Below are 44,157 nucleotides of genomic sequence, written 5' to 3'. Positions count from 1 at the left end.
AAGCTGATTGTAATGGCTCATTAGGAAACCTCCGTATAATGGTGTTCTCAACAAACAACATTCTACGCTGTCTCCTAGTGGGTCAGTCTTATTTCTTAATGTTCCACTTCAATTGTAAATTCAAGTACAAAAAATCAACCAAAATCCTGTGCAACGTTCATAAAATATTTTTATTTTTCTGATACAAAACGTGCATAACCTGCCCAAACATTCGCCGCAGAGAATTGACTGCGCTGACGATAAGCACCAGCAGACAAGTTTTGTTGGCGGGTCGGATCAGCCAATAAGTCGAGCACCTGTTGCGCCAACCCATTGACATCCCCGTGTGGCACTAATTCACCATTGACGCCAGGTGTGATCATGTCACGTGGTCCGTAATCAACGTCGTAAGAGACTGCAGGAACGCCGTGGCTGAGCGCCTCTTCCAAGGCGATGTTGAACCCTTCTGTCGCAGAAGTCATCAACATCATGCCGGCGCGATCATAAACGGCGTCAAGATTTTTACGAAACCCCATGAATGCCACATCGTTATCCATTCCCGCTTGTAGCAATTCGGCGTGCAGCTGGGCCAATAGTCCTCGGCCAATATCGCCAGATGGTGCGCCATAAACTTCCAAATGCGCTTTGGGATTGTGACGATGGATCTTGATGAATGCATCGATCAGATCCAGCAACCCTTTTTCTGGGGAAATGCGGGTCACCGCGATCAACAAGCTCGCATCGCGACTGGCCCAGCTCACCACTGCCGGCATTGGATCGGCAATACCCACTGGTGCCACTGCCATTGGGGTCTTCAAGTCTGGATAGTCAGCTTGAATCGCCGCTTTTTGCCGACTGGTCGACACGATAATGCCGCTGAGGTCACCAGGATCAGCGAATTCACTCAGGTAGGCCGCTGGGTGCGTTTCCGGTTTGTATGGGGCATGCACCCGGTCATAGAAAGCTTGTTCTGATGCTGTGGCGGCGCTGGTATAAGCGCGGTGATCGTTATGCACCATTAAATACTTCTCTGCCGGCAATTGTGGGCTAGTTAACATCTCATGTTGATAGCCGCGATCATAGAAAAAGCGTGCCGGTTCTTGCGCAGCTAAAGTGTGCAAGAAAACGCCTTGTAATTCTGCCGCATGGGCATACACCGTACCATCAGCGCTCACCAGCTGCCGAATACCAAAATGGGAATCACCTTTATAGTCGACGTGCAAAACCGATTCACCATCTGGCGTGAAATAATCGTCAGCGTAATGTTTGCCAGTTGTTGAAAACAAACTACGCCGGCTAAGAAAGCCGCGGGAATCGTAACTGTCGGTGTGTGTGACCTTGCCATTGCCATCAACTACCAGCACTTGTTGAACTTGCTGAGTCGCTGTGGTGTATCGGACTTGCTTGACTACACGGCGATTGACAATCATATTGACCGCAGACACGTCACCTTCTACGCCAGCTGCACGCAATTCGGCAGTCGGTTCCACCACATCGCGCAACAACACCGGCTGACTGGAGAAGGTTTCGGCATGTTGTAGCCAATCAAACATGTTGCACAGCTGTGAATCGTTTAACCCAAAGCGCGCTGCGTCTTGATGGGCGTTGCGCGAATAGGTGAAGCGCAAGATCTTGGCCCGTTGGCCATATTTTTCAAACAGATGCAGTCGGTTCAACTGAGCTTGTTCAATACCAGTCAAACGCAAGTCGATCCCTCTGCCGACAAAATAATTCATTTTCCCCATAGGTTTTCTCACACATTCTTTTCGATCAAGGCTTGTAGCGACTTCGGCACTTCTGATAACTTCGCCGTGGCAGTCAGGCGCGCTTGGATCGCCAAGCGCCCAGTGCCATCGTCGTCACAGGTCACTAACGTCAATTCCGGTTGACTGGTTTCATTTAAAATGGATACTGCCGTGGCTTTAATGTATTTGCGCGCATAAATTTGATACACGTAAACTTTAGACATGTCGGACACATACACTTGCATGCCGACTTGCGATTTCACCAACGGCCCGAACAAGACGCGTTCGTCATTAGCCATATGATGACCGGCTAAAGCGTAGTTACCTTTACCCATGGTTTGCCCAGGGTTCAATGTGCCCGCGGCAAAAGCCAGTTGCGCATTACCCACCCCTAACACGATCGGCAGATTCAAATTCAATTCCGGCACCACCAACTTGCCCACCGCAGCGACGTCGTGTTTGGACACTGCCGCTTGACTCAAGCTCGCCAGTGACAAAGGTTTGACTTGATCGAATTGGTAAGTAGGTTTTTGTTTTTTGATCGCAGCTTTAACTGTCGTCGTAGATACCGTGACGGTATTATGCCGCACCACCCAAGCGGCAATGGCGTCTTGGGCAAGATATAAGCCCAACACCACCAACACCGCCACCAAAATGGTTGAGATCAGCGCTTGTTGCCAACGTTTATTCATCTGCTTTCACCTGCTTTAAGGTCCATGGCTTAATGGTTTCACGCGGCTTTTTGCCGACGATCATCGATACTGGCCGATTGCGACTTTCCAGGCGGTATGTCGCCACCATCGTCGCGGTTTCCCCGTCGCGCAACAAAATGTCAGAATTTTCTTGATAATTTTGCATCAAAAAACTCATTTGTCCTGAGGCGACGTCGGTTTTAGCCAACACGCTGGTGGTGCCGGCGTTGGTTTGTTGGGCAAACACGACGTTGGAATCCAGCACGTATTGTGGCCAGGCAGTTTCGCCGCCTTTATTAGTCAGCTGATATTGGACGATCAGCGTTGGCCGCTTCAAGAAATCCACCCCATAACTGAAGTGAAAATTCGACAACCGCAACTTCGAATTTGATCCAGATTGCGGGGCACTCGGCGCGCCGATCACGACTTTTTGTGGGGTGACTTGGCGCTGTAAATACCAGCCAAAGCCCAGCTTGCCCACTGCCAGCACGCTGACAAGCAGCACCAGCATAGCTAATATCAAGTTGATCCGTTTCCAAATGCGCATGCTGGGTTCCCCTTTTCCGGCAAGTTTGTGGTACGTGTATTTCAGTTCAGCGTCGTGCTTGAGTCAGCAACGTCAACGCAAATAGCTACGCTCAGCGGCTCGAGCCCAAAGACCGGGCTCTTCCTAGTTACGTTCGCGTCGTGCTTCCTCAAGCAACGTCGACGCAGATAGCTACGCTCACAAGCTCAAGCCCAAAGAGCGGGCTCAAGCTTGTGAGCTAGGCTATCTGGTTGACTAAGTACGCTTGAGGAAGCACTGGTACTAAAAAATGAGCGCTGTTTACCGTCTTGGCGGCACCCAGCGCTCGTTTTTGGTTATTTAGCTAACTTTCGCTCGGTGGTCAACACTTGCCAACCCATCATCAACCCCATGGCAATGCTTATCAGGACCAACACCATCGGCATCGTCGCGGTACCGGTTTGCGGTAGGCTTTGACGTGCACTGGTGTTTGGTAAGCTTTGACGGGTGGAAGTTGAGGTATCGGTTACCTTAGTTTTTTCGGGGGTGGTATCGACGACAACAGCGTTTTGGCCTTTAGCCGGCTCCCCTGTGTTGGCAACATCCCCGCTGGTATCAGCAAGTGGTAAGCGTGGATTGGCGGGATTAAGTGTTGGGTGGGTGAAGCTAACCACGGCACTTCCTGATTCAGTCGAATCAGCAGACACCGTGTAGCTCCCGACACTGAAGATCCCTAATAAAATGGTGACCACGAGCAAGAAGCGCTTATAAAAGTCACTCCTCGACACGGCGTTTGGCCTCCTTTCGACGTTTGATGAGTAAGATGATCACAATGATCAGCAGTAAGACGATGACTGCCAAGATCGCATATACCCACCATGGAATGTTCATCTGTGTAAGGTTATACCGCGCCGCATCGACGGTCGAAATATGGAAATTACGACTGAACTTCCAGACTTTAGTGCCCGAAAATTGCGGATCCGTGCTGGTATAAGTCACATGCAACGTGTAATCACCTGGTGCCACTGACCCATCCCAAGGTGTGGAAACGGTCCACGTTGAGTTCGGCGCAGCACTGGCTTTGTTGATCTCTAAAGCTTTCAAAGTCCGGTTTTGCCCACGCTTAGTAACGCGCGTGTCGATTTTGCCACTACGCAACATTGCTGGTTTGAAGTTTTGCAGCGTCGCGTCAACATTGGTTCCAGCGTAATTGTGATTGACTTTGACTTGCTTCAAGCGCAGATCAGGCTGAGTGTCGATGCCGTTAGACAAGCGGATCGCAACGGAATAACCATAAGTGTTGTGGATCCCAGCGGTTTTTGACTTTTTGACTACTGGCGTCACCCGTAGTGCCCCTAACAAAATGCCTTTAAATTGCTCCTTTGGCATGGTCATCGGCATGTGGAACAACGCGGTCGTATAAGCCGGAATCGTTAAGTGGCTGTATGACTTTGGAATATTGAACAGTGTCGGCACTGGATACTTGCTTGAACTGTCATAAGGTTTGTTAGCCTCAGTGTAGGAGATATGCGAACTTGCATCGGTGGTTGACGCGACAGTTTGTAAGTTGACTGTGAGTGCCTTTTTCCCAGAGTTAGCAAGTTTGACTAAAATTTCGGTACTTTGGCCAGGTTTCATTTCCAAGTCGTAGAAACCTGAATTGACGTTTACCTGGTATTTGTTGGTGACTGGGATCACAGATAATGGCACAGCTTGGGTATTTGCAGCTTTGACAGATTGCGTTCCGATCAAACTTACCATGACCAAAGTGAAAACAGCCACCAACCATTTGTTTAGTTTTCGCATATTCCCTCACACTTTCTCGAACCGTGACATATCATGCTTCTCCCCAATGTCACTGTTGTCATTTAATTCGTTTCTTAAGAGCCACCGCCTGGGTTAGTAGTTGTATCTGGCGTTTTATCTTGCGTTGTTGTACCTGTATCTGGAGCGGCAGTTAAAGTCCAGTTGATATCAGCTGTGTAGTCGCCCTTAGCAGGTGCTTGTGGTGTGGTCAATGTCACATCCTTAACCTTCCATTGTTGTTGCAAAGTCCCAGTTTGCTTACTGGTAACAAATTGTGCGGAACCGGTACCGGCGGTCAGCTTCACGCCAGTTTCTAAAGCATCTGTGCCAGAAACCCATGCATCAGTATCACTAGTGGCATCATATTTATCTAACACGTTGGTCCCACCGCCAAACGTGATAAACGCGCCTGGTAAAGTTGCGCCACCGGTAGTGGCTGTAAATTCACCCATAGTTGCGGATAATGACCAGCTAGGGTTAGTAGTGGCCACGTTGGTTACTTGGGTAAAGATCACCTGATCACCATTAACAGTGTAATCACTGGTCTTTTTATCGTCGCCTTGAGAAACCGGACGACTGCTATCATTGGAAGCCAACAGATTAACTTTTTGCCCAGCGCCTGTAGATTCTTGCGTCCCAAAGTTTAACTGAGAAGGAATAGCATCCAATGTCAATTCGCCGGTTTCACCAGTCGTATCGCTTGGGTTACTTGGGGTGATATCTTTACCTGGGTTTGATGGATCGTGGATTGGGGTTTTTTCATTCTTGGTAAAGGTGACATAAGCATGGCCTACTTCAGAAACACTGCCATCTTTTGTAGGATCAGGCCCAGCTTGTGGTGTGTCAGCCGCAAATACGGTGCTACCGACGAAGCTGCCACCTAATACTAATGCTGAGAATAAAGCTGCTGCAGATAATTTAGTTTTGTTGGTCATGATAGATCCCTCCATGTTTGTTTATGACTGACATCCAACCCTTGCTCAACTTGCGAACAAGTTTTAAATATTTAATTTATGCTTTTAGTATATCTAGAATTTCGCCACAAATTACTCATGTTTACATAAAATGCTTTTGAAAATTTGGAAAGTATAGATGTTTAAATTGAAACGTCCACATACAAATGGGCGATTTATGGGTTAAATGCGGCGATTTAAGGCGTTTATGGGGTTAACAATTTCGACGTCAAGCGATTTTTTCAAATTCATATTTTTAAAGATTAATTGAAATCCGTTGTTGAATTGTACCTACAATTTGAAATTCGCTCTATTTAAAAAGGAGACTGCATACGTCTCCTTTTCATTACCCAACTTCATTTAAGTGGGTCTGCTTTTCAACTAAGGTTTGGATCAAGCTTTCACGATATGGCGACAGCTCCAACGCATTGGGATACCAGGTGAAATCTGGTTGTTCATCGCGCAAGCTGTCGCGATTGCCAATGACGATATCACAAGTGGAAGCACTCACCCCAGCGACCCAAGGCACACAATTGATAAAACCGGTCAAGTCGTGATAACCTTCGCTCATTGGATCCACGGACAAACGCACTTGCAAGCGGCGATGCGACGATACCCCATCTAAGTATGGGCTGATCAAGGGGCCGAGAGTGGCGATAAAGCGTGCTTCGAACTTGCGGAAAACCTCAAACGTCGCTGTTTTCGGTAAGCTGGCCACCACTTGGCTGAGCAATTGTTCAAGCTCGGGTGTCACTGGGATCTGCGGGCCGCCAACATAATCTTGGGCTTGTGGCACCGGCCCTGAAGCGATCAAGAACCCATTGATCACGCGCAACAAGTTTAAGTAAAGATCATCATCTAAATCGCCGCATTCTTGGCGGTACACGCCAGCGACTAAAGTATCGATGACTGTCGATGATGAATCGTCTGTCAACAGTTGCAATTCCACTGCCGCCGCTTCCGGCACCCGCGTTTTCATATCAAAGCGTGGTTGACTGATCTGGAAAAAGTTGAACGCCGCCACATCCACTGGCATAAACGGTGGTCGCACTGAGCCTTGACGCAAACGATGCATTTTGATCTTGATATCAAAAGCATTCAAGCTTTCAGTAGGTTTGATCCGCGCTTGTTTGCCGACGCGCAAGTGGCTGATGGCCAGAAAGTACAGTTGTTGCAAATGGGTCAACGGCCGATCTTCCACAATGCTGATGGCATCAAACTCACTTTCCAGCTGCGCGCGATCGACAGTGGGAAACGGCCACACGATCCCGCGATACGCCCACCAGTACATGGTGAACAAGAAATAGCGAATGTTGACTTCGGACCCTTCAAAAGTGAACTTAGCCAGCTTCAACTTCAAGCCGTATTGCTTTAACAGATCATTGAGCGGTTTGACTTTTCGCGAGATCGTTGAGCGACTAACGAATTCTTGATCACAGAACTGATTAGGGCTAGGACTTGGCGATTTGATCATATAATCGATGATGTGATACACCAGCGAATGTTGCACCAAATTAGCGCGGTAGGCATCCAAGGAGATCGGCAAGTCGACGCCAGCCAGCATGGCGGTGCGAACATTCTCCCGAGGAACGCCAGACAGATCAACTAAGTCATCCAGTAATTCTTGAAACACGTTATAGGTGGGTTGATATTTACTGTTGAGCATCACTGCCAGATCGGTGATGGTGACGTCTTTGACATAAGGTCTGGCCAATACGGCATAGAGTTGGTACTTCAACCAATCGGCACGTTCTAGAAATAATTCTGCATAGTCGATCAAAGTCCCCACTCCCCCTGGTTTAGCTGCCTAGATGAATCGCCCCAACTTTTTTGCTACCGTCGATCATGGCCCTCACCTGATCAACATCTTCGTTACCGTTTGCGTGCGGCAACCACTGCCAATACCCGCTGTAAGCTGCGAGAATCTGGTGCCGCGTCTAATTGCCGTTGGACTTCCGGCGTCAAATACCGTTCTTCGGCTTCGCGACGCGCGGCAACAGCATCGCCGTAATTAACAAACATTTGATTGAGCACATAATGCCCGCGCAACATCAAACGCGCGACCCAGTGTGCAGAAGTCTTATCAAACGATACGCCAGGCACACCTGAGCGATTATTGCGCCGTGGGATCAACGAGGCTTGTAAGTTGACGCCATCATGGATCCCAAAACCAGCCCGTGAGCCAATGTGCGCGACAAAGGCCGGATTCTTATGGGCATTGACCACACTGACTTCGCGCCGCCAGCAGCCACAAGAGCTGGTGGAGCCATGGCGCAAGCGGTATCCATCAGTCACCACTGTATTGCCGCAATCGCAAGCACATTCCCATAGTGCATTACCATTGTGACTATCGCGACCTGCATACGCTGTAACGACTAAACGGCCAAAGCGTCGGCCGACCATATCGATTCGTTTTGTCATACCCATATTCCTCCTTCGTGCCTGCCAGCCCCCACTAGCAGTTTCCGCACATTTCGTTAATAAAAATATAAGCCTGATATGTGGTGTGTGGGGTTCAGCTTTTATAAGAATCCTTATACAGATTTGGATTTGTACTCCATTTCGGGAACAAATTGGCGTATGGCCATACCGACAAATGCCAAAAGACTAGGCTTTTGAAGCGGATTCAAAACATCTGCCTGTTATTTACCCAAAATTTGTTCACCGTCGTTAAACACTTGTCCCAGTGTCGTGACCCCACATTGCACCATCATCGTATCTGAATATTCTTTTCTGCTTATGATCATTTGTTCGCGTCTCGCACCAAATCGGCAGATCCTATACCTTTTTCAACCCACGAAAAAAGCGCCAAGCCTGCGCTTGACGCTTCATTTGAGACTATTTTTCGCAGCGGACACAACCAGCAGAAAGCCACTGCAATTGCCGCGCAACTTGTTGCTTTAACGTATCCACTGACCCTTTTTCCCCAGGTTGTTGGAAATATGCACTCATGGTTTGGATAAACATCCCCAGCACTTCGTCGATCAACAGATCAACTTCATCATCGGTTTGGACCTTGAGCTGGCTGCGGTCGAGATGCTCGCGTAAATACTTGGCCGCGCCTGCTTGCGGCTGCGCTGCCAAGCGCTTAGGGTCACGTTGTTGCACATAATCAAAGACATTGGCATAAAACGGCGCATAAGGTCCGGTGGCTAACATGTCGATCAAATGGTCAAACACAATGGCGATCGCGGAAAAAAAGTCGTGGTTTTCTTCGGTCAACACGTCTTGCATCCAAGCAAGGGTGCGATTTTGTTGCAGGCGCAACAAATAATCAAAAATATCGGCTTTGTCTTGGAAGTATTGATAGAAGCTTCGATGCGCCAATTGCGCTTGGCGAATGATATTGGAAACGCTAGCTTCAGGATAAGTCGCGCGGGCAAATTCGGTATACGCCGCTTGCACGATGCGCGCGCGTTTAGGCGTCGGTAAGCGATAAAATGTGGCAGTTGGCATCACAGAACCTGCTATATAAAATGTGGAAGAATGTCTAATGACACTAGTAAAGGATTATATATTTCCTTTCTTAGTTGTACATTCTGATTTCATTTGGTCCCGTTAACACCAGTATTCTTACGTCGGTATACACCTAGCAACATTGACTGGCTCTTGAACCTTTAGGACATAGCCTGCCCCTGAGCGTATTGAATCAAGTTTTGTACAGCATTTTCGTCGCGCTCAAGTTGAGCGCCGCAACCGTAACAATGAAACTCGTGATGTTTGGTCCTGTGAAGCGCATTACCGGCCAGCGTCAGTTTATCATCGCCTGTTTTCACCAAGCTACAGCGACTACACCGCTGTGTGCTCGGATAGAAACGATCAACTATCACCAACTGACGCCCGTACAACTGTGACTTTTCCTTCATCAGTATCTTGAAGCGACCAAACAACGAGCGATGTAACTTCTTCGCTAGTCGTTTGTTCATCTTCATGTGCTTGACGTCCAAGTCTTCAATGGCGATCGTGCCATTGGTTTGAACCAACAGGGTCGTAAACTTTTGCAAAAGGTCATTTTGAATCCGCGTCACTTTCTGGTAGGTCCGCTGTAACTTGGTTCTCGTTACGCGATAATTATTTGAACGATAGTGATTTGGATTTGCATGACGCTTGCGCGCAAGTCGCCGCTGATACAAGGATACTTGGTTATACAAACTAGCAAGTTGCTCAGTCAATACGCGGATGGCCGACATTGTTTCGCCGTCACTATAGACGAATTTACCAGTATTGGCATCAATACCACAAATCCGCTGGTTTTCAGGCAATGGATCAGGCTCTGCAATCTCGATGTTAAGACAAGCATAGTAACCATCTGCTTCTTTGACAATCGAAGCCAATTTGACAGGACCTGACCACCGCGGTGCTTCAGCTAAGCGGATGTCATACCAACCATCACAGTATCCTCGAGGTTTATCCAGCCGCAACTTGCCATTCACAATGGTTGCTCTGTCTGTTTTAAAGGCTTTGCGACTACGCTTTTTCGACTTAAACCGAGGTTTTTTATGATCTGGCATTTTAGGGTTGAAGAAATTTGCCCAGGCTCGGGCTAAATCGTGAACCGCCAATTGCAAGATTCGCGCTGAGCAGCCATACTGCCAATCAGCTTTGTTGGCGACCAATTCATCTCGAACCTTACGTTCATTGGGTCGCGCTGTCTTGTCTGCCAACACCACTGAAGCATCATACATCTCGTTCCAAGTAGCAAGCGCTTGGTTGTAACAATAGCGTCGGTAATCGCAGGCTTGGACAAATGCTCGGCGCATCGTCGCGTTTGGATAGCAGCGGATCTTGTGTGTTCTCAGCATGTTTTCACCTCCATTTCGCTTATAAACAGCATAGCAAATGAAGATGAAATTTCATTGTCAAGACAAGATGAAAGCCACCACCCTGTCTCCATGCATCAGTCAGAAATTTTTCACGAGTTTATCATCTTGTCACATTGTGTCGATCTGCCTTCCACTTGATTACTGCAGGTCGACGAAATGCTGCAAATTAACACATTAGGGCACATTGTTTAGTTACTGTAGAGCACCTCCAAAAGTAAAATTGTACGCTTATTCTAGCAAATATGGGTATCGGATAAATCGGCCTAAAGTCCTTGATTTTAGGAAAATCACCACCAAAAAAAGATCCCTAAATCACCGGGATCTTTTAAACGATACGATTTGATTGAATTAAGCTTGGTAGCGAGAAACGCCGTCCAGATAAGTTTCAGACAAAGTCATGTCTTTGTTCAAGACCAAGAAGTCAGCGTCGCGGCCTGGTAAGATGCTACCACACTTGTCGTCGATCTTCGAAGACTTGGCTGGGACATAAGCCCCCATCATCACTGCTTCTTCTGGGGTGTTTTGGTTCCAGTCGACAACGTTTTTGATGGCGTCGTTGAGCTTCAAGATGGAGCCGGCTAAGTTGCCGCCGTTCTTTAAGCGCGCGGTGCCGTCTTTAACGATCACTGGAAATTCGCCTAACATGTAGTCGCCTTCTGGCATCAAGCCAGCAGACATGCAGTCAGTGATCAAGGCGATGTGTTCTGGGGTCTTTTCTCTGATCAACGCGTCAGCAACTTCTGGGCGCACATGGTGGCCGTCACAGATCAATTCGTCGTCAACGATATTCATGAACATCGCGGCGCCGACCATCCCAGGTTCGCGGTGAGTCAAGCCAGACATGCCGTTGAAGGTGTGGCAAAATACCGTGGCGCCAGCTTCAACACAGGCTTTGGCTTGTTCAAAAGTGGCAGAAGAATGCCCTAAGGCGACGGCTTTGCCATCTTGGGCCATGTGCTTGACGAATTCAACAGCGCCATCGCGTTCTGGGGCCAAGGCCATTTTTTGTAACATGCCTTTGGCCGACTTTTGCCATTCGTCATATTCTTCAATGGACGGGTCGCGGAAGTACTTCGGGTTTTGCGCGCCTTTGTGTTCTTCAGTGAAGTATGGGCCTTCGAAATAAATCCCTTGGATCTTCGCGCCAGTTTCTTCGCCAGCATGTTCGCCGATGGTTTTGCATACGGCGTTCAATTGGTCAAAAGGACCAGTCAAAGTCGTTGGCAACCAGCTGGTGACACCAGTTTTCAACAAGCCTTCAGACATTTCGTTGATGCCTGCCCAGTCGTTGTCCATCACGTCATGGCCTAAAGAACCATGGATATGGGTGTCGACCAACCCTGGGGCGATCCATTGATCCCCATAGTCTTTGATCTCGCCAGTTGGCTTTTGGCCATAAGTTGGGATGTAGTCCCCAAACTTGCCGTCGTCAGTGATTTCAAGCCAACCACCGTTTTCAGTGGTGTTCTTCAGGAAAAACTTGTCCGCATGGATGTAGTAGCTCATTAGATGATCTCCTTCATAGAAGTTTGCCGTTTCTCAACAGTTACAGTGTAGCACGGAAACTGGTAGTGGTCTAGGCCAAAAAGTCTCACCGCTTTGATTTATTGCCTTGCTAATCGACCCAGTAAAAGCCCAAGGCAACTTTGTGGTCAAGATACCATGCAAACTGGCAATTTGCAACTTCTGCGCCTACTGAAAGCACCATTGGCTTGGTTTTGGCGGGGTTGTGTTACAATAACGGTAGCGCTTACGCTGAAAGGAGTATACTTTTATGAGTTTTCCAAAGCATTTCTTATGGGGCGGCGCCACTGCTGCCAATCAACTTGAAGGCGGCTGGCAAGCAGGCGGCCGTGGCCCGTCGATCGACGACGCGTTACCTGGTGGCAAAGATCGGCTGAAGATCGTCCAAGACCCGAATTTTGATTGGACCATCGATGAGACGAAATATACCTATCCCAACCATGAAGGGATCGATTTCTTCCATCATTACAAACAAGACATCGCCATGTTTGCCGAAATGGGCTTTAAATGCTATCGCTTTTCGATCGCTTGGAGCCGGCTGTTTCCCCAAGGCACGGAAGACAACGCCAATGAAAATGGGCTGGCCTTTTATGATGATGTGATCGCGACTTGCTTGAAGCACCATATCGAGCCTGTCATCACCTTGTCGCATTACGAATTGCCACTGAATTTGGCGGTGAACTATGGCGGCTGGAAAAACAAACAGCTGATCACGTTCTTCAAGCGCTTCGCCGACACGGTGATCCAACGCTGGGGCGATCAAGTCAAATACTTCCTCACCTTTAATGAGATCAACTCCGCCGCACATTTCCCTGTGTTGTCGCAAGGCATGGTTGGCGACACGCCAAAAAAGGCGATCTTCCAAGCTTGGCATAACCAATTCGTCGCGTCAGCTTATGCAGTCCAAACTGCGCGGCGCGTGAACCCAAAGATCCAAATGGGCAACATGATCATTTATGCCACCAGCTATGCGTACAATGCCAATCCAGTCAACCAACTGGCCAACTTGCAACACAATCAAGACTTCAACTTCTTTTGTGCCGATGTACAGGTGCGCGGTGAATACCCCGCATACACCCATCGCTATTTAGCTGAATTTGGTTTGACTGAAGCCGACTTGGATCGTACGCCTGAAGAATTGGCGCTGCTTAAAGACTATCACGTCGATTTTCTAAGCTTTTCTTATTATATGTCCAGCGCGACAGAAGTGACTGGTGAAACCAAAGATACCGTTGCTGGGAATTTAATGGGTGGTGTCAAAAATCCATACCTCAAAGCCAGCGACTGGGGTTGGCAAATCGACCCAACTGGCTTACGCATTGCGTTGAATGAATTATATGACCGCTACCAAGTGCCAGTATTCGTGGTGGAGAATGGTTTAGGCGCACATGACCAAGTCGAAGCTGATGGGCGCATTTTTGATGACTATCGCATTGATTATTTACGCGATCACATCAAAGCCATTGAAGGCGCTTTGGCTGATGGCGTGCCGGTAATGGGGTACACCCCTTGGGGCTGCATCGATTTGGTGTCAGCATCCACTGGGGAAATGTCCAAGCGCTACGCCTTCATTTATGTCGACCTCGACGATGAAGGCAAAGGTTCAGGCGCGCGCAGCCGCAAAGAATCCTTTGCTTGGTATCAGCGGGTGATCGCCACTAACGGCGCGAACTTGTCTAGCGACGATCTCGATTATTAAGTGATGAACGATCAGGTACTTGCAGGTGCCTGATTTTTTGTTGCACGAATCAGCGGCGACTTCACAAATAGGGTAATATCCTCTTAACAGCTTATAGATGAATTCTATTCATCTAAATCTTGATAAATTTCACGTTCTTCACTTAAGCCCGTCACGACGCGTTTTCATTAAGGTATTCAAGCCGTGGCACGTTGCACCAGCGCTTTTTGGCCGGTACCATAGAAAGCGTGAGATTTTTTCAGAAAGTAGGAGAATGCATGGCAAGCAAGCAAAACGCAGATGGCACCAAACGTGAATTGACCAAACGACATGTGCAAATGATCGCCTTAGGTGGCACCATCGGCACTGGGTTGTTCTTAGGTGCCAGCAATTCCATCATGAAAACCGGCCCATCGATTTTGCTGGTTTACTTGATCTTAGGCGTGATCTTCTTCTTGATGATGCGCGGGATCGGGGAAATGATGTACCACGATCCTGATAAACATACGTTCATTTCCTTTATCGGTAAATATTTAGGCAACACCGTTGGCTACTTTGCTGGCTGGACTTATTGGCTGGGCATTATTTTCGTGGCGATGGCTGAACTGACGGCGGTGTCGAAATACGTCCAGTTCTGGTTCCCGAGTTGGCCGACTTGGGCGATCCAAATCGGCGTATTAGCGATTTTAGTGTCGATCAACTTGATCGCCGTTGGGTTGTTTGGTGAAGCGGAGTTTTGGTTTGCCATGATCAAGATCACCGCGATTGTCGTGATGATCCTTGTCGGGTTGGTGTTAGTCTTCACCAATTACAAAACGCCAGTCGGCCACGCCAGCTTTGGCAATATCACCCGCGGCTTTTCCATGTTTCCAAACGGCGTGATGAGCTTTATTGCCGCCTTTCCAATGGTATTTTTTGCCTTTCAAGGCATGGAATTTATCGGCATCACCACCAGCGAAACCCAAGATCCCCGCAAAGTGTTGCCAAAAGTGATCAACGAGATCATTTATCGGGTGTTGTTGTTTTACATCGGCGCCATCGCGATCATCATGGCCATCTACCCATGGCATTCTCTTGACCCGACCCAATCGCCTTTCGTGCAAGTCTTCCAATTAGCCGGCATGAAAGCTGCCGCCGCCGTGATCAACTTTGTGGTGTTGACGGCTGCCGCTTCGGCGTTGAACTCATACATGTATTCAGCTGGCCGGCATTTTTACCAGTTGGCCTTAGACACCAAGCACTCGAAATTCATGGCGCATTTCCGCAAAATTTCGCGCACCGGCGTTCCTGCGCGTGGCATTTTGTTCTCAGCCATATTGGTGTTGATCGGCCCGATCCTCAACTCGCTGCCACAGATCACTGACGCCTTTGCGTTTATCACCAGTGTGTCGTCTGATCTGTACATTATCGTGTACTTGTTGACGATGATGGCGCATCGCAAGTATCGCCAATCGGTCGACTTTGATCCTGAAGGCTTCTTAATGCCGGCATACAAATTCACCAGTCCCTTGGTGATCGGCTTTTTCGCTTTGATCTATGCCAGCTTGTTTATCACTGGCTCGCAAGCCATTTGGCCAGCGATCGGCGGGTTAGTTTGGACCGTGGGCTTTATGACCATCATCAAGTTGATGGATCGCCAAGCGGCTGTGAGTATGAACCCAGAAGACTAAATCAATGACATATAAAAATCGCGCCTGACTCGTGAAAACGGATCAGGCGCGATTTTTGTTAAGCGTAACGTTCATTTAATACGGCAACCACTTGGTCCACTTCTGCTTGCGTGTTGCTTGGCCCAAGCGACACGCGAATATACCGCGCCGCTTGGTCAACGCTTAGCCCAAGGGCTTGCAACGTTTTGTCTGGCCGTGGGTCTTTGATACTGCAAGCACTGACGGTGGACAAGCAAATGCCATGTTGCCCCAACCAAGTCGCGGCTTCTTGGCCTTGGGTGTGCGGCAACAACAATCCGATGATCCCAGGATAGCCAGCATTTGGCACCACTGGCGTAATGGTATCCGCAAGCTTGCTCAATAGCCGATCCCGCAGATCAGTGAGCTTCGCTAAGCTAGCATCGCGCGCCGCCATCGCCGCTTCTAGCGCAGTTTCGGCACTGACGATTCCAGGGACATCCATGGTGCCAGGCAAGTAGCCATTTTGTTGAAAAACGTTGTGAAATCGGGGTTGGGACATCACAGCTGGTGATAAATATACAAAGCCACAACTTTTCGGGCCATTGAACTTGTGGGCGCTGACGGCAAATCCGGCCAGATCAGCTAACGCCAGCGGCACTTTGGCGACGCCTTGCACTGCATCCACAAACATCGGGACGCCTTGAGCTTGCGCCACCGCATTTAACCCCGTGACGTCTTGAGTGATGCCAGTGATGGCGTTGACCGCTTGCACGACCACCAAAGCAGTATCTGCACTCAGCGTTGCGCTTAACGCCTCAGGGGTCACGTGCCCTTTGGCATCCACTGGCAATTCGCGCATGGTGTAGCCTTCAAGGCGTACCAAGCGGTCGATGATCTCATAAACTGATGAATGCTCCAACGGGCTAACTAAGAGCTCGCGATGCGTGCTGCCTTCAGCCAGCGCTTGGATCCCTAATTGATTGGCTTCGGTGCCGCCACTGGTGAAGATCAACCCGTCTGCTGGCACGTTCAACAAACCGGCAACTGCCAGCCGAGCCTCTTGCACCAACTGGCCGGCATCATTGCCAGCGCGATGCAAACTTTCGCTATTGGCATAAAAATGTCTCGCCACTTCGGCATACGCCTCTAGCGCCGCTTCGCTCATCGGCGTGGTGGCGGCGTGATCAAAATAGATCATGACTTTTTCCTCCTAGCTCAGAGCCAACATGCGATCCAAAGCGACTTTGGCCCAGTGTGCCGTTTGGGCGTCGACAGTGATCACATTGGCATCACGGCCAGCACTTAATTCATCCATCGTCCAAGCTAAATGCGGCAAGTCGATGCGATTCATCAAAATGCAAGCACACGAATATGGATTCAGGTACATGACTTTTTTGTCAGGGTAGGTGTGGATCAAGCGGCCCACCAAATTGTTGTCGGTCCCTACCGCGATGCGGGTGCCTGCTGGGGCTTGTTGAATGTAGTGGATCAAGTCCCCAGTGGATCCTGAAGCGTCGGCGGCCATCACCACTTCATGCTTGCATTCTGAATGCACGATGACTTTGATGTCTGGATACTTGGCGCGCAAACTCGTGATCTGCTCGACGGCAAACTGTTGATGGACAGAACAATAGCCATTCCACAGCACCACCCGGTAGTCGCCAGGGGTTGCCAATCGGCCAGCTTGCGCATCCCACAACCCGATTTGTGTTGCTGGCACGCCTAATGCCATGGCAGTGTTGCGACCGAGATATTGATCCGGTAAAAACAACAAATGTTTGGCTTGATTCAGCGCCCAGGTGACGATTTTTTTGGCATTGCCGCTGGTGACGACTACCCCGCCATGTTCGCCGACAAATGCCTTGATCGCCGCAGTCGAATTCACATAAGTCACTGGAATAATGGTGTCGCCATATTGCGTGGTCAAATCCTGCCAAGCCGCGTTGAGTTGGTAGGAATTGGCCATGTCCGCCATGGAACACCCTGCCATTGGGTCAGGCAAGATCACGTCTTGATCGTCGCCAGTTAAAATATCAGCAGTTTCGGCCATAAAATGCACGCCACAAAAGACGATTTTTTGCGCGGTGTGGTTGCTGGCGGCAATTTGCGCCAACTTCAGCGAATCCCCAGTGGCGTCAGCAAATTGCACCACTTCATCTTTTTGATAATGATGCGCCACTAACAACAAGCGCTCGCCAAAGTCCGCTTTGATGGCTTGGATCCGCGCGATCTGGTCGGCTGGATCTTCATCATAGTAGCGGCTGAATGCTTGTTTTTGTTTCAATTCGGTCAACAGCATGGTTAGGCCTCCTTCACGTAATGCGCCCCTAAGCTCTTCGGCTCAGCCAAAGCCGCTTGAGCGATCAGTTGACTGCACAAGCACAAATTCGCGACCGTTAGTTCATCTGCTGACCAAGTCAACACATCCACTTGGTCATAATTGAACTGACTCAGCCACCCTAAAAAGTCGTGCAACTGCTCGCGGGTGCGCTCGACGCCCAGTTCTTCCCAAGCGCGGTGTTGCAAGGTTTCCAAACTCGGCAGTTGTGGCACGACTGGGCGACTTTGCGGCAACGGCAAGTCGGGCAAGTTTTCCGCTGGCAATTGATCGATCGCGTCGGCCGCTTTTTGGCCGCTGACCAAACAATCCAACAGCGAGTTGCTGGCTAAGCGATTGGCGCCATGCACCCCGTTGCACGCGACTTCACCGACTGCCCAGAGCCGGTCGATCGAAGTTTGCGCATTGAGATCCGTGTCCACGCCACCCATCATGAAATGCGCGCCTGGCTGAATGGGAATGCGCTTGGTTTGGCGAAACGGGACATGATGGTTGTCCAGATTGTCAGAAACACCGGGAAAATGCTGTTCAAAATCTTTGACCGCAGAAATATCCAAAAATAGCTGATGGCCTTGTGCTTGCCAAGCGGTCAAATGCCGCGCCACCACGTCACGCGGCGCCAGATCTTGACGCGGCACGCCCGCCATGATGTGGTGATCATTTTCATCGACTAACACGGCGCCAGCGCCGCGGATCGCTTCGGTGATCAAGCCATAACAGCGGTGATTCAAGCTCAACAGCGTCGGGTGAAATTGAACAAACGCCATATCCGCCAAATGGGCGCCAGCGCGCGAAGCCAACGCGATCCCATCTCCTGTCACCGTGTGGTCATTGGTGGTAAAATCAAACAAATTCCCTAACCCGCCTGTGGCCAATACCACCGCATCAGCCGCCAACGTTTCTTGCTTGCCAGTAGCCAAATGCCGCACCACCACGCCTTGGCAACGGTTGTCCGATACCGCCAAAGCCAAAGCTTCCGTGTGCGTCTCCCAAGTCACATCATGCAACAAACTTTGCACAAAGCTCGTCAACGCTTCGCCGGTGCGATCACCATTGGTATGTAAAATGCGGTGGAAGCTGTGCGCGCCTTCCAAGCCAAAACTCAAACTGCCGTCTGCTTGCCGGTCAAAAGGCATCCCTTTTTGGATCAATTGTTTCAATAATTGTGGGCCGGTGGTCACCAACTGTTTGACGGCGCGTTCTCGGTTATGATAAACCCCCGCTTTCATCGTGTCGGCTTCATGGGCTTCAGGACTGTCGCCTGGATCCAAAGACGCGGCAATGCCGCCTTGGGCCAGCATCGAATTGCTGGCGCGCTGATCGGCTTTGGTCACGATCACGACGTCACAAGTCGCTTGTAACTGGGTCGCCACATAACACCCAGCTAACCCGCCACCTACAATGATCACTTTTTTCATGAAAGCCTGCCTCCTGCGTGCAACTGCTTTTGAATAATTGCAATTTAATATATTTACATCGGTGTATGGACACTATGAGTTCATTTGTACACCATTGCGTACAGACACGCAATGTTTACGCTTGGAAATCGCCGATATCGCGGCTTGGCACAACCACACTTGTGCCAAACTTTGCCGTCAACAACAAAAAAAGCCTTTTTGGCAAAAGACTTCCGCGAGACGTTCAAAATAAAAAGCTTCCGCCAAATGACGAAAGCTCAATGCCTTAACACACCCCAGTGCGCGTGGCGACCAGCAGCGTTAACTCGTCGCAAAGTTCCGCGACAGTATGTGCAGCTGGGAAAAATTGCAAGTTTTCTGGTCGTGATGCCTGCCATTGACTTGCTGAATATCTTGGGGCTTTATGCGCGATCGCTTGCGCATTCAAGCCCAACTCGTCTGCAAGCCCCCACAAGCGGCGTAATTGCGCCAAACGCAATTGGTTGGTGTAGTGGCCCACCACTAACACCGCCGCCATCCATAAGCCATAAGCCAACATGCCAGCAACAAACGATTCAAACACCAAAACAATGATCACATGCATCATCAATAACCCGATCACCATGATCATCAATTCCAATGCTTTTAACGTGCGTCGTTTCATCACTGTCACCTCCACCATTCAAGATACACGCCTCTTGTTGGACACTCAAGCAATGTGACAGAACTGTTAGTTGGTGGCACAAAACCAGTTGTGCACAAGCATTTCCAATATGACAGCCGCAAAACCACGCACAAACGCCTTGCCACCGCGATCCAAACCACGAATCGAGGTGCCAAGGCGCACAGATAATCAGCTAAATTACAAATGTTGGGCCACATAAGTCCCAAACCCTTGCGTGCCGAGCACTGATGCTTGGGCACTAGTGGCAAAGTCTTGGGTCACATGTTGGCTTTGGATCGCGGCGGCAATGCCTGAGCGGATCAAATCGGCGGCTTGGCCCCAACCGATATAATCAAACATCATCGCGCCACTTAACATGATCGACGTGGGGTTTAACAGATCTTTGCCGGCAAACTGCGGCGCCGTGCCGTGAGTCGCTTCAAAAATCGCTTGGCCGGATTCATAGTTGATATTGGCCCCAGGCGCAATGCCAATGCCACCAACTTGTGCAGCTAGCGCATCAGACAAGTAATCGCCATTGAGATTCATGGTGGCCAACACTTCAAAATGATCTGGGTGCAGCAAGGTTTGTTGGAAACAATTGTCGCAAATAATGTCGTTGACGATGATTTTGCCTGCCGCTTTGGCCTGCGCTAACGCCGCGTCAGCCGCCGCTTGCCCAGTCGCTTTTTGGATCTGTACGTATTGATTCATGGTAAAGGTCACATCCCCGAAGTGCTGTTCGGCTTCGGCATACCCCCAGCGCTTAAACCCGCCTTCAGTTTGCTTCATGATGTTGCCTTTATGCACCAAAGTCACAATATGGCGATCATGCTTTAACGCATGGGCGATGGCCGCATGCACCAACCGCGCTGAGCCTTGTTGGGACACTGGCTTCAGGGCCAACGCTGACGTTTCTGGAAAGCGCACTTTATCGCTTTGGCCTTGTTTTGCTAACAGGTCCAACCAAGCTTTGACTTCTGGTGTACCAGCGGCAACATCAATGCCAGCATAAATGTCTTCGGTGTTTTCGCGGAACACATCGATATCGACTAATTCAGGATGTACCACTGGCGCAGGCACCCCTTTGAAGTATTGTACCGGGCGAAAACATGCATAAAGATCCAAGGTTTGGCGCAAGGTGACATTGATCGAGCGATGCCCTTCGCCTACCGGGGTGGTCAGTGGCCCTTTGATCGCCACTAAATGTGACTTCAACGCGTCAACAGTGGCTTGTGGCAGCCACTCGCCAGTGGCTTTAAACGCTGATTCGCCGGCTGCAAGCGGCAACCAGTCGACGGCGCGTTGGCCTTGATAGGCCTTATTGACTGCGGCGTCAAAAACTTTTTGCGCCGCTTGCCAAATTTCAGGCCCGATCCCATCGCCTTGGATAAACGGGATCTGCGGATGATCTGGGGTATTTAATTGGTGGTTTGACATGGTAATGGCTTGACTCAAAATGCGCCTCCAAAATTATTTGCGGGTTTGTGGCTTCACATGGCGATCCGTGGGGCCGACATATTCAGATGCCGGGCGGATCAAGCAAGCTTCCTCGCGCTGTTCCATAATGTGGGCCAACCAGCCGGCAGTACGGCAAGCGGCAAACATTACGGTAAACGTGGATTCATCCAAACCTAAGCTGTGATACACCACGGCAGTATAGTAGTCGACATTGGGATGCAAGCCGAGTTTTTCCAACATGTAGCTGGCGATCTGTTCTTGGATCTCAAAAAACGGCTGGTTGTTGGTTTCATCGGCCATTTCTTCGGCGATTCCGCGCAAGATCTTCGCTCGCGGATCGCCATCTTTGTAAACGCGGTGGCCAAAGCCCATGATTTTTTCATGATTGGCGATTTTGGCATCGATGTAGCGCTGAGGCGAAACGCCAGTGTGGCGGATCTCTTGGAGCATATTGAACACTTGCTCATTGGCGCCACCATGAAGCGGCCCTTTTAACGCACAGACTGCGGCAGTCAAACACGAATAAAAGTCGGCATTCGTTGACGCCACCACGCGACTGGTGAAAGTCGACGCGTTAAGTTCATGATCGGCATGTAACACCATCACGGTATTGAACATGCGCACTTGCGACTTGGTCGGGCGCCGGCCCATAAACAAGTACATGAAGTTTTCGACCACGCCCCATTCAGGATTCACTTGCATTTGCGGCTGCGAGTCGCGCAAGCGGATGATCGCCGCGATCGCCGTGAGCATTTTGCCTAAGATCTCGCGCGGTTCGTCCAGTTTGCCATCATTGTTGGTGGTGCCTAATAGCGAAACCGTCGTGCGTAAAATGCTCATAGGATGTTGCGGCTCCAACGCGATATCATGCATCAAGCGCACGGTTTCGGCAGGCAAATGCATGGCCGTTAATAAATCGTGTTGCATGGTGTGGAGCTGGTCGGCATTAGGTAAGTTCTTATGCCACAACAGGTAAACCACTGCTTCGTACGGCAAGTCTTTTAATTCTTCGATCGGGTAGCCGGCAAACGTCAGCTTCGAATCTTTCGTCGAGCTGATCTTGGTTTCAGTGATGACTACCCCTGCTAATCCTTTAGGTACGTCCATGTAGTGTTCCTCCTGTGGATAAAATATTAAGTCAACGCATTAGCCACGATCTGCGGCATGATCCCGCCGGCTTGGTAATACCCCCAATCAGCTGGGGTATCAAAGCGCACCTTGGTGTCAAAATGCGTCTGTTGGCCATTGTCAGCCGTTGCCGTGACATGTGCCAGTTCATCATCCAATTCGATGGTATACGTTTCTTTGCCACTGAGGCCAAGGCTTTGGGCCGTGTCGCCAGGCAAATATTGTAGTGGCACCACGCCCATCATCGCCAAGTTAGCCCGATGGATGCGTTCAAAACTTTCCGCAATAATGGCTTTGACACCGAGCAACTTCACGCCTTTTGCCGCCCAATCACGCGATGACCCCATCCCGTAATCTTTGCCGGCTAAAATCACCAATCCGGTGCCGGCTTTGGCATAAGCGCGCGAAGCTTCATAGATCGTGGTTTGGGTCCCGTCAGGCAACGTGGTGTAGCCACCTTGCGTGCCTGGGGCCAGTTGGTTTTGCAAACGGATGTTGGCCAACGTCCCGCGCATCATCACTTCATGGTCCCCGCGCCGCGAACCATAAGAGTTAAACGCCAAAGGCTTGATGCCGCGCGCTTGCAAGTATTTGCCTGCTGGCGTGTCGCGGCCAATGAAGCCTGCTGGGGAAATGTGATCAGTGGTGACTGAATCGCCTAATTTCGCCAAAACGCGCAAGGCGCTTAAAGTCATTGGCGCCTTTTGCGTCAAGGCTTCACCAAATGGTGGCTTGGCAATATAAGTGGAGGCTTCGTCCCAGGCATAAGTGTCACCAATCGCTGTTGGTAGCGCGTCCCAGTTGGCATTTTGATGATAAAGGGTTTGGTAATTGGCGGTAAATTGTTCTGGATGCAAGTAATCAGCCGTCAGTTGCGCGATCTGCTCGTCACTTGGCCACAGATCCTTGAGGTAAACGGCATGACCATCTGCGGCATGGCCAACTGGTTGGTGATCCAAATCGATATCCATGGTGCCTGCCAGCGCGAAGATCACGACTAACGGTGGCGAAGCCAAGTAGGTGTCGGTGATCTTCGGGTTCACCCGGCCAGTAAAGTTGCGGTTAGCCGATTCCACTGCCGCCAAAGGATAAGGCTTGGCTTCAACCGCCGCTTGCAAATCGTCTTGTAAGGCGCCGGAATTGCCGATACACGTCATACAGCCATATCCCGTTAAGTTAAAGCCCAACGCATCCAGATCTTGTTGCAAGCCAGCGGCAGTCAAGTAGTCCGATACCACTCGCGAACCAGGCGAGAAACTGGTTTTGACATATTCAGGCACTTGCATCCCCAGCTCATGCGCCTTTTTGGCGATCAACCCAGCGGCAAACAGCACTTGTGGGTTGGACGTGTTGGTGCAACTGGTGATTGCCGCCAACCCCAAAGCCCCAGGATGTAAATCAAAATGCTTGTCGGCCACGTCGACTGAAAAAGCTTCTAAGTCGCGGCGGTCATCAAATTGCTTCGGCAGATCGGCTAAATACACCAAGTCTTGCGGCCGCGTTGGGCCAGCAACACTAGGCTTGACGGTGGCCAGATCCAAAGTGACGTTTTCGCTGTAATGGCGCATGTCATCTTCCACAGGCTTATAAGCCAAATGGTTGGCATCGGCATACGCTTGAACTAACGCGATTTGCTCAGGTGCGCGGCCAGTGAGCTTCAAATAGTCGATTGTTTGACTGTCGATCGGGAAATAGCCACAAGTGGCCCCATATTCAGGCGCCATGTTAGCGATCGTCGCCCGATAAGCCAGTGGCAAACTCGACAACCCCACGCCATAAAATTCGACGAACTTGCCAACGACCCCGTGTTCGCGCAACAAATGCGTCAGCGTCAAGGTGAGATCCGTGGCGGTGACGCCTGGTTGCAAACGACCCGATAACTCGACGCCGACGACTTTAGGCGTTGGCATCAAGGTGGCTTCGCCTAACATATTGGCTTCAGCTTCAATGCCGCCCACGCCCCAGCCTAACACGCCAAGTCCGTTGATCATGGTGGTATGCGAATCAGTCCCCACTAACGTATCTGGGAAAGCCATCCCGTCTTTGGTCATGACGACTTTAGCCAAGCGCTCCAAGTTGATTTGATGAATGATCCCAGTATCTGGTGGCACCACTTGCAGGTTGGTAAAACTTTTTTGCGCCCACTTTAAAAAGGTGTAGCGTTCTTGATTGCGTTCAAATTCGCGCTTGACGTTAAAGGCAAACGCTTCGTCATTGCCCGCTTTATCCACTTGTACCGAGTGGTCGATCACAAGGTCAACTGGCACAGAGGGGTTGATGCTTTTGGCATCGCCGCCTTGCGCCACCACGGCATCACGCATAGCGGCAAGATCCACGATCGCCGGCACCCCGGTGAAGTCTTGTAAGATCACGCGATCTGGTTGATAGGCGATATCTTGATCATGGGCGTCATCCCATTGCAATAAGGCGTTGAGCTCATCGCCTTGCGCGTGGCCTTGGTTTTGGCGGCGTAAAGCCGCTTCCAGCAGGATGCGGATCGTGTAAGGCAAGGTGTCGACTTGGGCATGATGATCGGCCAAAAATGCAGAAATATCCGCATATTTGTAGGTTTGGTCGCCACTTTGGAACGTGTTTTCGTATATCTGTGCCATCCGTTATCCCGTCCTTTACGCATTAGAAACTGTTTTAATCTCAGTCTTATTTTATCATACAAATTTAATATTATCGAGCTTATCTCTCAAGTCAAGCGGTTTCGTCAACTTATCTCACACGACATTTAATTAACCAACGATGAGAACCTCGCATCACAGCTTTGAACAAAAAAACGAACAATCAGCTTTGAGGCCGGGTGGTTGGATTTGGAACTCCGGAGGGCTGGGGTGGCCATAGTGAGGGTCCTCAGCCGAGCTAACCGGATGTCTCGCTTTGCTCGCCACCCGCTGGATCTCGACTTGCGGAACGCTGTAGGCGATAAATCGCCAACAGCGTTCTCACTATGCCCACCCCAGCCCGCCTCCGTCCAAAATCCAACCACTCGACGTGACGTACTGTGATGCTATTGGCCACGGAGATGATTAGCCGGCTAACTATCTCAGGTCAACAAACGCATGGCTTATCGAAGGTTCAGCTTCGAATCTGCCTCAACGACTCTGCTGAATGTCTGGCGAGTTATCAACGCCCACCACAGAAATCTGTGAATACTGTTGAGCCGTTACTTACCGGCGTTATTGCCACTTTTTGCCACCCACAGACTTTCTCAGTTGGTATGGCTAACTGATTGCACCAGATTCTGAACTTGGTTTAACGCATCGCCTATGTTCATCGTGTCGAAACATTCATGGGCTGAAGTTGAAGTGTAGGCAACAACGCATTCGCTTAGATCTAGGACGAATCCAACTTGATCAATCCGATCAGATAATTAGCCGGCTAACTATCTCAGGTCAGGAAAAACATAAAAACATGTGTGGTTCCATTCCGAATGCTTGAGTGCCTTAGGAGTTATCAACACCCAACATCAAATTCTGGGGATATTGTTAAATCGTCAATTCATCGTTTTCCACAACACCGCTTGACTTGATTTAAGGTCGTTGCCCACCAGCCGAGAAAATCTGGAAACGGAGGTGACTTGGGGTCACGGAAGAAAACTGGCCAATTGTCGTGAAAGTGAAATCAAGGATGACGCCGAACTTTGGCGGCATCCGCGGATTTCACCGGCAACTTTTGAAACAGCGCACTTGGCTGGTTCAAAAGTTAGGCGTAAGAACATCGGCGGGCTTTGCCGATTTCTGAAGCCGGCCGCACGACAACTTGGCCAGTTTTCTGGAGTGACGCCAAGTCACCGCAGCCCCACGATTTGCAAAAAAGCGGCGATCTTAAAATCAGATCGTCGCAGTATTTTAAAAGCCGGCGCCAGTTAATCAAACAGACTGTCTGGAATAAACAAATCGCCTAACGTGGCCGCCATGATGGCTTTGATCGCATGCATACGGTTTTCCGCTTCGTCAAACACCACGGATTTATCCGAGTTGAACACCTCATCTGTGATCTCCAAGGCGTCCATGCCAAATTCTTCGCCGAGCTGCTTGCCGACTTCAGTTTGATGATCGTGATAAGCTGGCAAACAATGCATGATGATGGTGTCCGCTTTGCCAGTGGCCGCTACCAGATCGGCATTGATCTGATAAGGTTTTAACGCATTGATCCGCGCCGCGACATCGATTTTTTCACCCATGGAGATCCACACATCGGTATACAGCGCATCTGCTCCGGCTGCCGCTTGTTTGGCATCTTCAGTTAATAACACTTCAGAGCCTGCCGCATCGGCATACTTTTGAGCGATATCGATCACCGCTTGCGCCGGCCACAAGGACTTTGGCGCGCCGATGTGGATATTGACGCCAAGCATCGCTGACGTCACCAGCAAACTATTGCCCATATTCGACCGGCCATCGCCTAAATAAGTCAGCGTTAAGCCTTTTAAGTGGCCGAATTGTTCCTTCAACGTCAAAAAGTCGGCGATCATTTGCGTCGGATGCCAGTCATCCGTCAACCCATTCCAGACTGGCACGCCGGAATATTTGGCTAAGTCTTCAACAGTTTGTTGCGCAAAGCCGCGATATTCGATGCCGTCAAACATCCGGCCTAGGACTTTGGCCGTGTCTGCGGTCGATTCTTTTTTACCAAATTGAATGTCGTTTTTGCCGAGGAATTCTGGATGGGCGCCAAGATCGATGCTGGCGACGGTGAAGGCAGAACGCGTGCGTGTGGACGTTTTTTCAAACAGCAAGGCGATATTTTTGCCTTGTAAATAAGGATGCGGGATATGCGCGTGCTTCAACGCTTTTAAATGCGCGGCAAAATCGATCAAATAGTCCAATTCTTTCGGGGTGTAATCGATTTCCTTCAGCCAAGAGCGATTTTGAAAATGATTGGTCATGCTATGCCTCCTTCAATACATCGGCGATCAACGCCAAGCCCGCCTGCAGATCCGCTGCGCTCATCACCAAAGGCGGCAATAAGCGCAGCGTATTGTGCTTGGCAGATAACGTCAACAAGCCTTGGCCTTGCAGCTGATGAATGACAGCTTCAACGTTGGTTTTTTCATCCAAATGAATGCCGATCATCAAGCCCATGCCAGTGATGCCAGTGACCACAGGCAATGGCGCAATGGTGTCGCTCATCGTCGTCCACACATCAGCGGCTTTTTGTTGGACTGACGCCAAAAATGCCGGCGTTAATTTGGTCAACACTTGTTGCGCGGCGGCTAAGGCCAACTTGTTGCCGCCAAAAGTCGTGCCGTGGCTACCTGGAGTGAACGCCTGACCTAACGCCTTTTTGCCGATCATCGCGCCAATGGGCAAGCCGGAACCTAACGCTTTGGCCACGGTGACGATATCTGGATCGAGGTCAAACGCTTCATAAGCGAACTTGTAGCCGGTGCGACCGATACCAGATTGCACTTCGTCGATGATCAACAGTGCACCAGTGGCTTGGCATTTGGCGGCAACGGCTTGCAACCACGCCTTGTCGCCGACGTATACGCCGCCTTCGCCTTGGATCACTTCTAAGATCACCGCCGCCAAGTCGCTGTCGATTTTGTCTAAGGCTTCTGGGTCGTTGTAATCGGCAAAAATCACATCTGGCACCAGTGGCGCAAAGCCGGCTTGGATCGCTGGGTTGCCAGTCAAGGACATCGATCCATAAGTGCGGCCATGAAACCCGTTGTTAAACGCTAAGACGCGGGTTTTTCCCGTGGCTTTGCGGGCAAGCTTGAACGCGGCTTCATTGGCTTCAGTGCCGGAGTTGCAAAAAAAGGCTAACTTGTCGTTGCCGGCTAACATGCCGCCAACAGTTTCTTGCAGCTGCGATTCATAAAGATTGGACGTGTGCCAAACTTTTGACAATTGGCTTTCCACAGCGCCGGTGATTTCAGGATCTTGATAGCCGAAGCTACATACCCCAATGCCTGAAGTGAAATCCAAATAAGTTTTGCCGGTGTTGTCGACTAAATGCACATCATGGCCGGCGACGAGATCAAAGGGGTAACGCGCATAGGTATTAAATAAATGACTCATATATTTCCTCCTGAACTAACAAGCTGCCGCGGCTTCAACGATGGTGCCAGCGTGATTCAACGCATCAGTGATCACCACTTCATGTACCACTTGAGCAGTGTGTGCAGCCGCTTCGATTTTCGGCTGCATGCCTTTGGTGATCACATTCGTGGCGATCAGCTGGGCGGCTTTTTGCGGGGTGAGTTTGGCGACGACATTGCCTTGTTCCAACACCCCTGGCACATCTGTCAATAAGACCAACTTGCTGGCGTGAAGCGCCGTGGCCACTGCCGCTGCTGCCATATCTGCGTTGACATTCAACAGCTGGCCGTCTTCAGTTTGCGCTAGCGGCGCCAACACGCCGATGTGCTCGCTTAAAAATTCGTCCAACGCTTGGCCATTAACGCCAGTGACGGCGCCAACTTGTCCGTAGATCGCTTGGTCCAAAAAGTCGCCGACTAACAAATGTGCATCGGTACAATTCAAGCCTAATGCGGGCAAGCCGTGCTGAGACAACGCCAAGCAAAGTTGTGGTTGGACCACGCCTAGCAATACCGCTTGGGTGACTTGCAAGGTTTTGGTATCAGTGACGCGAATGCCGGCTTTTTTCACTGGGGTGAGGCCAAATTGCTCACTCCAAGCATTGATCTGCGGCCCGCCGCCATGTATCAACAACACTTTTTTGCCGGCATCATGCCAAGCCTGTAATTGGGCAAAAAATGCTGGCGTCAATTGCGTTGCCGCATTGCCCCCTAATTTGATAATGATCAGATCTGACATGATAGCCTCCATTAAGAACGATAAGACGCGTTGATTTTGACGTAATTGTAAGTGAGATCGCAACCCCAAGCTTGCCCTGATGCATCCCCGGCGTTGAGATCCACGTCGATGGTGATCTTTTGAGCCCCCATCGCTTGTTTGACTGCCGCTTCATCAAACGGCAATTCCAGCGAATCTTGCACCAACTTGTAGCCGTTAAGGGTGATGGCGACATGATCGACATCGATTTTGACTTGCGTTTGCCCCAAAGCGGAAATGATCCGCCCCCAGTTAGGATCTTCGCCAAAAATCGCGGCTTTGACCAAGTTGGACCCAACGATCGCTTTGGCGGCATGTTGGCCTTCAAGATGGGTCGCAGCGTGATGAATGTTGACTTCCACTAACTTCGTGGCGCCTTCGCCATCTGCGGCGATGCCTTGCGCCAACTTCGCCAACACCCCACTTAACGCTTGGGCAAAAGCCGGATAATCAGGATGATCGGTGGTCAACAAGTGGTTATCCGCCAACCCATTGGCCATCACCGTGACCATGTCATTAGTGGAGGTGTCCCCGTCAACAGTGATCTGGTTAAATGTTTCATCTACCACTTGGGACAACAAACCTTGTAATTGCAACCCAGAGATATTCGCGTCAGTAAATACAAAGCCTAGCATGGTGGCCATTTTGGGATGGATCATGCCGCTACCTTTGGCAAAGCCGGTAATGGTCACTGGCTTGCCGTCGATCGGCAACGTCACACTGGCGATTTTAGGATGGGTGTCAGTGGTCATCACCGCAGTAGTCACGCCAACGTCTTGTTTGAGCTGCAACGCTTCAATGCCGGCGTGGATCTTTTTCATCGGCAGTTGGGCGCCGATCAAACCAGTCGAGGCGACGCCAACAAGGGCTGGGTCGATTTCTAACTTGTCGGCGACTTGTTGTTGTTCGGCTAAGGCATTCTCAAAACCTTTTGCGCCAGTACAGGAGTTGGCGATCACCGAATTCATTACGATGGCTTGCAAGCGATGTTGCTCGCCGATCAATTGTTTGCATAACTTCGTCGGCGCGGCAATGAATTGGCTGGTGGTGTAGGTGCCAGCGGCGGCAGCAGGGACTTTGGAAACCAGCCACCCCATGTCGTTTCGATCGCGCAACCCAGCTTGTACGCCATCGGTGTAATAGCCTTTGGGCCAAATGAATTCATCTGAGATCGTCATATCGATATCCTCCTATAAGTTAAGGTAACGCCACTGTCGTCGGCAAACCGGCTAGTGGGTCAAAATCAAACATTTGATTGAAGTTTTGGATCGCTTGGCCGCCAGCGCCTTTGATCAAATTATCGATCACTGACACCACCAAGATCGTGTTGGTCACTGGGTTATACACCGCGCCGATATCCGTGAAGTTTGAGCCAACGACTTGTTTTAACGTTGGCAACTGCTCAGCGGTGAAGCGCACGAAGAAATCATCTTGATAAGTCGTGTTGAAGGCATCAGCGACGACTTGCCCGTCAACGCCAGGTGCGGCTTTGGCGTAGATGGTCGCCATTAAGCCAGTGGTCACTGGCAACAAAGTGGTGGTAAATTGCAGCGCTGGGACTTGAGGATCCCAAGTTTGAACGGCTTGCATGATCTCTGGGATGTGTTTGTGGGTATTGATCCCATAAAGTTGCAGATTTTCATTGGTTTGAGAAAAATGCGTCAACGCCGTGAGCTTTTTGCCAGCGCCGGAAGTTCCTGACTTGGCGTCTACGATCAAGGAATCTTTGACGATCAAATGTTGCTGGATCAATGGCGCGATGCCTAACAACGTCGCCGTGGCATAACAGCCGGGGTTGGCGACATAGGTATGGCCTTTGGCATTGGCAAATTCGGCTAAGCCAAAATGTGCGGCTTGCAAGGCGTCCGCATCAGCGGCAGGTTTGTGGTACCACTTTTCATATTGGGCCGGGTCTTTTAACCGGTAGTCGCCAGACAGATCGATCACGGGAAACTGCGCTTTAATGAAAGGTTTGGCTAACGTATTAGTGATCCCAGCGCTGGTGGCGAAAAATGCCACTTGGTTGTCTGCCATAATGGCTTGGGCGTCATAAGGCAACAGCGGCGCGGTTTCTGTCGGGCCAAATTGGGGCACGACTGCACATAATGGTTGGGCGTGGTGTTGATCATGGCCATATAAGTTAATGGCTGAAACTTCTGGATGAGCTTTAAGTAATTGATACAACACCATGCCGGCATAACCGGTGACTCCGACGATCGCGACTTTCATGTGTCTGCCTCACTTATGCAAAATATTGAATGACTGTAGCTTACCCCCTTCTCATCAAAAATACAAGTGTTTCGCGATTTTTATTCAACATTTATTCAGATTTCAGCCGATTTTGAGCAAATCTTTCTATATTCTCTGAATATTTTGTTGACATTCTCATGAATTTGCCGTTAAATATGGACAAGCAATAATGAATATCGACTGCATAAATTTACGAGGTGGCGCAACATGAAAAAATATCTCTACCTAGAAGATGGGACGCATTTTGAAGGCATTGCATTTGGTGCGACCAACGAGATCGCTGGCGAAGTGGTATTCAATACCAGTATGGTCGGCTACCAAGAAGCCTTAAGTGACCCGAGTTACGCCAACCAACTTTTGACTTTTACCTATCCTTTGATCGGCACTTACGGCGTGGACCCTACCCGCAACCAAAGTCCCACAGTTTTGGCGCAATGCGCGATCGTCCACACCCTTGAAAATGAACCTGGCCCTACCGGCGAAACGTTAAATGACTATCTATTGAAGCAACACGTTCCAGGCATTCAAGGCGTCGACACGCGCCAATTGACCAAACACATTCGCCAGTCGCACACCATGCAAGCGGTATTGTTGAACCAGCCGTTAACTGACGACTTTGACGCGGTATACGCCCAGTTGTTTGCCCAATGTCAAAAGACCCCGCAACTGGGCCATGCCACTTATCACAGCGAAACGGCGCATGCCAAGCATGTGGTGATGATCGATTTTGGCACCAAACAAGGCATTATCGATGCTTTAGTGGCCAATGGGATTTCGGTGACCGTGGTGCCTTACACAACGGACTTGGCGATGATCCAAAACTTGCATCCTGACGGCATTTTGTTATCCAACGGCCCTGGCGACCCCGCTGATTATGCGGTATTGCCGCTGATCCAAAAACTGGAACATTTATATCCCACTGCCGGCATTTGCTTGGGACACCAGATCTTGGCATTAGCCAATGGCGCCAAAACCGTCGCCATGGCATATGGGCACCGCGGCATCAACCATCCGGTGCATGCAGTGGGGTCAGATCACGCCATGATCACTAGCCAAAATCACGGCTACATGGTCGATCCTGACAGCTTAGCCAACACGGATCTGGTGGTTACGGCCATCGAAGGCGATGACGGGACGATTGAAGGGTTAGCCCATCAATGGTTGCCGATGTTTTCTGTGCAATATCACCCAGAAGCCAACCCTGGTCCCAAAGACGCCAGTGGCTTTTTCAAGCAATTCAAACAGTTAATGGAAAAGAAGGTCGCCGCTCATGCCTAAGAATTTAAACATTCATAAAATCGTGGTGATCGGCTCAGGCCCGATCATCGTCGGCCAAGCTGCCGAATTTGATTACTCCGGTTCGCAAGCTTGCTTGTCGCTGCGCGAAGAGGGCTATGATGTGGTGTTGATCAACTCCAACCCCGCCACCATCATGACAGATGACGATATCGCCGATAAGATCTATTTACAGCCGCTGACGTTAGAATCGGTCACCCACATTTTGGAAATCGAAAAACCTGACGCCTTGTTGCCGACTTTAGGTGGACAAACTGGGTTAAACATGGCCGTGGCGCTGGATGAAGCTGGCGTGTTGAAGCGCTTGAACATCGAATTATTAGGCACAGGGCTCCAAACCATTCATCAAGCCGAAGACCGCCAAGCCTTTAAACAATTAATGGAGGATCTCGATCAACCGGTGCCGCAATCGCTGACGGTTCACGACCTTGACAGCGCGCTGCAGTTTGCCCAAACTTGCGGCTATCCAGTGATCGTGCGGCCGGCTTTTACCTTAGGTGGTACAGGCGGCGGGATCGCGCATAATGTGGCTGAGCTCAAACGCATCGGCCAACGGGGCTTGGAGTTGTCCCCTAACACCGAATGCTTGATCGAAAAATCCATCGCCGGGTATAAAGAAATCGAATTTGAAGTGATGCGCGACGCCGCTGGCACCACGATCTCGGTTTGTTGCATGGAAAATGTTGACCCTGTCGGCATCCACACCGGCGACTCGATCGTCGTCGCCCCAAATCAAACCTTGGATGACCCGACGTTTCAAAAGTTACGCTCGGCTTCGTTGAAAATCGTTGACGCCTTAAACATCAAAGGCGGCTGTAACGTTCAACTGGCCCAAGATCCGCATTCCGACCAGTACTATATTATCGAGGTCAACCCGCGCGTCAGCCGCTCTTCAGCCTTAGCGTCTAAAGCCACCGGCTACCCGATCGCCAAAATCGCCGCCAAGATCGCGGTAGGGTTGAACCTTCAAGAAATTCAAAACCCTGTCACCAAAACTACTTTTGCCGCGTTTGAACCGACCTTGGATTATGTGGTCGCTAAGATCCCGCGTTTTCCTTTTGATAAATTCGTGTCTGCCCAGCGGCAATTAGGCACGCAAATGAAAGCCACTGGTGAAGTCATGGGCATCGGCACCACTTTTGAAGAAGCCTTGCTTAAAGCGGTGCAATCATTGGAACTAGATACCACCATGCAAACCACGCTGCTGCCTAAAACCACACCGACAGACGCGGAGCTCACCCAAGCGTTGGAGCATCCCACTGATGTGCGGTTGTTTTATTTGTTTGAAGCTTTGCGGCAAGGTTGGTCCAAACAAAAGATCCAAGCCCACACGCAGATCACCATGTTTTTCTTGAACAAACTTGAACACATTTTTAACACGCTGACTGGCTTGCAAACCGGCACCTTAACTGTTGAGCACGCAAAAGCCGCCAACCAATTAGGCTTTACCGCAACCATGATCGCTGATGCCGCAGGGGTATCGACATTGGTGGTGCAGGCCCTATTGCCAGCACCAGTGTACAAAATGGTCGACACGTGTGCTGGCGAATTTGCGTCAGAAACGCCGTATTTCTACTCCACCGCTTTTCCTGGTGAAAATGAATCCAAGCCTTTAGGCAACAGTATCATCGTCATCGGCTCTGGCCCGATCCGCATTGGCCAAGGGGTGGAATTTGATTACACCACCGTGCACTGTGTTCAAGCGATCCAAGCCGCTGGGTACCATGCCATCATTATCAACAACAACCCAGAAACGGTTTCGACTGATTTTTCGATTTCTGACAAATTGTATTTTGAACCACTGACGGCAGAATCGGTGATGCATATCGTCGATTTGGAACAACCGCTAGGCGTGATCGTCCAATTCGGCGGCCAAACTGCGATCAATCTCACCGCCAAGCTTGCCAAATTTGGTGTCAAGATCTTAGGTACCAGTTTGGCTGGGATCAATCAAACCGAAGATCGGCATGAGTTTGAAAGCTTGTTGGCTGACTTGCACATCACCCAACCGCTTGGCGACACGGCGATGAATCTTGAAGAAGCGCGTCACATCGCGCCAAAAGTTGGCTATCCGGTGATGGTGCGGCCGAGTTTCGTGTTAGGGGGCCGCGCTATGGCGATCGTAGAAGATGAGTCGCAACTGGCTGAATATGTGCAAAAAGCCATCGCTGCGGCACCGCATCAGCCGATTTTGATCGATCATGATGTGCAAGGTAAAGAATGCGAAGTGGATATTTTATCCGATGGGCACAATGTATTTATTCCTGGGATCATGGAACACTTAGAAGGCAGCGGCATTCATTCCGGTGATTCTATCGCGATCTATCCGCCACAACATTTAAGTGCCGCGCAACAAGCGGAAATCATCCAAACCGCCACAGCCATTGGCCAAGCCGTGCATTGTGTGGGGATGATGAACGTACAATTCATTGTCGCTGATCGTTTGTACGTCATTGACGTCAACCCACGCGCTAGCCGCACCGTCCCGTTCATGAGCAAAGTCACCGGCTATCACTTAGCCAAGTTGGCCACCAATTTGATTTTAGGCAAAACCTTAGCTGAGCTTAACCTACCGATCGGCTGCCCGACGCCAAAACCAGGAGTTGCGATCAAAGCGCCCGTCTTTTCTTTCACCAAGTTGCCAGGGATGGCCACAGGATTGGCACCAGAAATGAAATCCACCGGCGAAACCATCGGCTTGGGACGCGATTATCACGAAGCCTTAGCCAAAGCGCTGTGTGACAGTTATCACTGCACTTTGCCAGCATCTGGAGATGTGTTGTTGAGCTCACAACAACCTAGTACTGAGATCACCGACGCCTTATCCCGTGTTGGCGTGACCTTAACGCTTTGGGATGGCACGTTACCCGCCCAAAAGCCTTGGGCCGTGTTGAATTTTGATGAACATCAATCCACCGCCAGCCCCTTGAACTATTATGCGTTAAGTCATCAAGTGCCGTTGTTGACCAGCACCCAAACTTTGATCGGCTTGTTACATGCTATTTGACAACCGGCATAAAAATAGCGCCGCACGATCTAAACGGATCGCGCGGCGTTATTTTGTTGCAAAAGGTTCTCAATCAAAATGCGATTTCTGATTGTCGCTCACAAACACGACTACTGGTTGCCTTTGTCGGCTTTGGTCACTGCCAGTTGGGCAACCAGATTCAAATAGTTGAACGGCTGGTCATAATGCGGGTTGAACAACATATCCACAAAGGCCAAGTCATCAATGGTATTGCGGTTTTGGATCGAAATGGACACAGCGTTAGCCGATTGGGTGATCTCATGCGTCGACCATAACTGCGCGCCTAATACGCGGCGATCATCCAAACCATATACCAACGTGATGCGCACGTCGTCATGACCGTGCATAAAGGCAGGACGATAAGGGCCGACATAGGTGACACTGTCAGCGCGGATGCCTTCTTTTTGCGCGCGGACTAACGTCAAACCAGTCGTCGCCAATGTGTGATGAAACAAACGCATCGCCGTCGTGGCTTGGGTGCCGAGATCTTTTTGGCTATTGCCAAACACGTTGCGACCAACGATATAACCTTGGCGCACGGCGTTAGACGCCAGCGGCACATAGGCGGATTTGCCGGTGGGATTGAAATGCGCTGCACAACAATCCCCAGCGGCATAAATATTTTCATCACTGGTTTGCATCCAGTGGTTAGTCAACAACGCGCCATGGCGATCCATGGCGACTTTGCCTTGTAACAACGAGGTATTGGCCAAAAAGCCGGTGCACACAATGGCAATATCGGCTTGAACATTGCCCGCAGCGGTTTGCACCGTGATATCTGAATCACCAATACCGGCTTCAAAAGCTTCGACTCGGGCATTCAAATACACCTTAACGCCATGGGCTTCAAGCTTTGTTTCGATATCTGCAGACATCCCCGGATCGATATAATTGTTCAATAGCTGGGCGTTGCCTTGGATCAAGCTGACTTTATGGCCAGTATTGGCAAACGCTTCGGCCAATTCCACGCCGATATACCCAGCACCAACGATGGCGACATGTTGGCCTTTGGCGGTATCTGCTTTGATCAATTCCGCTTGGCGGGCATCTTTGCACATCAACACGCGCGAATCATCAATGCCAAATAACGGCGGCACTTGCACATACGAGCCAGTGGTCATGATCAACTTGTCGTAATGATCTTCAAACACTTCATTGGTTTTGAGATCTTGCACTTGCAACGTTTGCGCCACGTTGTCGATCGCCAACACATCATGGCGGATCTTCACGTCAACACCTAAGCTTTCTAAGTGTTCTGGCGTTTCATAAAACATGTCTGACAATTGGTCGACTTCGCCAGCTAAATAAAGCGCGATGCCGCACGACAAAAATGACACATTATCATCGCGTTCATAGATCACCACTTGCGCTTCGGGATGAAATTCTTTAATGGCTTTGACAGCAGCCACCCCAGCATGGGTACAGCCAACGATCACAATTTTCAAACGGGTTTTCCTCCTTATGCTGGATCATCTGGGGCTAAGCGCAACAAATGTGGCTTGCCGTAAAAATACCCTTGGCGTAGATCGATGCGCAATTCATCGGCGACCACGTCATCATGCGCATCTTCAATGCCTTCTAAAATAAACCGTAGATTGCGACGCTTGGCTAGATCTTGCCAAAACTCAACGCGTTGATGCAGCGTCGGGTCTTCAAAGCCAGCGGAGAAATTCTGCAAGGCAAACTTGATTTCTGACGCATAAGGCAATAAGGCTTCAACATGGCTGAAATCATTGTCACCAGAATCCACATCATCTAAACTCAGTTCCATCCCGCGGGCTAAGTAGCGTTTGATCTGCGGTTCCAAGCGATCCAAGGTGATGTTTTTATCACTAGGCTCTTCGGTTAACTCCACCACTAATTTAACTGGACGCAAAAAGTTTTGCGCCTTGATCAAAGCTGTGTTGACGTCAGCATCCAGCAATTGGGTGCGATTGAGGTTAACGGAAACTGATGGGATCTTCAACGCCAGCTTGCTGGTGGTCGCCACTAACACATCTGCAACAATGTGCGCTGGGATCTCGCTGAAACTGGCTGGCGGCCGCCAGCCTTGTTTGGTGTAGCTTTTCATCAACAGCTCATAGCCGATCAAGGTATTATTGATACGATTCAATTGCGGTTGAATGAAGTATCGATACATGGCCAAACTCCTTATTATACGTCATGAATTCTTAACGTCATTATCCTACTAACGTCAAAGTTGTACAAATTTCTTAATTTGTAACGATTCTTGCGACACTTCAAGACTAAAAATATTTCCTTTGATCTCACCGGTTATCAGGAAAAACGCTCAAGTTCACATTTCAAAGCATTGATCTGAATATTTATTGTCTAATAATGACCGCTATTTTTTCGCCGGTGCGCCGTGGTACAATAAGCTCTAGGAGGATCATCGATGATTTTACAACGTCCCAATTTACCAAATCTGCTTCAAACCAAAGAAGAACTCAACCGCTTTGCCCCACCAGAATTGCAGATCGATTTGACGGAATTCGTCAGTTATTATCAACTATGCCAAGCAGCGGTCAATGAAGTCGGCACCAAACTCGAAAATCTCGACGCCGATTACCAACTGCACAACGCCCACAATCCGATCCATCATATTGAAGCGCGGATGAAAGATGTCCGCAGCTTGATGCGCAAAGTTGATGCCCATCACCTGCCACCGACTTTTGCCAGCATTCACGACCATATTTATGATATCGGCGGCTTGCGCGTGATCTGCAACTACCAAGCTGACGTGTACACCGTCGCCGACAACTTATTGGCGCAATCGGATATCACCTTGATCCGCCAAAAAGATTACATCAAAACCCCCAAAGCGTCTGGTTATCGTAGCTTACATTTGGTGGTATCCGTGCCAGTATTTGAAGCCAATGGCGTTAAAAATGCCCCAGTGGAGATCCAACTGCGCACCGTCGGCATGGATACTTGGGCCAGTTTGGAACATAAACTGCGCTATAAAACCGATGTCGACGCCGACACAGTGGCCAACTACGCGGCGCAATTGCATCAATACGCCGATGAAATGGATCACATGGAACTGGGCATGCAACACATTTTTCATGCCTTGTCCGACCAAGCTTAACGAAACGAAAAACCGGCAATTCTCCCATTAGTGGAAAATTGCCGGTTTTTCGTTTAGTTCAAGTCAAACTCTTCGATCACCCGTTCATGGCGAGGTTGAAGCGCACGGTTATTATCCCCAAATTGATCAGCAAACCAAACGGCTTGGGCCTTGGAAATCGTCAGGTCAAGCGGTTGGATCACATACCATTCCACCCCTTCAGTTAAAGGTGGCGTGGTCAATGAACCTAAGTAATGGAAAACGTGACCCCGCCTCGGCATCAAAGTAGTGAGATCGATTTCTTCAGGATGCTGCCGGCCAGCGGCAAAATCTGTGATCACTTGTTGCAAGATCGGATCAGCGGCGCCTGCTTTGAACAACACCGCGATCACGCATAACTGCCCGATCGCATTTTGATGGACAAAATGCATTTCTAGCGTTGCTGCAGTATTGGAGACATGCTCGACTGGCACATGGAAGTGCACCTGGACACAGGTGTAGTGGTGCGCTCCGATCTGCACTTGACCTTCGCCTAACAACTTGATCGTGGTGCCATCATCTAATTCTTGGTGCATGTGATAAGGCGCGATCACTTGCAAATGTTCATTTGCCACCACTTGCCCATCGCGCAAAGCGATTGGTGAGCCTTGCGTGCCAAAACCATTTTCCCAAGTTGCTTGTTTGCCATAATCTAAGGTCATCACTGTCACTCCTTGATCAATTTTGGATCGTGTGTAATTCTTGATACTGTTTGGTCATCCAGCTGGTATAAGATAACCCTTTTGGCAAGGTTTCAGTCACATGCAAAATCGGAATGTGATACCGCTTGGCCGAGACGATCGCGTTATCCACGATCTTGCTGGAAACTTGCGTGTTCACCACGAAAAAGGCGATCTGCCCAGTCGCCATTTGCCGATTCAACCGTCGGACATCTTGAGGACTAGGGTCGCTACCTTCTTCCACGGCTTGGGCAAAATGCGGATTGGCCACATGATAACCTAAATAAACTAACGCATTGTTAAACACTGGCTCTGACACCGCCACTTGCTTGCCGTTTGCACGTTGTTTCAACTGATCGATCAACGTCATCAGCGGTTGCAACTTGGCAATGTAATCTGTGGCATTTTTCGTGTAATCGGCTTGATGTTTGGGATCCAAGCGGCCTAATTTTTTGGCTAAGGCGCGAGCAATTTCAGGCATCGCCTGAGGACTATACCAAATGTGTTCGTTTTGGCCGTTTTTGACGCCAACGATCTTTGCTGCCGATAACGTCGCCACCTCAGGCTCAGCGGCAGTCAACTTGTTCATCCAAGCATCATAGCCGGCGCCATTGGCTAACACCAGATCTGATTTGGCGATCAACTTGCCAGTGGCGACAGTCGGCTCAAAGTCATGCGGATCCACTGCTGGGTCATTGATCACGCTGGTCACACTGCCATGCGTGCCAACCACTGCTTTGGCCACTTCAGCGTAGAAATCCACGCTACACACCACCCGCATGCGGTGGGCGGATTCAGGTTTTGCGGCGCAACCGGCTAACACCAGCAGTCCTAATAGGAAAATCCATTTTAATTTTCGCACAGGCTTCCTCCAATTCTGAACATATTGTACCAAAAATTTATATCAATGCTTGCAGGTTTATGCCGAAATTGGCATACTAATCAAAAAGGGGGCCCGATCATGGCATTGTTTGACCGCGAAAATCAACTGATCCAGATCCTTGAAAGTCTGGCGCGCACTGGGAACATCTCCCAAACCGCCAGTGAGTTGTTTATGACCCAACCCACTGTCAGCAAGATCATCCGCACCCAAGAAAAAGAATTCGACTGTGAATTCATTGATCGTACCGCACATCCGCTGAAGCTGACTTACGCTGGCGAATATTATCTCAACAAGATCCGCCAACTGGCACAATCTTATCAAACTTTGAGCCATGATCTGCAAGCTTACGCCCAAGACGCACATGGGCATATTTCCATCGGCGTCAATTCCAGCTTGGCGCAAGTGGTGTTGCCAAAATTATTGCCGCAATTCCACCAACGTTTTCCTCAAGTCAGCATCCAATTGCGCGAACTGGATTCTACCGTTTTACAACAAGCCGTCCAAAATGGCGAATTGGATGTTTATATCGGCGTGACGCCAGCTTACAACGCGGCGCTGGCTTATCGGCATTTGTATAACGACGCCGGCGTGTTGCTTTTACCCAAGCGCCTGCAGCCAAAAACCACGCCAGAGTTGCCGCTTGTTAATATCGCGCCTTTTGTCAACGGCCAAGATTTCATTTGCGAAACCCCAGAATCTGATTTTCAACGTAGCGTGGATGCGTATTTGACCAAATATCATATTGCCCCCAGCACCGTGTTGCAAACGCCGAATTTGACCACCGCGTGTTCCCTGGCTTGTGTTGGCCTAGGGGCGACGATCATCCCACGTTCCATGCCGAAACATTACTTGGCTGATCAAAATGTTTGCGTGTTGCCGCTGGCTGAATCCGCCTTTCAAACCGCGGTGGAGATCGCCTACAACCAAGAACGGCGCTTATCGACTTTGGTGCAAGCCTTCATCGACTTGGCGATTCAAACTTTCGACGAAAAAATTGAATGATCGTTTCCAAAAACCTGTCACTTTTTTCTGCAAAGTGGCGGGTTTTGTTGTACTCTTAACAAGAGCCAACAATTGAGCGCGGCAAATGCTTTCGTCAAACTCTTGTATTTGGTTGCGGGACGCTGCCACAGCGCGCGACGTACCAGCACCATTTTTGACTCCGATAAAAACCACCGGACAACTTTTTTTGTTGTGCCATATAGGAGGAACAATTTATGAATGGTAGCACTGCCTTCCATTTGAAACAAATCATGAGCGCCGAGCATTTAAGCGTGACGCAAGCCGCAAAGCAAATCGGGATCTCTCCCGTCAGCATGCGCAAAGTGTTAAAAGATGTCAAAATGAGTACTGCGGTCATGTTCAAGATCAATCGTTTTATCGACGAACATGAAAGTATTATTGCCACCAAGCCAGGCGAATTGCCAACTGACACCCAAGCGGGCAAAAAAGCCGACGACAAGTCAACTGCCAAAAAGCCATCGTCTAAGCGCAACCGCAACAATGCTAACGAAAAAGCCGCAGCCCAAAAACCAGCGGCCAAGCAACCAGCCAAGGCCAATGCCAAAAACCAGCCGAAAAAAACGGCTAACGCTTCAACCAAACAAACCAACACCAAGCGGACAAACACCAAAGCCGCCGCACCAAAAGCAGACACCAAAGCGCCAGCGCAAAAACAATCCGCTGGCAAAAAAGCGACGCAAACCCGCGCCAACAAAGCTAAAGCCGCAACCAAAACGCAGCCAAAGCCAGCGGAAAAGCCAGCGGCCCAACCGGCCCAAGCCACGACGCCAGCCAAGCCCGCTAAAGTCACGCGCAAACAACAACCAGCTCGTTTTACCATCCATCAAACGGATGGTGCTCCGATCCAATCTGAAGCTGAACACGAAGCCCAACGCATTGCCGAAGCCTCAGCTGTGGAAGCTCGCGCAGAACAATTGTCGCAAGCTGGCGTTGGCAGCATGAACCCAAATGCCCAAGTACCAGCACACCATTTAGCCAAAACTCCTGCTGTGCAACCAAAGCCAGTAGCCAAAGCACCTGCTGAACCAAAACCAGCAGTCGCGCAAAAGCCAGCCACTGAAGCAAAACCGGCGGCTGCACCAAAGCCAACCGCACCACAAAAGCCTGCGACCACCACTGCCACTGCAGAAAAGCCAGCCGTGCAACCAAAGCCGCAAGCTAAACCAGCCGCAAAAGCTGAGCCGCAAAAAGCCCCAGCCAAATCAGTCGCAAAAGCTGTTGCCGCAAAGCCAACAGCCAAAGCACAAGCTGAAGCCAAGCTTGAAGAAACCCAAACGACGCCTGCGCAACCAGTTGCCCAAAAGCCACAAGCTCAGCCTGTCGCTGCTGAAGCAAAAGCGCCAGTGGCAAAGAAACATCCACAAACTTTGCAACTATTTATCGATGAATCATTTGTGCATGGCAATGACTATCAACGCAACATGTTCATCGGCGCAACTTTAGTGGACCAAGACGACGATCACGCCTTAGATCAATTCGCCAACACACTGTATCCATTCGGCTGGCAACCAGGCGATGAAGTCAAAGCCCGCGGCAAGAGCCATGAACAGATCGCTGCCATGTTGACGCAAGCACATGGCGATCAAGCGCAAAACTTTGTCACTTACTCCCCGCAATCGGATATGGGCAACTTCGCCATGGGCTTTGGCATTTGGTATCCATACTTGGCCACTGTGTTGCGCGTTTTGGACACGTTGGACTACTTGCCAAACAAAGTGCGCATCGCTTTGGACCGCCGCAACGAGTTTGAAGATGAACAATTAGCCGTCGCTGCGCGCATGCTCAACGCTTACGTCAAAGCGCAAAGCGGCAAAGACGTGATGTTCATGTTGCGCACCAGCGACTCCAAGTCCACCATCGGCATCCAATATTCTGACTTCTCCGCCCATGCGGCGTTGACCTTCACCAAAGAACAACTAGCAGAATGTGGGATCACGCGCCTAGAAGACCTTGGTAGCCAAATCGGCGATCAGATCACTTTATTCTCAATGATCGGTTTGCAAAAGTATATGTTGGACGACCGCTCTGTGGTCAAACAACAAGCTAGTTTCAAAAACCCAGTTTTGGTTGCCGCAGAACGTTTGTATCGCTTAGCCAACAAAGCCACCAACTTGTCTTTGGTCCCAGATGAGACCTTGACGCAAGCCAAACTGGTGATCAACCAGTTGTTGCAAGTTTGCCCAAGTGCCATCACTGGCGCCATCAACAAAATGCCATTCCAAACTTGGTACGACATGGTCGCTCGCGCCGCTGCCTTGTTGCACTACACTGACGAGACGTTGCCAAGTTTTGACATCGACCCAGACGCGATGCAAATCGCCCAAGACGCCTTGAACAATATCGCCAACTTATTGGCCACTGCACGTTAATATTGAAAATGCCTTACGATCAAAATGATCGTGAGGCATTTTTTTGGTGCAATTCGTCATTTTGATGTCATGCGACGTGGCTACTCTTCGCCGGAGCTGCACCAACAGCTGAAGATGGCAAAAATAAATGCTTCGCACTAACTGAAGACGGCATATAGCTTTACCAGGTAATGCGAAGTTTTTGACACCACTCGGCGAAAAAATTGTCCAAGGTCGGCGAAGAAATTGACCAACAATACAGAAACCTCCTGTATACTACGGGTAGCATACGTGTAAGCGCGTGCAATTCTTAAATACAGGAGGTCTTTGTAATGGCTATTCATTACCGTCAAATTCTTGAGCTTCACGCTCAAGAGCTGGTGCAGCGAGACATTGCGGCAATCACT

35 protein-coding genes are annotated in these 44,157 nt (G+C 49.9%); 7 read left to right on the top strand and 28 right to left on the bottom strand.

Going from position 1 to position 44,157, the window contains the following annotated elements:
* Positions 1–170: 170 nt before the first annotated feature.
* From ACKTSG_RS06525 to nagA, 11 genes are all read right to left on the bottom strand, one after another.
* A complete protein-coding gene (locus ACKTSG_RS06525) occupies positions 171–1,724 on the bottom strand; it encodes a glycosyltransferase (RefSeq protein WP_407893132.1) in 1,554 nt (517 codons plus the stop codon).
* A gap of 8 nt (positions 1,725–1,732) precedes the next feature.
* A complete protein-coding gene (locus ACKTSG_RS06520) occupies positions 1,733–2,416 on the bottom strand; it encodes a class A sortase (protein ID WP_407893130.1) in 684 nt (227 codons plus the stop codon).
* Positions 2,409–2,963 (bottom strand): DUF5067 domain-containing protein, encoded by a 555-nt coding sequence (locus ACKTSG_RS06515; protein ID WP_407893128.1) that lies wholly within the window; start codon positions 2,961–2,963, stop codon positions 2,409–2,411. The genes ACKTSG_RS06520 and ACKTSG_RS06515 overlap by 8 nt, the downstream gene beginning before the upstream one ends.
* 314 nt (positions 2,964–3,277) lie before the next feature.
* A complete protein-coding gene (locus ACKTSG_RS06510; protein WP_407893127.1) occupies positions 3,278–3,709 on the bottom strand; it encodes a hypothetical protein in 432 nt (143 codons plus the stop codon).
* Entirely contained in the window at positions 3,696–4,727 is a 1,032-nt protein-coding gene (locus ACKTSG_RS06505) for a WxLIP family cell surface protein (protein ID WP_407893125.1), read from the bottom strand. Before ACKTSG_RS06505 ends, ACKTSG_RS06510 begins: the two co-directional genes overlap by 14 nt.
* Positions 4,728–4,801: 74 nt before the next feature.
* Complete coding sequence (locus tag ACKTSG_RS06500) at positions 4,802–5,662, bottom strand: WxL domain-containing protein (protein WP_407893123.1); 861 nt, start codon at positions 5,660–5,662, stop codon at positions 4,802–4,804.
* A 364-nt stretch (positions 5,663–6,026) separates the two neighbouring features.
* Positions 6,027–7,460 (bottom strand): helix-turn-helix domain-containing protein, encoded by a 1,434-nt coding sequence (locus tag ACKTSG_RS06495; protein ID WP_407893121.1) that lies wholly within the window; start codon positions 7,458–7,460, stop codon positions 6,027–6,029.
* Between the two features lie 92 nt (positions 7,461–7,552).
* Positions 7,553–8,101: an alcohol dehydrogenase gene (locus ACKTSG_RS06490; protein WP_407893119.1), complete on the bottom strand. Its 549-nt coding sequence runs from the start codon at positions 8,099–8,101 to the stop codon at positions 7,553–7,555.
* A gap of 417 nt (positions 8,102–8,518) precedes the next feature.
* Complete coding sequence (locus ACKTSG_RS06485) at positions 8,519–9,136, bottom strand: TetR/AcrR family transcriptional regulator (RefSeq protein WP_407893117.1); 618 nt, start codon at positions 9,134–9,136, stop codon at positions 8,519–8,521.
* A 161-nt stretch (positions 9,137–9,297) separates the two neighbouring features.
* Positions 9,298–10,482, bottom strand: a complete 1,185-nt coding sequence (locus tag ACKTSG_RS06480) for an RNA-guided endonuclease InsQ/TnpB family protein (RefSeq protein ID WP_407893115.1) — start codon at positions 10,480–10,482, stop codon at positions 9,298–9,300.
* A 369-nt stretch (positions 10,483–10,851) separates the two neighbouring features.
* Positions 10,852–12,009, bottom strand: coding sequence for an N-acetylglucosamine-6-phosphate deacetylase (gene nagA, locus ACKTSG_RS06475; protein ID WP_407893113.1), 1,158 nt, complete (start codon positions 12,007–12,009; stop codon positions 10,852–10,854).
* A 268-nt stretch (positions 12,010–12,277) separates the two neighbouring features.
* Here nagA and ACKTSG_RS06470 point away from each other — a divergent pair, with 268 nt between their 5' ends.
* Positions 12,278–13,726: a glycoside hydrolase family 1 protein gene (locus ACKTSG_RS06470; protein WP_407893111.1), complete on the top strand. Its 1,449-nt coding sequence runs from the start codon at positions 12,278–12,280 to the stop codon at positions 13,724–13,726.
* Positions 13,727–13,983: 257 nt separating this feature from the next.
* Positions 13,984–15,375: an amino acid permease gene (locus tag ACKTSG_RS06465; RefSeq protein ID WP_407893109.1), complete on the top strand. Its 1,392-nt coding sequence runs from the start codon at positions 13,984–13,986 to the stop codon at positions 15,373–15,375.
* Positions 15,376–15,433: 58 nt separating this feature from the next.
* On the opposite strand, the gene ACKTSG_RS06460 is transcribed toward ACKTSG_RS06465, so the two are convergent.
* The 12 genes from ACKTSG_RS06460 to argC form a co-directional block, all read right to left on the bottom strand.
* On the bottom strand, positions 15,434–16,534 hold the full coding sequence (locus tag ACKTSG_RS06460; protein ID WP_407893107.1) for a cysteine desulfurase family protein: 1,101 nt from the start codon (positions 16,532–16,534) through the stop codon (positions 15,434–15,436).
* A 12-nt stretch (positions 16,535–16,546) separates the two neighbouring features.
* Complete coding sequence (gene nadA, locus ACKTSG_RS06455) at positions 16,547–17,635, bottom strand: quinolinate synthase NadA (protein ID WP_407893105.1); 1,089 nt, start codon at positions 17,633–17,635, stop codon at positions 16,547–16,549.
* Between the two features lie 2 nt (positions 17,636–17,637).
* Positions 17,638–19,092: an L-aspartate oxidase gene (gene nadB, locus ACKTSG_RS06450; RefSeq protein WP_407893103.1), complete on the bottom strand. Its 1,455-nt coding sequence runs from the start codon at positions 19,090–19,092 to the stop codon at positions 17,638–17,640.
* A 265-nt stretch (positions 19,093–19,357) separates the two neighbouring features.
* Complete coding sequence (locus tag ACKTSG_RS06445; protein WP_407893101.1) at positions 19,358–19,735, bottom strand: hypothetical protein; 378 nt, start codon at positions 19,733–19,735, stop codon at positions 19,358–19,360.
* A 198-nt stretch (positions 19,736–19,933) separates the two neighbouring features.
* On the bottom strand, positions 19,934–21,193 hold the full coding sequence (gene icd / locus ACKTSG_RS06440; RefSeq protein ID WP_407893099.1) for an NADP-dependent isocitrate dehydrogenase: 1,260 nt from the start codon (positions 21,191–21,193) through the stop codon (positions 19,934–19,936).
* A 15-nt stretch (positions 21,194–21,208) separates the two neighbouring features.
* A complete protein-coding gene (locus ACKTSG_RS06435; RefSeq protein WP_407893097.1) occupies positions 21,209–22,303 on the bottom strand; it encodes a citrate/2-methylcitrate synthase in 1,095 nt (364 codons plus the stop codon).
* 26 nt (positions 22,304–22,329) lie between these two features.
* Positions 22,330–24,936, bottom strand: coding sequence for an aconitate hydratase AcnA (acnA, locus tag ACKTSG_RS06430; protein ID WP_407893095.1), 2,607 nt, complete (start codon positions 24,934–24,936; stop codon positions 22,330–22,332).
* Between the two features lie 1,262 nt (positions 24,937–26,198).
* Complete coding sequence (gene argF, locus ACKTSG_RS06425) at positions 26,199–27,221, bottom strand: ornithine carbamoyltransferase (RefSeq protein WP_407893093.1); 1,023 nt, start codon at positions 27,219–27,221, stop codon at positions 26,199–26,201.
* A gap of 1 nt (position 27,222) precedes the next feature.
* Positions 27,223–28,359, bottom strand: a complete 1,137-nt coding sequence (argD, locus tag ACKTSG_RS06420) for an acetylornithine transaminase (RefSeq protein ID WP_407893091.1) — start codon at positions 28,357–28,359, stop codon at positions 27,223–27,225.
* Between the two features lie 15 nt (positions 28,360–28,374).
* On the bottom strand, positions 28,375–29,118 hold the full coding sequence (gene argB, locus ACKTSG_RS06415; RefSeq protein ID WP_407893089.1) for an acetylglutamate kinase: 744 nt from the start codon (positions 29,116–29,118) through the stop codon (positions 28,375–28,377).
* Positions 29,119–29,129: 11 nt separating this feature from the next.
* Complete coding sequence (gene argJ / locus ACKTSG_RS06410) at positions 29,130–30,314, bottom strand: bifunctional glutamate N-acetyltransferase/amino-acid acetyltransferase ArgJ (RefSeq protein WP_407893087.1); 1,185 nt, start codon at positions 30,312–30,314, stop codon at positions 29,130–29,132.
* Between the two features lie 19 nt (positions 30,315–30,333).
* Entirely contained in the window at positions 30,334–31,365 is a 1,032-nt protein-coding gene (gene argC, locus ACKTSG_RS06405; protein ID WP_407893085.1) for an N-acetyl-gamma-glutamyl-phosphate reductase, read from the bottom strand.
* Positions 31,366–31,593: 228 nt separating this feature from the next.
* Between argC and ACKTSG_RS06400 the strand changes: the two genes are divergently transcribed.
* Positions 31,594–32,664 (top strand): carbamoyl phosphate synthase small subunit, encoded by a 1,071-nt coding sequence (locus ACKTSG_RS06400; protein WP_407893083.1) that lies wholly within the window; start codon positions 31,594–31,596, stop codon positions 32,662–32,664.
* Positions 32,657–35,689 carry a carbamoyl-phosphate synthase large subunit gene (gene carB, locus ACKTSG_RS06395; RefSeq protein WP_407893081.1) on the top strand — a complete coding sequence of 1,011 codons (3,033 nt, stop codon included), beginning with the start codon at positions 32,657–32,659 and terminating at the stop codon, positions 35,687–35,689. Before ACKTSG_RS06400 ends, carB begins: the two co-directional genes overlap by 8 nt.
* A gap of 110 nt (positions 35,690–35,799) precedes the next feature.
* Here carB and ACKTSG_RS06390 read toward each other — a convergent pair whose 3' ends face one another.
* Positions 35,800–37,155 carry an FAD-dependent oxidoreductase gene (locus ACKTSG_RS06390; RefSeq protein WP_407893079.1) on the bottom strand — a complete coding sequence of 452 codons (1,356 nt, stop codon included), beginning with the start codon at positions 37,153–37,155 and terminating at the stop codon, positions 35,800–35,802.
* A 14-nt stretch (positions 37,156–37,169) separates the two neighbouring features.
* Entirely contained in the window at positions 37,170–37,850 is a 681-nt protein-coding gene (locus tag ACKTSG_RS06385; RefSeq protein ID WP_407893077.1) for an EAL domain-containing protein, read from the bottom strand.
* Between the two features lie 255 nt (positions 37,851–38,105).
* Here ACKTSG_RS06385 and ACKTSG_RS06380 point away from each other — a divergent pair, with 255 nt between their 5' ends.
* The gene (locus ACKTSG_RS06380) at positions 38,106–38,798 is read left to right on the top strand and encodes a GTP pyrophosphokinase (protein ID WP_407893075.1); all 693 of its coding nucleotides are present in this window, start codon (positions 38,106–38,108) and stop codon (positions 38,796–38,798) included.
* A 53-nt stretch (positions 38,799–38,851) separates the two neighbouring features.
* On the opposite strand, the gene ACKTSG_RS06375 is transcribed toward ACKTSG_RS06380, so the two are convergent.
* Together ACKTSG_RS06375 and ACKTSG_RS06370 are read right to left on the bottom strand one after the other, a co-directional pair.
* Positions 38,852–39,478: a carbonic anhydrase family protein gene (locus ACKTSG_RS06375; protein ID WP_407893073.1), complete on the bottom strand. Its 627-nt coding sequence runs from the start codon at positions 39,476–39,478 to the stop codon at positions 38,852–38,854.
* Between the two features lie 16 nt (positions 39,479–39,494).
* Positions 39,495–40,358: a metal ABC transporter solute-binding protein, Zn/Mn family gene (locus tag ACKTSG_RS06370; protein ID WP_407893071.1), complete on the bottom strand. Its 864-nt coding sequence runs from the start codon at positions 40,356–40,358 to the stop codon at positions 39,495–39,497.
* Positions 40,359–40,457: 99 nt separating this feature from the next.
* Here ACKTSG_RS06370 and ACKTSG_RS06365 point away from each other — a divergent pair, with 99 nt between their 5' ends.
* Positions 40,458–41,381, top strand: a complete 924-nt coding sequence (locus ACKTSG_RS06365) for a LysR family transcriptional regulator (protein ID WP_407893069.1) — start codon at positions 40,458–40,460, stop codon at positions 41,379–41,381.
* Between the two features lie 215 nt (positions 41,382–41,596).
* Positions 41,597–43,771, top strand: coding sequence for a hypothetical protein (locus ACKTSG_RS06360; RefSeq protein ID WP_407893067.1), 2,175 nt, complete (start codon positions 41,597–41,599; stop codon positions 43,769–43,771).
* A gap of 137 nt (positions 43,772–43,908) precedes the next feature.
* Here ACKTSG_RS06360 and ACKTSG_RS06355 read toward each other — a convergent pair.
* A partial coding sequence (locus ACKTSG_RS06355; protein ID WP_407893065.1) for a hypothetical protein occupies positions 43,909–44,157 on the bottom strand: 249 nt, incomplete at its 5' end.

It is taken from the genome of Lacticaseibacillus salsurae, assembly GCF_045862175.1.
GTDB classification, from domain to species: domain Bacteria; phylum Bacillota; class Bacilli; order Lactobacillales; family Lactobacillaceae; genus Lacticaseibacillus; species Lacticaseibacillus salsurae.
Note: the sequence above shows the minus strand (reverse complement) of the source record. Positions and strands in the feature narration are given on the sequence as shown.

Excerpts from the sequence above, each read along its gene's own strand:
- nadB (WP_407893103.1), bottom strand. The coding sequence starts at position 19,092 with ATGAAAAAAGTGATCATTGTAGGTGGCGGGTTAGCTGGGTGTTATGTG.
- ACKTSG_RS06515 (WP_407893128.1), bottom strand. The coding sequence starts at position 2,963 with ATGCGCATTTGGAAACGGATCAACTTGATATTAGCTATGCTGGTGCTG.
- ACKTSG_RS06380 (WP_407893075.1), top strand. The coding sequence starts at position 38,106 with ATGATTTTACAACGTCCCAATTTACCAAATCTGCTTCAAACCAAAGAA.
- ACKTSG_RS06375 (WP_407893073.1), bottom strand. The coding sequence starts at position 39,478 with ATGACCTTAGATTATGGCAAACAAGCAACTTGGGAAAATGGTTTTGGC.
- argB (WP_407893089.1), bottom strand. The coding sequence starts at position 29,118 with ATGTCAGATCTGATCATTATCAAATTAGGGGGCAATGCGGCAACGCAA.
- ACKTSG_RS06460 (WP_407893107.1), bottom strand. The coding sequence starts at position 16,534 with ATGATCTATTTTGATCACGCCGCCACCACGCCGATGAGCGAAGCGGCG.
- ACKTSG_RS06480 (WP_407893115.1), bottom strand. The coding sequence starts at position 10,482 with ATGCTGAGAACACACAAGATCCGCTGCTATCCAAACGCGACGATGCGC.
- ACKTSG_RS06520 (WP_407893130.1), bottom strand. The coding sequence starts at position 2,416 with ATGAATAAACGTTGGCAACAAGCGCTGATCTCAACCATTTTGGTGGCG.
- ACKTSG_RS06470 (WP_407893111.1), top strand. The coding sequence starts at position 12,278 with ATGAGTTTTCCAAAGCATTTCTTATGGGGCGGCGCCACTGCTGCCAAT.
- ACKTSG_RS06360 (WP_407893067.1), top strand. The coding sequence starts at position 41,597 with ATGAATGGTAGCACTGCCTTCCATTTGAAACAAATCATGAGCGCCGAG.
- ACKTSG_RS06465 (WP_407893109.1), top strand. The coding sequence starts at position 13,984 with ATGGCAAGCAAGCAAAACGCAGATGGCACCAAACGTGAATTGACCAAA.
- ACKTSG_RS06485 (WP_407893117.1), bottom strand. The coding sequence starts at position 9,136 with ATGCCAACTGCCACATTTTATCGCTTACCGACGCCTAAACGCGCGCGC.
- ACKTSG_RS06435 (WP_407893097.1), bottom strand. The coding sequence starts at position 22,303 with ATGGACGTACCTAAAGGATTAGCAGGGGTAGTCATCACTGAAACCAAG.
- ACKTSG_RS06400 (WP_407893083.1), top strand. The coding sequence starts at position 31,594 with ATGAAAAAATATCTCTACCTAGAAGATGGGACGCATTTTGAAGGCATT.
- argF (WP_407893093.1), bottom strand. The coding sequence starts at position 27,221 with ATGACCAATCATTTTCAAAATCGCTCTTGGCTGAAGGAAATCGATTAC.
- ACKTSG_RS06500 (WP_407893123.1), bottom strand. The coding sequence starts at position 5,662 with ATGACCAACAAAACTAAATTATCTGCAGCAGCTTTATTCTCAGCATTA.
- ACKTSG_RS06385 (WP_407893077.1), bottom strand. The coding sequence starts at position 37,850 with ATGTATCGATACTTCATTCAACCGCAATTGAATCGTATCAATAATACC.
- ACKTSG_RS06445 (WP_407893101.1), bottom strand. The coding sequence starts at position 19,735 with ATGAAACGACGCACGTTAAAAGCATTGGAATTGATGATCATGGTGATC.
- argD (WP_407893091.1), bottom strand. The coding sequence starts at position 28,359 with ATGAGTCATTTATTTAATACCTATGCGCGTTACCCCTTTGATCTCGTC.
- argJ (WP_407893087.1), bottom strand. The coding sequence starts at position 30,314 with ATGACGATCTCAGATGAATTCATTTGGCCCAAAGGCTATTACACCGAT.
- ACKTSG_RS06490 (WP_407893119.1), bottom strand. The coding sequence starts at position 8,101 with ATGACAAAACGAATCGATATGGTCGGCCGACGCTTTGGCCGTTTAGTC.
- ACKTSG_RS06365 (WP_407893069.1), top strand. The coding sequence starts at position 40,458 with ATGGCATTGTTTGACCGCGAAAATCAACTGATCCAGATCCTTGAAAGT.
- nagA (WP_407893113.1), bottom strand. The coding sequence starts at position 12,009 with ATGAGCTACTACATCCATGCGGACAAGTTTTTCCTGAAGAACACCACT.
- carB (WP_407893081.1), top strand. The coding sequence starts at position 32,657 with ATGCCTAAGAATTTAAACATTCATAAAATCGTGGTGATCGGCTCAGGC.
- ACKTSG_RS06505 (WP_407893125.1), bottom strand. The coding sequence starts at position 4,727 with ATGCGAAAACTAAACAAATGGTTGGTGGCTGTTTTCACTTTGGTCATG.
- acnA (WP_407893095.1), bottom strand. The coding sequence starts at position 24,936 with ATGGCACAGATATACGAAAACACGTTCCAAAGTGGCGACCAAACCTAC.
- argC (WP_407893085.1), bottom strand. The coding sequence starts at position 31,365 with ATGAAAGTCGCGATCGTCGGAGTCACCGGTTATGCCGGCATGGTGTTG.
- nadA (WP_407893105.1), bottom strand. The coding sequence starts at position 17,635 with ATGCTGTTGACCGAATTGAAACAAAAACAAGCATTCAGCCGCTACTAT.
- ACKTSG_RS06525 (WP_407893132.1), bottom strand. The coding sequence starts at position 1,724 with ATGGGGAAAATGAATTATTTTGTCGGCAGAGGGATCGACTTGCGTTTG.